This window comes from Mycobacterium hippophais (assembly GCF_027529605.1).
Classification (GTDB): domain Bacteria; phylum Actinomycetota; class Actinomycetes; order Mycobacteriales; family Mycobacteriaceae; genus Mycobacterium; species Mycobacterium arseniciresistens.
Genome location: NZ_JAPZPY010000011.1, coordinates 110,119 through 167,254, shown reverse-complemented (window position 1 = coordinate 167,254; position 57,136 = coordinate 110,119). Strand labels below are relative to the sequence as shown.

General features: G+C 71.0%; 53 protein-coding genes and 1 pseudogene (2 of these 54 running past the window's edge). 25 read left to right on the top strand and 29 right to left on the bottom strand.

Going from position 1 to position 57,136, the window contains the following annotated elements; translation table 11 throughout:
- The 3 genes in view from O6P37_RS21715 to O6P37_RS21705 are tightly spaced (at most 48 nt apart) and all read right to left on the bottom strand, a layout consistent with a single transcriptional unit that may run on beyond the window.
- Positions 1-771: the 5' portion of a glutamine amidotransferase gene (locus tag O6P37_RS21715; RefSeq protein WP_269896025.1), read on the bottom strand. 9 nt of this gene lie to the left of the window's left edge; the window shows 771 of its 780 coding nt (coding positions 1-771); the start codon lies at positions 769-771; its stop codon lies off the left edge, out of view.
- A 23-nt stretch (positions 772-794) separates the two neighbouring features.
- Positions 795-3,035 (bottom strand): catalase/peroxidase HPI, encoded by a 2,241-nt coding sequence (katG, locus tag O6P37_RS21710; RefSeq protein WP_269896024.1) that lies wholly within the window; start codon positions 3,033-3,035, stop codon positions 795-797.
- Between the two features lie 48 nt (positions 3,036-3,083).
- A complete protein-coding gene (locus O6P37_RS21705) occupies positions 3,084-3,503 on the bottom strand; it encodes a Fur family transcriptional regulator (RefSeq protein ID WP_276008130.1) in 420 nt (139 codons plus the stop codon).
- 200 nt (positions 3,504-3,703) lie between these two features.
- Here O6P37_RS21705 and O6P37_RS21700 point away from each other — a divergent pair, with 200 nt between their 5' ends.
- Positions 3,704-4,882, top strand: coding sequence for a geranylgeranyl reductase family protein (locus O6P37_RS21700; protein WP_269896023.1), 1,179 nt, complete (start codon positions 3,704-3,706; stop codon positions 4,880-4,882).
- 3 nt (positions 4,883-4,885) lie between these two features.
- Here the strand turns inward: O6P37_RS21700 and O6P37_RS21695 are convergent, their stop codons facing one another.
- Both O6P37_RS21695 and O6P37_RS21690 read right to left on the bottom strand, forming a co-directional pair.
- The gene (locus O6P37_RS21695) at positions 4,886-5,650 is read right to left on the bottom strand and encodes a glucose 1-dehydrogenase (protein ID WP_269896022.1); all 765 of its coding nucleotides are present in this window, start codon (positions 5,648-5,650) and stop codon (positions 4,886-4,888) included.
- A gap of 55 nt (positions 5,651-5,705) precedes the next feature.
- The gene (locus tag O6P37_RS21690; RefSeq protein WP_269896021.1) at positions 5,706-6,515 is read right to left on the bottom strand and encodes a helix-turn-helix transcriptional regulator; all 810 of its coding nucleotides are present in this window, start codon (positions 6,513-6,515) and stop codon (positions 5,706-5,708) included.
- A 54-nt stretch (positions 6,516-6,569) separates the two neighbouring features.
- Between O6P37_RS21690 and hrpA the strand changes: the two genes are divergently transcribed.
- Positions 6,570-10,496 (top strand): ATP-dependent RNA helicase HrpA, encoded by a 3,927-nt coding sequence (gene hrpA / locus O6P37_RS21685; RefSeq protein WP_269896020.1) that lies wholly within the window; start codon positions 6,570-6,572, stop codon positions 10,494-10,496.
- Here hrpA and O6P37_RS21680 read toward each other — a convergent pair.
- The gene (locus O6P37_RS21680; protein ID WP_269896019.1) at positions 10,489-11,700 is read right to left on the bottom strand and encodes an MFS transporter; all 1,212 of its coding nucleotides are present in this window, start codon (positions 11,698-11,700) and stop codon (positions 10,489-10,491) included. The genes hrpA and O6P37_RS21680 overlap by 8 nt on opposite strands.
- A 75-nt stretch (positions 11,701-11,775) precedes the next feature.
- Positions 11,776-12,651: a LysR family transcriptional regulator gene (locus tag O6P37_RS21675; RefSeq protein WP_269896018.1), complete on the bottom strand. Its 876-nt coding sequence runs from the start codon at positions 12,649-12,651 to the stop codon at positions 11,776-11,778.
- 257 nt (positions 12,652-12,908) lie between these two features.
- Here O6P37_RS21675 and O6P37_RS21670 point away from each other — a divergent pair, with 257 nt between their 5' ends.
- Complete coding sequence (locus tag O6P37_RS21670; RefSeq protein ID WP_269896017.1) at positions 12,909-13,295, top strand: STAS domain-containing protein; 387 nt, start codon at positions 12,909-12,911, stop codon at positions 13,293-13,295.
- Between the two features lie 10 nt (positions 13,296-13,305).
- On the opposite strand, the gene upp is transcribed toward O6P37_RS21670, so the two are convergent.
- From upp to O6P37_RS21655, 3 genes are read right to left on the bottom strand one after another with little or no spacing between them, the layout of a single operon-like run.
- Entirely contained in the window at positions 13,306-13,935 is a 630-nt protein-coding gene (gene upp, locus O6P37_RS21665; protein WP_264010644.1) for a uracil phosphoribosyltransferase, read from the bottom strand.
- A 1-nt stretch (position 13,936) separates the two neighbouring features.
- Positions 13,937-15,166, bottom strand: a complete 1,230-nt coding sequence (locus tag O6P37_RS21660) for a URC4/urg3 family protein (RefSeq protein ID WP_269896016.1) — start codon at positions 15,164-15,166, stop codon at positions 13,937-13,939.
- Complete coding sequence (locus O6P37_RS21655; protein WP_269896015.1) at positions 15,163-16,443, bottom strand: GTP cyclohydrolase II; 1,281 nt, start codon at positions 16,441-16,443, stop codon at positions 15,163-15,165. The genes O6P37_RS21660 and O6P37_RS21655 overlap by 4 nt, the downstream gene beginning before the upstream one ends.
- Before the next feature lie 88 nt (positions 16,444-16,531).
- On the opposite strand from O6P37_RS21655, the gene O6P37_RS21650 reads away from it, so the two are divergent.
- Entirely contained in the window at positions 16,532-17,653 is a 1,122-nt protein-coding gene (locus O6P37_RS21650; protein ID WP_269896014.1) for an FAD-dependent oxidoreductase, read from the top strand.
- 74 nt (positions 17,654-17,727) lie between these two features.
- On the opposite strand, the gene O6P37_RS21645 is transcribed toward O6P37_RS21650, so the two are convergent.
- Complete coding sequence (locus O6P37_RS21645; RefSeq protein WP_269896013.1) at positions 17,728-18,129, bottom strand: heme-binding protein; 402 nt, start codon at positions 18,127-18,129, stop codon at positions 17,728-17,730.
- A 256-nt stretch (positions 18,130-18,385) separates the two neighbouring features.
- Positions 18,386-18,967: a TetR/AcrR family transcriptional regulator gene (locus O6P37_RS21640; RefSeq protein WP_269896012.1), complete on the bottom strand. Its 582-nt coding sequence runs from the start codon at positions 18,965-18,967 to the stop codon at positions 18,386-18,388.
- 67 nt (positions 18,968-19,034) lie between these two features.
- Between O6P37_RS21640 and O6P37_RS21635 the strand changes: the two genes are divergently transcribed.
- Positions 19,035-19,856: an SDR family oxidoreductase gene (locus tag O6P37_RS21635; protein WP_269896011.1), complete on the top strand. Its 822-nt coding sequence runs from the start codon at positions 19,035-19,037 to the stop codon at positions 19,854-19,856.
- On the opposite strand, the gene lipE is transcribed toward O6P37_RS21635, so the two are convergent.
- The gene (gene lipE, locus O6P37_RS21630) at positions 19,853-21,121 is read right to left on the bottom strand and encodes a lipase LipE (RefSeq protein WP_269896010.1); all 1,269 of its coding nucleotides are present in this window, start codon (positions 21,119-21,121) and stop codon (positions 19,853-19,855) included. The genes O6P37_RS21635 and lipE overlap by 4 nt on opposite strands.
- A gap of 214 nt (positions 21,122-21,335) precedes the next feature.
- On the opposite strand from lipE, the gene O6P37_RS21625 reads away from it, so the two are divergent.
- Positions 21,336-22,301, top strand: coding sequence for a ferritin-like domain-containing protein (locus O6P37_RS21625; RefSeq protein WP_269896009.1), 966 nt, complete (start codon positions 21,336-21,338; stop codon positions 22,299-22,301).
- Positions 22,302-22,361: 60 nt separating this feature from the next.
- Here the strand turns inward: O6P37_RS21625 and O6P37_RS21620 are convergent, their stop codons facing one another.
- On the bottom strand, positions 22,362-22,976 hold the full coding sequence (locus O6P37_RS21620) for a TIGR03086 family metal-binding protein (RefSeq protein ID WP_269896008.1): 615 nt from the start codon (positions 22,974-22,976) through the stop codon (positions 22,362-22,364).
- Positions 22,977-23,027: 51 nt separating this feature from the next.
- Between O6P37_RS21620 and O6P37_RS21615 the strand changes: the two genes are divergently transcribed.
- Entirely contained in the window at positions 23,028-23,453 is a 426-nt protein-coding gene (locus O6P37_RS21615; RefSeq protein ID WP_269896007.1) for a MarR family winged helix-turn-helix transcriptional regulator, read from the top strand.
- A 1-nt stretch (position 23,454) separates the two neighbouring features.
- Here O6P37_RS21615 and O6P37_RS21610 read toward each other — a convergent pair whose 3' ends face one another.
- The 5 genes from O6P37_RS21610 to O6P37_RS21590 are packed head-to-tail and all read right to left on the bottom strand — an operon-like array spanning position 23,455 to position 27,978.
- Positions 23,455-24,276: a mycofactocin-coupled SDR family oxidoreductase gene (locus tag O6P37_RS21610; protein ID WP_269896006.1), complete on the bottom strand. Its 822-nt coding sequence runs from the start codon at positions 24,274-24,276 to the stop codon at positions 23,455-23,457.
- Positions 24,269-25,114 (bottom strand): oxidoreductase, encoded by an 846-nt coding sequence (locus O6P37_RS21605; RefSeq protein ID WP_269896005.1) that lies wholly within the window; start codon positions 25,112-25,114, stop codon positions 24,269-24,271. Before O6P37_RS21605 ends, O6P37_RS21610 begins: the two co-directional genes overlap by 8 nt.
- Position 25,115: 1 nt before the next feature.
- Positions 25,116-26,360, bottom strand: a complete 1,245-nt coding sequence (locus tag O6P37_RS21600; protein WP_269896004.1) for a hypothetical protein — start codon at positions 26,358-26,360, stop codon at positions 25,116-25,118.
- A complete protein-coding gene (locus tag O6P37_RS21595; RefSeq protein WP_332909810.1) occupies positions 26,360-27,493 on the bottom strand; it encodes a sulfotransferase family protein in 1,134 nt (377 codons plus the stop codon). The genes O6P37_RS21600 and O6P37_RS21595 overlap by 1 nt, the downstream gene beginning before the upstream one ends.
- A gap of 41 nt (positions 27,494-27,534) precedes the next feature.
- Positions 27,535-27,978: a nuclear transport factor 2 family protein gene (locus O6P37_RS21590; RefSeq protein WP_269896002.1), complete on the bottom strand. Its 444-nt coding sequence runs from the start codon at positions 27,976-27,978 to the stop codon at positions 27,535-27,537.
- A 186-nt stretch (positions 27,979-28,164) separates the two neighbouring features.
- Between O6P37_RS21590 and O6P37_RS21585 the strand changes: the two genes are divergently transcribed.
- Positions 28,165-29,055, top strand: a complete 891-nt coding sequence (locus tag O6P37_RS21585) for an SDR family NAD(P)-dependent oxidoreductase (protein ID WP_269896001.1) — start codon at positions 28,165-28,167, stop codon at positions 29,053-29,055.
- A 3-nt stretch (positions 29,056-29,058) separates the two neighbouring features.
- On the opposite strand, the gene O6P37_RS21580 is transcribed toward O6P37_RS21585, so the two are convergent.
- The 4 genes and pseudogenes from O6P37_RS21580 to O6P37_RS21565 all read right to left on the bottom strand — a co-directional run.
- Complete coding sequence (locus tag O6P37_RS21580; protein ID WP_269896000.1) at positions 29,059-30,294, bottom strand: DUF1214 domain-containing protein; 1,236 nt, start codon at positions 30,292-30,294, stop codon at positions 29,059-29,061.
- 5 nt (positions 30,295-30,299) lie between these two features.
- Positions 30,300-31,100, bottom strand: a complete 801-nt coding sequence (locus tag O6P37_RS21575) for a sugar phosphate isomerase/epimerase family protein (RefSeq protein ID WP_269895999.1) — start codon at positions 31,098-31,100, stop codon at positions 30,300-30,302.
- Between the two features lie 2 nt (positions 31,101-31,102).
- Positions 31,103-32,245 carry a sulfotransferase family protein gene (locus O6P37_RS21570; protein WP_269896084.1) on the bottom strand — a complete coding sequence of 381 codons (1,143 nt, stop codon included), beginning with the start codon at positions 32,243-32,245 and terminating at the stop codon, positions 31,103-31,105.
- A gap of 51 nt (positions 32,246-32,296) precedes the next feature.
- Positions 32,297-33,418: pseudogene (locus tag O6P37_RS21565) on the bottom strand (LLM class flavin-dependent oxidoreductase); the annotation flags it as partial.
- Positions 33,419-33,891: 473 nt separating this feature from the next.
- Here O6P37_RS21565 and O6P37_RS21560 point away from each other — a divergent pair.
- The gene (locus tag O6P37_RS21560) at positions 33,892-34,470 is read left to right on the top strand and encodes a MarR family winged helix-turn-helix transcriptional regulator (RefSeq protein ID WP_264014956.1); all 579 of its coding nucleotides are present in this window, start codon (positions 33,892-33,894) and stop codon (positions 34,468-34,470) included.
- A 10-nt stretch (positions 34,471-34,480) separates the two neighbouring features.
- Here O6P37_RS21560 and O6P37_RS21555 read toward each other — a convergent pair whose 3' ends face one another.
- Entirely contained in the window at positions 34,481-35,581 is a 1,101-nt protein-coding gene (locus tag O6P37_RS21555; protein WP_269895998.1) for a GGDEF domain-containing protein, read from the bottom strand.
- 264 nt (positions 35,582-35,845) lie between these two features.
- Between O6P37_RS21555 and O6P37_RS21550 the strand changes: the two genes are divergently transcribed.
- The 5 genes from O6P37_RS21550 (at position 35,846) to O6P37_RS21530 (ending at position 43,306) form a co-directional block, all read left to right on the top strand.
- Complete coding sequence (locus tag O6P37_RS21550) at positions 35,846-38,446, top strand: ABC transporter ATP-binding protein/permease (RefSeq protein ID WP_269895997.1); 2,601 nt, start codon at positions 35,846-35,848, stop codon at positions 38,444-38,446.
- Entirely contained in the window at positions 38,443-40,176 is a 1,734-nt protein-coding gene (locus O6P37_RS21545) for an ABC transporter ATP-binding protein (protein WP_269895996.1), read from the top strand. The genes O6P37_RS21550 and O6P37_RS21545 overlap by 4 nt, the downstream gene beginning before the upstream one ends.
- A 71-nt stretch (positions 40,177-40,247) precedes the next feature.
- Complete coding sequence (locus tag O6P37_RS21540) at positions 40,248-40,910, top strand: nitroreductase family protein (protein WP_269896083.1); 663 nt, start codon at positions 40,248-40,250, stop codon at positions 40,908-40,910.
- Positions 40,911-41,055: 145 nt separating this feature from the next.
- Positions 41,056-41,502, top strand: a complete 447-nt coding sequence (locus O6P37_RS21535) for an STAS domain-containing protein (RefSeq protein WP_332909809.1) — start codon at positions 41,056-41,058, stop codon at positions 41,500-41,502.
- A gap of 502 nt (positions 41,503-42,004) precedes the next feature.
- On the top strand, positions 42,005-43,306 hold the full coding sequence (locus O6P37_RS21530) for a DUF222 domain-containing protein (protein ID WP_269895994.1): 1,302 nt from the start codon (positions 42,005-42,007) through the stop codon (positions 43,304-43,306).
- A gap of 27 nt (positions 43,307-43,333) precedes the next feature.
- Here O6P37_RS21530 and O6P37_RS21525 read toward each other — a convergent pair whose 3' ends face one another.
- The gene (locus O6P37_RS21525) at positions 43,334-43,966 is read right to left on the bottom strand and encodes a class I SAM-dependent methyltransferase (RefSeq protein WP_269896082.1); all 633 of its coding nucleotides are present in this window, start codon (positions 43,964-43,966) and stop codon (positions 43,334-43,336) included.
- Between the two features lie 75 nt (positions 43,967-44,041).
- On the opposite strand from O6P37_RS21525, the gene O6P37_RS21520 reads away from it, so the two are divergent.
- Positions 44,042-44,935 carry an alpha/beta fold hydrolase gene (locus O6P37_RS21520; protein ID WP_269895993.1) on the top strand — a complete coding sequence of 298 codons (894 nt, stop codon included), beginning with the start codon at positions 44,042-44,044 and terminating at the stop codon, positions 44,933-44,935.
- Here the strand turns inward: O6P37_RS21520 and O6P37_RS21515 are convergent.
- From O6P37_RS21515 to O6P37_RS21505, 3 genes are all read right to left on the bottom strand, one after another.
- Complete coding sequence (locus tag O6P37_RS21515; protein WP_269895992.1) at positions 44,927-45,142, bottom strand: hypothetical protein; 216 nt, start codon at positions 45,140-45,142, stop codon at positions 44,927-44,929. The genes O6P37_RS21520 and O6P37_RS21515 overlap by 9 nt on opposite strands.
- 62 nt (positions 45,143-45,204) lie before the next feature.
- The gene (locus O6P37_RS21510) at positions 45,205-45,777 is read right to left on the bottom strand and encodes a TetR/AcrR family transcriptional regulator (RefSeq protein ID WP_269895991.1); all 573 of its coding nucleotides are present in this window, start codon (positions 45,775-45,777) and stop codon (positions 45,205-45,207) included.
- Between the two features lie 24 nt (positions 45,778-45,801).
- Positions 45,802-46,647 (bottom strand): alpha/beta fold hydrolase, encoded by an 846-nt coding sequence (locus O6P37_RS21505; RefSeq protein ID WP_269895990.1) that lies wholly within the window; start codon positions 46,645-46,647, stop codon positions 45,802-45,804.
- Positions 46,648-46,707: 60 nt separating this feature from the next.
- On the opposite strand from O6P37_RS21505, the gene O6P37_RS21500 reads away from it, so the two are divergent.
- The 4 genes from O6P37_RS21500 (at position 46,708) to O6P37_RS21485 (ending at position 50,125) form a co-directional block, all read left to right on the top strand.
- Positions 46,708-47,337: a TetR/AcrR family transcriptional regulator gene (locus tag O6P37_RS21500; protein ID WP_269895989.1), complete on the top strand. Its 630-nt coding sequence runs from the start codon at positions 46,708-46,710 to the stop codon at positions 47,335-47,337.
- A 75-nt stretch (positions 47,338-47,412) separates the two neighbouring features.
- Complete coding sequence (locus O6P37_RS21495; RefSeq protein WP_269895988.1) at positions 47,413-48,426, top strand: hypothetical protein; 1,014 nt, start codon at positions 47,413-47,415, stop codon at positions 48,424-48,426.
- Positions 48,423-49,376, top strand: a complete 954-nt coding sequence (locus tag O6P37_RS21490) for a VWA domain-containing protein (RefSeq protein ID WP_269895987.1) — start codon at positions 48,423-48,425, stop codon at positions 49,374-49,376. The genes O6P37_RS21495 and O6P37_RS21490 overlap by 4 nt, the downstream gene beginning before the upstream one ends.
- On the top strand, positions 49,373-50,125 hold the full coding sequence (locus tag O6P37_RS21485; protein WP_269895986.1) for a hypothetical protein: 753 nt from the start codon (positions 49,373-49,375) through the stop codon (positions 50,123-50,125). The genes O6P37_RS21490 and O6P37_RS21485 overlap by 4 nt, the downstream gene beginning before the upstream one ends.
- Positions 50,126-50,130: 5 nt before the next feature.
- Here the strand turns inward: O6P37_RS21485 and O6P37_RS21480 are convergent, their stop codons facing one another.
- Positions 50,131-50,499, bottom strand: a complete 369-nt coding sequence (locus O6P37_RS21480; protein WP_269895985.1) for an STAS domain-containing protein — start codon at positions 50,497-50,499, stop codon at positions 50,131-50,133.
- Positions 50,500-50,661: 162 nt separating this feature from the next.
- Between O6P37_RS21480 and O6P37_RS21475 the strand changes: the two genes are divergently transcribed.
- The 6 genes in view from O6P37_RS21475 to O6P37_RS21450 are tightly spaced (at most 43 nt apart) and all read left to right on the top strand, a layout consistent with a single transcriptional unit that may run on beyond the window.
- On the top strand, positions 50,662-51,552 hold the full coding sequence (locus O6P37_RS21475) for an STAS domain-containing protein (RefSeq protein ID WP_264011615.1): 891 nt from the start codon (positions 50,662-50,664) through the stop codon (positions 51,550-51,552).
- Positions 51,553-51,580: 28 nt separating this feature from the next.
- On the top strand, positions 51,581-51,955 hold the full coding sequence (locus O6P37_RS21470; RefSeq protein WP_264011616.1) for an STAS domain-containing protein: 375 nt from the start codon (positions 51,581-51,583) through the stop codon (positions 51,953-51,955).
- Positions 51,952-52,374, top strand: a complete 423-nt coding sequence (locus O6P37_RS21465; protein WP_269895984.1) for an anti-sigma regulatory factor — start codon at positions 51,952-51,954, stop codon at positions 52,372-52,374. Before O6P37_RS21470 ends, O6P37_RS21465 begins: the two co-directional genes overlap by 4 nt.
- A gap of 4 nt (positions 52,375-52,378) precedes the next feature.
- Positions 52,379-53,005 carry a SpoIIE family protein phosphatase gene (locus O6P37_RS21460; RefSeq protein ID WP_269896081.1) on the top strand — a complete coding sequence of 209 codons (627 nt, stop codon included), beginning with the start codon at positions 52,379-52,381 and terminating at the stop codon, positions 53,003-53,005.
- Positions 53,002-55,197, top strand: coding sequence for a SpoIIE family protein phosphatase (locus O6P37_RS21455; RefSeq protein ID WP_269895983.1), 2,196 nt, complete (start codon positions 53,002-53,004; stop codon positions 55,195-55,197). Before O6P37_RS21460 ends, O6P37_RS21455 begins: the two co-directional genes overlap by 4 nt.
- Positions 55,198-55,240: 43 nt before the next feature.
- Positions 55,241-57,136, top strand: the 5' portion of a protein-coding gene (locus O6P37_RS21450; RefSeq protein WP_269895982.1) for an MMPL family transporter. The gene runs 306 nt beyond the window's last position; only the first 1,896 of its 2,202 coding nucleotides appear in the window; its start codon is at positions 55,241-55,243; its stop codon lies off the right edge, out of view.

The window sequence follows — 57,136 nt, the reverse complement described above, 5'->3', positions numbered from 1 at the left end:
CGCGTACCGCTCGGCGAATCTCCGGAGGATCTCCGGCGGGTACGTCACATTCCACTTCAGCGCAGCGACTTTGAGTTCCTGCGCCGATTCCGGCGCGAAGTACCCGTAGTCCTTGTAGACGTCGATACGCGTCCGGACGCCGTCGATGTCGAGTTCGGGGTGGAACTGCGTGGCGTACACATTGGTCTTCACCCGGAACGCCTGCACCGGGCTGTCGGGCGACGACGCGAGGCAGACGACATCGGGCGGCAGCTCCGACGCTGCCTCCTTGTGGCCGCCATAGGCGTCGAAACTCTCTGGCGCGTCGCAGAACAATGCGTCCTCACGGCCGGCGGCCAACACCGAGACCGACATCCCGCCGACGGGCTCGGGGTGGGTACGGTCGATGGTCGCACCGACCACCGTGCCGAGGGTGCCAACGCCGTAACAGCAGCCGAGAAAAGGGAAGTCGGCATCGACGATGCGCTCGATCAACGGAAGCAACTCGCCTTCCACGCGGCGCTGCGTGGCCGACTTCGTCGCCGGGTCGTCGCTGACGTTGTACGGCCCGCCGCCGAGGATGATGCCCGACCAGTCCGCGAGGTCGATCTCCCCCAACGACTCGTGGGTCAACCGGATGCGGTGCATGCCTTTCCGATCCACACCGGCGAAGCGCATCATCGCCAGGTACTCGTCGTCGGCGGCGGCGTCCTCACCGCGGATCGACAGCAGCAGGAAGGGCCGCACCTGCACGACACCCCGCGAGCTCGGTGAGCCCGCGGGGTGCCGCATGTTGCCGGTGACGATGTTGCGCGTCAGGCCAGTTCGAACCGGTCGTTGTTCATGACCTTGACCCACGCCGCGACGAAGTCCTCGACGAACTTGCCCTTGTTGTCGTCCTGGGCGTAGACCTCGGCGATCGCCCGCAGCACCGAGTGCGAACCGAACACCAGATCGTTGACGGTCGCCGTCCACTTGGTCTCGCCGGAAGCCCGGTCGACGCCCTCGTAGACGTTCTCGCCGATCGCCGACGACTTCCACTCCGTGCCCATGTCGAGCAGGTTCACGAAGAAGTCGTTGGTCAGCACGCCCGGCTTGTCGGTGAACACGCCGTGCTTGGTGCCGCCGTGGTTGGCGTTCAGCGCCCGCAGGCCGCCGATGAGCACGGTCAGCTCCGGTGCGGTGACATCCAGGAAGTAGGCGCGCTCGAGCAGCAGCTCCTCCAACTGCGCCTTCTCACCCGGCCGGACGTAGTTGCGGAACCCGTCGCCGCGCGGTTCGAGCACCTTGAACGAGTCGACGTCGGTCTGCTCCTGCGACGCGTCGGTGCGGCCCGGCGCGAAGTGGACGTCGATCTCGTATCCGGCGTCCCTGGCGGCCTTCTCGACCGCAGCGGAACCCGCCAGCACGATCAGGTCGGCCAGCGAGACCTGCCTGCCGCCCGCGCTGTTGAACTCCTGCTGGATCCGCTGCAGCACCGGCAGCACCTTGTCCAGCTCGGACGGTTCGTTGACCTCCCAGCTGCGCTGCGGCTCGAGCCGCAGCCGGGCGCCGTTGGCGCCGCCACGCTTGTCGGTGCTGCGGAAGCTGGCCGCCGACGACCACGCCGTCTTCACCAGCTGCGGCACCGACAGGCCGGAGTCCAGCACCGCGCTCTTGAGCTTGGCGATGTCCGCGTCGTCGATCAGCTCGCCCTCGACGGCCGGCACCGGGTCCTGCCACAGCTGCGGCTCGGCCACCCACGGGCCGAGGTAGCGGCTGATCGGACCGAGATCGCGGTGCAGCAGCTTGTACCAGGCCTTGGCGAACGCCTCGTTCAGCTCCTCGGGATGGTCCAGCCACCGCCGGGTGATCTCGCCGTAGATGGGGTCGACGCGCATCGAGACGTCGGTGACCAGCATCGTGGGCTTGCGCGGCGGGCCGCCGAACGGATCGGGGATGATCGCCTCGGCGTCCTTGGCCTCGAACTGCCAAGCGCCGCCGGGGCTCTTGGTCAGCTCCCACTCGTTGCCGTACAGGATCTCCAGGTAGCGGTTGCTCCACTGCGTCGGCTTGTCCGTCCACACCACCTCGAGACCACTGGTGATGGTGTCGCCGGCGTTGCCGCTGCCGAAGGGGCACTTCCAGCCAAGGCCCTGCTGCTCGATCGGCGCGCCCTCGGGCTCCGGGCCCACGTCGTCGGCGCTCGCGCCGTGCGTCTTGCCCAGCGTGTGGCCACCGACGATCAGCGCGGCGGTCTCCTCGTCGTTCATCGCCATCCGGCCGAACGTCTCGCGGATGTCGATAGCGGCGGCCAGCGGATCCGGCTTGCCCTCCGGGCCTTCGGGATTGACGTAGATCAGGCCCATCGTGGTGGCGCCGTAACGCTCCTCGAGCTGACGTGCGGTGGCATCGGCGCCGGCGTAGCGCTTGTCGGTGCCGAGCCACTCCTCCTCCTCGCCGAAGATCACCTCTTCGGGCTCCCAGAAGTCGGGGCGGCCGAATCCGAAGCCGAACGTCTCGAAGCCGGCCGACTCGAGGGCGGCGTTGCCGGCGAACACCAGCAGGTCGGCCCAGGAGATCTTGTTGCCGTACTTCTTCTTGACGGGCCACAGCAGGCGGCGGGCCTTGTCGAGGTTGGCGTTGTCGGGCCAGCTGTTCAGCGGCGCGAACCGCTGCATGCCCTGGCCGCCGCCACCGCGTCCGTCGTACGTGCGGTAGGTGCCCGCGGCGTGCCAGCTCATCCGGATGAAGAGCCCGGCGTAGCTGCCGTAGTCGGCCGGCCACCAGTCCTGCGAGGTGTTGATCACCGAGATGACGTCGGCCTTGAGGGCCTCGACGTCGAGCTTCGCGAACTCCTTGGCGTAGTCGAAGTCGTCGCCCAGCGGGTTGCCCTTGTTCGAGTGGGCATGCAGCACCGAGACGTCGATCTGCTCGGGCCACCAGTCCTGGTTCTTCCGCGGAGCGCCGCCCTTCACCTCGGGCGACTTGATCGCCGGGTTCTCGCTCTCGCTGCCCTTGCTCTGGGTCGGCGCCTCGGGCTTCGGCGGCTTGGCGTCAGAAGTATCGGATGACACTGTGTTTCCCTTCGTATTCCGTAAACATCATGTGGGTGATGGGGCTGATCACGGGTGTGATCGGGAGTGAGCTCGAGCGGTGGAACAGTCGGGACAGAATCCCCAGTAGATGACCTCGGCCTCGTCGATGACGAAGCCCTGATCATCCGAAGCTGTGAGGCAGGGCGCTTCGCCGACGGCGCAGTCGACGTCGGCGATGGCGCCGCAGCCGCGGCACACCACGTGATGGTGGTTGTCGCCGACGCGCGACTCGTAGCGCGCCACCGACCCGGCGGGCTGGATGCGCCGCACCAGGCCGACGGCGGTCAGCGCGCTCAGCGAGTCGTAGACCGCCTGGTGCGACACCTCGGGCAGATCGTGGCGGACGGCGCGGATGATCGAGTCGGTGTCGGCGTGGGGGAGTGCGTGCACCGCGCCCAGCACGGCCAGCCGGGGCCGCGTCACACGCAGCGCGGCGGCGCGCAGCATGTCCGGGAATTCGGAGGCGGCGGGCACGGTGACGAGTCTTGTCCCTTTTCTGGAATCAGTCAAGAGTCGGTCCGGCCGGATTCACTGAGGGCGAACCGGGGCATTACGCAACTGTGACCGCGCGACGGTTAGCGTGGGATGTCGGCGCCACCCTCCTAACGTGAAGGTGGCCAGCGGAAACGACGACGGATGACGAGCCAGTGACGCAGCGATACGACCTCGTGATAGCCGGGGGTGGACCGGCGGGATCGGCCGCCGGATGGCAGGCGGCCCAGACGGGCGCCCGCGTGGTGGTCCTCGACAAGGCCGAGTTCCCGCGGGACAAACCTTGCGGTGACGGGCTGACGCCGCGCGCCGTCAGCTACATCCAGAAGATGGGGCTGGCAGGCACCGTCGAGAAGTTCCACCGCGTCAACGGCGCGAGGATCTTCAGCCCCAGCGCGTGGGAGCTCGGCTTCCCCCGCAGACCCGGGATGCCCGACCACGGGTACGTCGCCCGGCGCACCGAGATCGACGGCCTGCTGCTGGAGAAGGCGGCCTCGGCGGGCGCCGAGGTGCGTCAGGGCGCCGAGGTGGCCGCGCCCGTCGTCGAGGACGGCAGGGTCACCGGTGTGGTGCTCAAGGGCGGCGAACAGATCGCGGCCGACGCGGTGATCGCCGCCGACGGCGCGTACTCGCCGACCCGGCGGGCGTTGAACCTGACGTCGCCGTACACCAACTACTCCGCGATCGCGATCCGCGCCGAGATGCCGCTCGAGGGCCCGGACGGCGACACCCTCGACATCCATCTGAAGCTGACGTTCGACGGTGACCAGCTACCCGGCTACGGGTGGGTGTTCCCGCTCGGCGGGGGCCGGGCCAACATCGGCCTCGGCTACGCCACCAGCTACCGGCGATGGCACGAGATCAACGCGACCGACCTCCTTGGCTCCTTCATGGCGACGCTGCCCGCCGAGTGGCGGCTGCCGCCGGTCGAGGAGCTCAAACGGTCGAAGGCGCTGCAGGCCTGGCGGTTGCCGATGGGATTCTCCGCGTGGCCGCCGTGGCGGCCCGGAATCCTGTTCGCCGGCGACGCACTCGGCGCGGCCCGGCCGGTCTCCGGTGCCGGCATCTCCAAGGCCCTTCAGTCGGGGATGGCCGCCGGGGAGTGCGCGATCGCCGCGCTGACCAACGGCGGGCCGGACGACTTCACCAACTACACCCAGCGGATCCGGGCGGCGTGGGGCCGGGAGTACCGGCGCGGCCGGTTCTTTCACCGCGTGGTCGGCAAGCCGGCGGTCGCCGGCGCCGGGGTCAAGGTGCTCGACAAGGTGGCTCATCCGCGGCTGCGGTCGAATCTGCTGTTCTGGGAGGACTGGGGCACGCCCGCCGGGCGCTGACCGCTACCGCATCGCGCCGGGGATCGCGGCGACGAGTCCGCCGTCGACCACCAGGTCCTGGCCGTTGACGTAGGACGCCTCCGCCGAGGCCAGGAAGGCGACCGCCGAGGCCACGTCCTGCGGTGTGCCGAACCGTCCGGCGGCGATCGCCGCGAGCACTGCGGGCTGGGCGTCGGGCGACACGTTGTCGTGGAACATCGGCGTCTCGATGTAGCCCGGGCTGACCGAGTTGACCCGGATCCGGCGCGGCGCCAGTTCCGCGGCAAGGGTGTGGGCGAGGTTGTGCACGGCGGCCTTGGTGGCCGAATACACCGCGGCCCCGGCCATTCCGCGGTGCAGGCTCCAGGAGGCGTTGATCACGATCGCCGCGCCGTCGGCCAGCAGGGGCAGGGTCCGCGCGACGGTGAAGAACACCCCCTTGAAGTTGGTGTCGGCGATGCGGTCGAACTCCGCGGCGGTGACGGTGTCCGTGGCGGCGAACGTCGCCGTCCCGGCGTTGGCGAACACCACGTCGAGCCGGCCGAACCGCTCGCCGACCGACGCGCGCACGGCGTCGAGCGCCGCCGGATCGGTGACGTCGGCCACCAGGGGCAGCACCCTGGAGCCACCGCCGAGCCCGTCGGCCGCCGTCTCGAGGCGGGTGGCGTCGCGGCCGGTGATCACGACGGTGGCGCCCTCGGTGAGCAGCAGGCGGGCGGTGGCCAGACCCATGCCGCTGGTGCCGCCGGTGATCAGCGCGATCTTGTCGTCGAAGCGGGAATCAGTCATGGCTTCAGCGTCGCGGGCATCCGGCCGCCGCGGCAGTGCGTGGTTGTCCTGGTGTTCACACCACCAGGCTGGGCAGCCGGTCGAGGCGGTCGCGGGTGTCAGTGCCGGGCAGTGGGTTCGACAGCTCGAGATGCCAGTCCGGGTGGTCGGCCACCAGCAGTGTGGTGGTGTCGAAGTACAGCTCGCCCACGGCGGGATGCCGCACCGCCTTGACGGTCTGCGCCGGGGCGGTGACGTCGTGGCGTCCCCACAGTTCGGCGAACTCGGCGCTGACCGACCGCAGGCGCTGCACGAGGCGGCCGAACTCGCGGTCCTCGGGGAACAGCGCCGCATCGGCACGGAAGGCGGCCACCACGGCAGGCGCTGCCGAATCCCAGTCCATCCGCATGTCGCGGTAGCGGATGCTGGTGAAGAAGGTCACCAGGCAGTTCTCATCGGCGTCGCGGTAACCGAAAACCGTTTCGGCCCAGCCGTTGAACGCCAGCAGCCGCCAGTGCCGGTCACGGACCACGGCAGGCGCGGGCCAGGTGTCGAGCAGCCTGCGCACCTCCGCGGTGACGGCCTCGCCGCTGCGGTCGGGGAGCGGCGGGTTCATCCCGGCCAGCACGTACAGGTGCGCCCGTTCGTGCGGGTCGAGGCGCAGCGTCCGGGCGACCGCGTCGAGCACGTCGGCCGACACGGTGATGTCGCGGCCCTGTTCGAGCCACGTGTACCAGGACACCCCGACACCGGCGAGGACGGCGACCTCCTCGCGGCGCAGTCCCGGTGTGCGACGACGCCCGCTCGTCGGCAGGCCGACGTCGGCCGGCGAGAGCCGGGCCCGCCGGGACCGCAGGTAGGCACTGAGCTGGTCACGCGTGGTCATGCCCGGCACAACACCGGATCGGCCCGCCCCGTTCCACCGCCTACCCTTGTCGGAGTGTCCGATCAGCCCCGCGACGACGTGCGTGCGTTGCGCGCCCGCCTCGACGGGCTCACCATCCGGGACGCGGCGCGGATCGGCCGCAGGCTGAAGAACCTGCGCGGCCCCGTCGACGCCGACCGTCTGGCGCAGCTCGCCGCGCAGGTCACCGCCGGTGAGGCGGTCATCGCCGGCCGCGCCGCGGCAGTGCCTGCGATCACCTACCCCGACCTGCCGGTCAGCGAACTGCGCGGGGAGATCGCCACCGCCATCGGCGAGAACCAGGTGGTGGTGATCGCCGGGGAGACCGGATCGGGCAAGACCACGCAGCTGCCGAAGATCTGCCTGGAACTCGGCCGCGGTGTGCGGGGCACCATCGGCCACACGCAGCCACGCCGGCTGGCCGCGCGCACCGTCGCCCAGCGCATCGCCGACGAACTCGGCACCCCGCTCGGCGACGCCGTCGGCTACACCGTCCGGTTCACCGACCAGGTCAGCGACCGCACCCTGGTCAAGCTGATGACCGACGGCATCCTGCTCGCCGAGATCCAACGCGACCGCAGGCTGCTCGGCTACGACACCCTGATCCTCGACGAGGCCCACGAGCGCAGCCTCAACATCGACTTCCTGCTGGGCTATCTGCGCGAACTGCTGCCGCGCCGCCCCGATCTCAAGGTCATCGTCACCTCGGCGACCATCGAGCCGCAGCGGTTCGCCGCCCACTTCGCCGACGCGGCGGGCACGCCCGCGCCGATCGTGGAGGTGTCCGGACGCACCTATCCGGTCGAGATCCGCTACCGGCCACTGGAAGTCGTCGTCCCGGCGGCGGAGGGGGACGACCCCGACGATCCCGACCACGAGGTGGTGCGCACCGAGCTGCGCGACCCGACCGAGGCGATCGTCGACGCGGTGCGCGAACTCGCGGCCGAACCGCGGGGCGACGTGCTGGTGTTCCTGTCCGGGGAGCGGGAGATCCGCGACACCACCGAGGCGTTACGGGCCGCGCTCGATCCGCACACCGAGGTGCTGCCGCTGTACGCCCGGCTGCCGACCGCAGAACAGCAGAAGGTGTTCACGCCGAGTCGCTCGGCCCGCCGGATCGTGTTGGCCACCAACGTCGCCGAGACATCCCTGACGGTGCCGGGGGTGCGCTACGTCGTCGACCCCGGCACGGCGCGCATCTCCCGCTACAGCCGTCGCACCAAGGTGCAGCGGCTGCCGATCGAGCCGATCTCGCAGGCGTCGGCCGCGCAACGGGCCGGCCGCTCGGGACGCGTCGCGCCCGGCGTGTGCATCCGGCTGTACTCCGAGGACGACTTCGCGTCGCGGCCCCGCTACACCGACCCCGAGATCCTGCGGACCAACCTCGCCGCGGTGCTGCTGCAGATGTCCGCCCTGGGACTCGGTGACGTCGAACGGTTTCCGTTTTTGGATCCGCCCGATGCGCGCAGCATCCGCGACGGCGTGCAACTGCTGCAGGAGCTGGGCGCCTTCGACGAGGGCGGCGCGCTCACCGACGTCGGCCGCCGGCTGGCCCGGCTGCCGCTGGACCCCCGCATCGGCCGGATGATCCTGCAGGCCGACACCGAGGGCTGCGTGCGCGAGGTGCTGGTGCTGGCCGCCGCGCTGTCCATCCCGGATCCGCGCGAACGCCCCGCCGACCGGGAGGAGGCCGCCCGGCAGAAGCACGCCAGGTTCGCCGACGAGCAGTCCGATTTCATGAGCTACCTGAACCTGTGGCGCTACCTGCGCGAGCAGCGAAAGGAGCGGTCCGGCAGCTCTTTCCGGAGGATGTGCCGCGACGAGTTCCTGCACTACCTGCGGATCCGGGAGTGGCAGGACCTCAACGGTCAGCTGCGCAGCATCGCCCGCGACCTGGGCATCGTCGAATCGAACGACAAGGAGCCTGCCGAACCGGACCGGGTACACGCCGCGCTGCTCGCGGGGCTGCTGTCCCATGTCGGCATGCGCCAGGAGGAGTCGCGGGAGTACCTCGGCGCCCGCAACACCCGCTTCGTCCTGGCCCCGGGTTCGGTGCTGACCCGCAAGCCGCCGCGCTGGATCGTGGTGGCCGACCTGGTGGAGACCAGCAGGCTGTACGGGCGCATCGCGGCGCGGGTCCAGCCCGAGACGGTGGAGCGGATCGCCGGGGACCGGGTGCGGCGCAACCACAGTGAGCCGCACTGGGACGCCCAGCGCGGCGCGGTGATGGCCTACGAGCGGGTCACCCTCTACGGGTTGACGCTGGTGGCCCGCCGCCGCGTCGACTACACCCGGCACGATCCGGAACTGGCGCGCGAGCTGTTCATCCGGCACGCGCTGGTCGACGGCGAGTGGCAGACCAGGCACCACTTCTTCCGCGACAACGCGCGGCTGCGTGAGGAACTGGCCGAACTCGAGGAGCGCATCCGCAGGCGCGACCTGCTGGTGGCCGACGACGACATCTTCGCGTTCTACGACGCCCGGGTGCCCGCGGACGTGGTGTCGGCGCGGCACTTCGACGGGTGGTGGAAGAAGCAGCGGCACAAGACCCCCGACCTGCTCACCATGACGCGCGCCGACCTGCTGCGCAGCGACGTCTCGGCAGATCAGCCCGACCGCTGGGAAGCCGACGACCTGTCGCTGCCGCTGACGTACCGCTTCGAGCCGACCGCGCCCGACGACGGCGTGACCGTGCACGTCCCCGTCGACGTGCTGGCCCGCCTCGGCGGAGACCAGTTCGCCTGGCAGGTGCCGGCATTCCGCGAGGAACTGGTCACCGAACTGATCCGCTCGCTGCCGAAAGCGCTGCGGCGCAACTTCGTCCCCGCACCCGACACCGCACGCGCCGTGCTGTCCACGCTGGATCCCGGGACGGAGCCGCTGCTCGATGCACTGCAGCGGGAGCTGCACCGCCGGACCGGGGTGCTGGTCCCCGTCGACGCGTTCGACCTGGACAAGCTGCCCGCGCACCTGAGGGTGACGTTCGCCGTCGAGGACGCCGACGGCGCCGAGGTGGCCCGCGGCAAGGACCTCGACGCGCTGCAGGAGAAGCTGGCCGGGTCGGCGCGCCGGGCCGTCGCCCAGGCGGTGGCCGGCGACCTCGAACGCAGTGGGCTGCGTGGCTGGCCCGACGATCTCGACGAGCTGCCGCGCGCGGTCGAACGCACCGTCGGCGGCCGGACGGTGCGCGGATATCCGGCGCTCGTCGACTCCGGCGCCGCGGTGAACGTGCGGGTGCTGGCCACGGCGGTCGAGCAGGGCGCCGCGATGACGCCCGGCGTGCGCCGGCTGCTGAGGCTTTCGGCGCCGTCACCGGCCAAGGCCGTGGAACGCGCTCTGGACACCCGCACCCGGCTGGTGCTCGGCGCCAATCCCGACGGCTCACTACAGGCGCTGATCGAGGACTGTGCCGACGCCGCCGTCGCCGCGCTGGCGCCCGTCCCGGTGTGGACGCGGGCCGAGTTCGCCGCGCTGCGGGACCGGGTGGCGGGCGCGCTGGTGCCGACCACACTCGACATCGTCGGCCGCGTGCAGAAGGTGCTGGCCGCGGCGCACGACGTCGAACTGGCACTGCCGCAGACACCGTCGGCGGCGCAGGCGGACTCGATCGCCGACATCCGCGACCAGCTGGCCGGCCTGCTGCCGCGCGGCTTCGTCGCCGCCACCGGTGCCGCCCACCTGAGCGACCTGACCCGCTACCTGACGGCCATCGGCAGGCGGCTCGAGCGGCTGCCGCACGCGCTGAACGCCGACCGCGAGCGGATGGCCAGGGTGCACGCGGTGCAGCAGGCCTACGACGAGGTAGTGCGCGCACTCGCCCCCGGCCGGGCGGCGGGCACCGACGTCCGCGGCGTCGCGCGGCAGATCCAGGAGTTGCGGGTCAGCCTGTGGGCACAGCAGCTCGGCACTCCCCGCCCCGTCAGCGAGCAGCGCATATACCGGGCGATCGACGCCCTCATCTGAGCACGGTGGCGGCGGACACGGCCGCCACGGCGGTGAGCGCGAGGATCATCGTCGCGACCCCGGTCCAGCCGAAGCCGTCGAGCATGACCCCGCCCAGCCAGCCGAACACGCTCGAACCGGCGTAGTAGGCCAGGTTGTACAGCGACGCGGCCTGGGCCCGGCCGACGGTGGCCGCCCTTGCGGCCCATCCCGAGGCGATCGCGTGCACGCCGAAGAAGCCCGCCGTGGCGACCACCAGGCCGGCCAGCACCACGATCACGTCGGTGGACAGCGTCGCGGCCACGCCTGCCGCCATCACCGCGGTCGCCGCCAGCAGCACCGGCTTGCGCCCGAATCGTGATGCGGCCGCGCCGGATCGGGCCGACGACCAGGTGCCGGCCAGGTAGGCCACGAAGACCAGGCTGATCACCGTGTGGGGAAGGCCGAACGGCGGCGCGGACAGCCGGAAGCCGAGGAAGTTGTAGAGCGCGACGAAGCCGCCGGTGAGCACGAACGCGACGGCGAACAGCGTGAGCTGTTGCGGTGAGCGCAGATTCACGGCCACCCGGCGCAGCAGTCCGCATCCGCGGCCTGCTGCCTGCCCGGCCACGAAGCCGCGCTGCGCCGGGATCAGCGCGATGAACGCCACGGCCGCGACGGCGCACAGCACGGACACCGAGAAGATCCCGAGCCGCCACGTCGTGGCGTCGGCGACGGGCCCGGCCAGCAGGCGGCCGGTGAGGCCGCCGATGGTGGTGCCGGCCACGTAGGTGCCCGCGGCGCGGGCGGCGTCGCGCGGGTCGATCTCCTCGGTGAGGTAGGTGAGCGCGACGACGGGCACCGCACCCACCATCAGACCCTCCAGGAAGCGTCCGGTCAGCAGCAACGGCATGGTCGGTGCGAACGGCGTCACCAGTCCGAGCAGCGTCGCGGCGACCACCGCGCCCGACATCGCCCTGACCCGGCCGATCCGGTCGGAGACCAGTGACCAGGGGATGACGCCGACCGCGAGGCCGATGGTGGCGACGGAGATCAGCAGCGCGGCCCGCGACGCCGTGACACCCAGTTCGGCGGAGACCTGCGGCAGCACCGCCTGCGGCGCGTAGAGCTGGGCGAAGGAGGCCAGGCCCGCGCAGAACAGCGCCGCAAGGGCGCGGCGGTAGGCCCGGGTGCCGCGCGCGTGTCCATTCCGGTCGAGATCGAGCGTTTCGACGGTGGCGGTCACCCCGGGAACGCTAGAAACGGCGGATCAATGTGTCCAATGCATGTTACGAAGCGCGGTGATACGCCACACGCATGATCAGACGGCGGCGCCGAGGAATGCGGCGAACCGGCGCGCCGCAGGAGACATCGGCCGCGCCGCGTGCCACGCGAGGCCCACGGACCGCCGGGCGTGCGGGTTCGTCAGCGGGATGTACGCGGCGGCCGGTTCGCCGCGGGGCGGCGCCGGCATGGGCACCACGGCCACCCCGAGGCCCGCGGCCACCAGTCCCTCCACCGTGGGCACCTCGATCGCCTCGAAGACCACCCGGGGACTGACGCCGTCGGCCGCCCACAACTGGTCGGTCAGCGCGCGCAGCGCGAACTGTTCACCCAGCGCGACGATCGGTTCGCCCGCCGCCTCGGCCAGCCGGATCCTGCGCCGCCCGGCGAACCGGTGATCGCGCGGGACGACGAGGCACAGCCGCTCGACATGGAGCTGGTGCCAACCCAATTCGCTGTTCTCCGGCCGTGGTGCGGTGATCGCCAGGTCGACCTGACCGCCGCCCAGGTACTCGGCGATGTCGTAGGCCGCGGCCTGGCGCAGGAGCATCCGCACCCGCGGCGCCTCGGTGCGGAACCGGCCGAGCAGATCGGGCACGAACCAGCTGGCCAGCGAGTGCAGGAACGCCAGCCGCACGGTGCCGCCGTCGGGGTCGCGCAGGGCCGCGATCCGATCGGTGGCCGAGGCGATCTCTTCGATGCTGCGCTGGGCGTGTTCGAGCATGATCTCGCCGTAGACGTTGAGGCGCAGCCGCCGGTTCACCCGGTCGAACAGCTGGGTGCCGACCCGCTCCTCCAGGCGGGCCAGCGCCCGCGACAGCGTCGGCTGGGTGATCCGCAGTTCGGCGGCCGCATCGGTCATGTGCTGGGTCTGCGCCAGGACCACGAACCAGTGCAGCTCGTCGAGGTTCACGAGTCCGACGATACGACGCGCCAACGGCGATCGTGGCTGGTAGGAGGGTTCATCACCCGATATTGACGACCCCCTGGCTTGTGGATGCCGATTGCCGTAGCGTGGGGTACAGCGGTCACCCGGCCCTCGCGGCCGACGACCTGTGGAACTCCCACGAATGACCTTGCAACGGGTTGGGACGTAGCCCTCTGCAGTACCGGGCGTCGAGACGACGCCATCAAGGCGCTGAATGCGCCGGGAAGTCCGAGGAATCCCTCATGGACGGACACATCTCTCTTTCGAGCACCACCACAGCGCTTCCGGGAATCGAACTCACCGAGGCCCAGTTGGGCTCCGCGATCGTCATCAACGTCGGCGGGTGTGTCGACATGCGCACCGCCGCCGAGCTGACCACCGCCATCGAAAAGGCCTGCAGCAAGAAGCCGGCGGGCGGCGTGATCGTCGACCTCACCGGCGTCCGCTTCCTGGCCGCCGCAGGCATCAATTCGCTGCTGGCCGCCCGCTGGGGTTCGGCCGCCGCCGCGTTCGGAGTGGTCGCCGCCGGACCGGTCACCAGCCGGCCCATCACGGTGCTCGGCCTGAACGACGACCTGGCGCTCTTCTCGACCGTCGACGACGCGCTGATGGGCCTCACCGCCGCCTGAGTCCGCTCGGCTACTTGGTGCCGAACATGCGATCGCCGGCGTCGCCGAGACCGGGAACGATGTACCCGTGCTCGTCGAGCCGGCGATCGATTGCGGCCGTGTAGATCGGCACGTCGGGGTGGGCGTCCTGCAGCGCCTCGATCCCCTCGGGGCAGGTGAGCAGGCAGACGAACTTGATCGAGCGGGGCGAGCACTCCTTGAGCCGCTCCACCGCGGCCACCGCCGAGTGGCCGGTGGCCAGCATCGGATCGACCACCACCACGTCGCGCTCGTCGAGGTCGCCCGGCATCTTGAAGTAATACTCGATGGCGACAAGCGTTTTCGGATCCCGGTAGAGGCCGATGTGGCCGACCCGCGCCGCAGGCACGACGGTCAGCATGCCGTCCAGGATGCCGGTGCCCGCACGCAGGATCGACACGAAGACGAGCTTCTTCCCGTCGATCACCCGGCTGGTCATCGTCTCCAGCGGCGTCTCGATCTCGATGTCGTGCATCGGCATGTCGCGGAGCACCTCGTAGGCCATCAGTGCCGAGATCTCCTGCAGCAGACGGCGGAAGCTGTTCGTGGACGCCTCTTTCCGGCGCATCAGTGTCAGCTTGTGCTGCACCAGCGGGTGCTCGACGAGATGGACCCCGGCCATGTCAGAACACCGTCCCGTCGCTGCTGACCGTCAATGGTGGCAGCCCCCCGCGCAGCCGGCCCGCCAGCGCCCTGCCGGTCGCCCAGGTGCCGCCCTCGAGGATGCACGCCAGCGGCAGATCCTGCGCGCCCGCACCGAGTTCGGCGCGCACCAGCGGCGCCAGGTCGTCGAGCAGTGCCACCGTCAGCGCACGCCATTCGACGACCAGTTCGTCGCCGGGCCGCCACGTTCGCGTGGTCCACGCCGCGTCGCGCAGATGCAGGACGCCGGTGTCGAGCAGCAGGCCGCCGTTGCGGTACTCGGGCAGCCCGGTCAGCGCGCCGACGTCCTCCACCCGTACCCCTGCCCACTCGAACGGCTCGAGCAGCGAATAGGTGAGCCACTGTGACAGCTTGTGGAACGGCACCCAACCCGCGGTCAGGCCCGGCCCGGGGACCGCGTCGTGGCGCCAGCAGTCGCCGAGCCGCTCGGCTCCGATCGCGTTGTCCGCGGGCCAGATCGGCGCCATGGTGGTCAACAGCTGCGCCAGCAGCGCCGGGGCCGAGAGCCGCCCGCCGGCCGCGAGCGCGTCGAAGAGCCCGCCGGGGCGGCCCTGCGGACCGAACACGTCCGGCCGGGCTGCCAGCGCCGCACCGAGCCGGCGCAGCAGTGCCGCGCGGCCGTCGAGGCCGAGCAGCGGATTGTCCGGCCCGGCCTGGAACGCGCCGGCCAGCGCGTCGGTCGTCAGTGCGCGCAGTGCCGCCGCGTCGACCCGGTACGGATCGTCGGGGTCGGAGGAGAACAGCCCGGCTTCGAATGCGTGCAGGCTGGCGACGGCCAGCCCCTCGGAGCGGGTGAACGTCCGGCCGTCCTCGTGGAACTCCCAGTCCGGTCCGGCTCCGGCGTCCAGGAGGACGCTCACCACCGTGAGGTCGATCATGGTGCGGGCGCGCGCGGCCGGCTCCGTGCCGGGGAGGCGGGACTCGAGGCGCTGCCTGCGGTCGACGCCGCCGGCCTCGAAGTGCCGCCAGCGGCTGTGGTACGGGATCCGCAAGTCCGGGAAGCGCTTCCGCGTCACGGCGGCCACCTCGGTCGCGGCGTGCGGCAGGGCGTCGTCACGCACCGCGAACCACGGCGACCCGCCGGAACGGGCCCGGTCGAGCAGGTGGCGCGCCCGCTCCCGGATGGCGGCGGGCGAGCGCAGCGCCGCGACGGCCCTCTTGGTATCGGGTGTGGTGGCGACGGTGCTCACGCCTCGAGGCCCCGGCCCTTGGCCTTCGCGAGTTCCTCGGCGTCGGGGACCGGTCCCGGCGTGAAGTAGCCGGCGGCCGTCTTCGCGTCGATCTCCACCCGCGCGTCGGCGGGGATCAGCTCCTCGGGGATGTTCACCCGCTCGCCGACCTCGATGCCGGACCCGGTGATCGCGTCGTACTTCATGTTGCTCATCGACACCAGGCGGTGGATCTTGGTGACACCCAGCCAGTGCAGGACGTCGGGCATCAGTTCCTGGAACCGCATGTCCTGCACGCCCGCAACGCATTCGGTGCGGGCGAAGTACTGGTCGGCCGTGTCGCCGCCGACCTGGCGCTTGCGCGCGTTGTACACCAGGAACTTGGTCACCTCGCCCAGCGCGCGGCCCTCCTTGCGGGAGTAGGCGACCAGGCCGACGCCACCGTGCTGGGCGCCGCGGACGCACTCCTCGATGGCGTGCGTCAGGTAGGGGCGACAGGTGCAGATGTCGGAGCCGAACACGTCGGAGCCGTTGCACTCGTCGTGCACCCTGGCGGTCAACTCGACGGCCGGGTCGGCGAGATCACCCGGGTTGCCGAAGATGTAGAGCGTCTGACCGCCGATCGGCGGCAGGAAGACCTCGAGGTCGGAGCGGGTGACGAGTTCGGGATACATGCCGCCGGTCTCCTCGAACAGCACGCGGCGCAGATCCGTTTCGCTGCAACCGAAGCGCTGCGCCACCCCGGGCAGGTGCCACACCGGTTCGATCGCCGCCTTGGTGACGAGCGCGGCGCCGTTGGCGAGCAGCACGCGCCCGTCCGGTTCCAGCCGGCCCCTGGCGATGGCGTCGGCGACCTCGGGCAGCACGACGTGTGCCTTGGTGACGGCGATGGTGGGGCGGATGTCGTAGCCGGCGGCCAGCTCGGCGGCGAACACCTCGCCGACGGTGGCGCCCCAGGGGTCGAGGCTGACGATCCGCGCGGGGTCGCCCCACTGCGGGTGCGGGCCGATGCGGTCGGTGGGTGAGGTGTCGGTGAGGTCGGCGCGGTGATCGCGCGACAGTGCGCCCGCGGCGACGGCCAGTGCGCGGTACACGCTGTAGGACCCGCTGTGCGTGCCGATCACGTTGCGGTGCCCGCGGCTGATGGTGGTGCCGACCACCGGGCCGCGCTCCGCCGCGGTCGCCGCCCCCCAGTGCAGCGGTGGGGCCCCGAGTCCGCCGCTGTGGGAGGTCAGGCGGATGTGCCCGGCGGGCCTCGGCGCGGCAGGCGGCGGCGCTGCTGTGGCATCAGCGGGCATGTGCGCTCCTCGGCCGGTGGGGAAGCCGCCAGCTTAGTGACGGCCGGCGGATGCGGCCACCCGTGCGCCACCACCTAGCCTGGCAGGCGTGAGTCACAAGCGCGTCGTCGTCGCGGGCCTCGGCGACACCGGAGTGCTCACGGCGATCAAGCTGGCGCGCCGGGCCGACGTGGTGGGCATCTCGGCCAAACCCGGTCTGCTCAGCGGGCAGGAACTGGGCACCCGGCTCAGCCGGCCGCACGACTGGGCGCGCGACTACTGGATCCCGTTCGACCGGCTGCGCGGCCTGGACCGGGTGCGCACGGTGCACGGCGAGATCACCGGCGTCGACCTCGACGGGCGCACGGTCGCCGTGCGCGGTGCGGACGGCGGGGTGCACGACGAGCCCTACGACGCGCTGGTCATCTCGACGGGGGTGAACAACGGGTTCTGGCGGCAGTCCACGGTGCAGGACGCGAGCGCGGTCGGGGCGGATCTGCGGGCGGCTCACGACCGGCTGGCCGGCGCAGGCACGGTGATGGTGATCGGTGGGGGAGCGGCCGCCGTCAGCACCGCGGCGAACGTGGCGGCCACGTGGCCGGCCAAACGGGTCGGCCTGTACTTCCCCGGCGAGCGGGCGCTTCCTCATCACCACGACGGCGTGTGGCGGCGGATCCGGCGGCGGCTCGAGGAGTTCGGTGTCGCGCTACACCCCGGCCACCGTGCGCTGGTGCCCGACGGCTTCGCATGCGACCAGATCACCAGCGGACCGGTGCACTGGCGCAGCGGCCAGCCCGCCGCCTCGGCCGACGCGGTGCTGTGGGCGATCGGGCGGGTGCGGCCGAACACCGCATGGCTGCCCGGGGAGCTGCTCGACGAGCAGGGGTTCGTCCGCGTGACGCCGACGCTGCGGGTGCCGCACCGGCCGGGGGTGTTCGCGGTCGGGGACGTCGCGGCGACCGACCCGCTGCGCTCGTCTGCGCGTAACCGCGCGGACAAGCTGTTGGCGCACAACGTCATCGCGGAGTTCGAGGGCCGCTCACCGAAGGAGTACCGGGCGCCGAAGCGGCGCTGGGGTTCGGTGCTTGGCGTGCAGGCCGACGGGCTGCAGGTGTTCGCGCCCGGCGGGCAGGCCTTCCGGTTCCCGGCCTGGTCGGTGGACCGGATACTGCTGCCGCTCATCGTGCGACGCGGGATCTACGGCGGGGTGCGCGACAACAACCCGCTCTGAGTGCGCAACGGGCAGAAAGAAACCCGCCGCCGCAGCGGGGGCTGCGGCGGCGGGTCTTTCGCGTTGATGCTGGATCAGCCGGCCATGAACTGGTCGTAGGCCGACTGCAGATCCGGCGACAGCACTGCCACGTTGCAGGTGCGCTGCGTCTCGCCGATCGGCGCGAGGATGTCGCGCAGTTCGTAGTACTCCTGCGAGTTCGCGGTGAAGTACCCACGCAGGTTGGCCTCGGCCGCCGGGCGCGGTTGGCTGAGCGCCGACGTGACCGCCTGGTTGGCGCCCGGGTGGGCGGCCAGGTAGTTGCGCGCCTCGCCGGTGACCGAGCTGACCGTGTTGGCCACCTGGTCGGCGTTGCACTGTGCGGGCGCCGCGACGGCGCTCGGCGCTGCGATGGTCGCTGCTGCCAGGCCCCCGAACAGGATGCCTGCGCTCGCGCCGGCAATTCTCCGGCGCATGGTGTTACCACTCGAATTCATGATCACTTGTCCTTCGTATTGCGAATTGATTCCATGCGAATCCCCCGCCCCCACGAACCAAGGTAGCCGAACGTCCGGAGCGCCAAACCCGAGCCGCGGGCCTGCGGAAACGGTATTTCGGCGCGTTACATGATCACGGCGTGACATAGGCCTCAATAACGGCGGAATTCGATAAGCGCACCCACAGATCGCGCCGGATTCCTCAGAATCTCCGCCCGGCTCTTAAATGATCGTGATGTGCGGAGTGATCGAATTGTTACCTTCGAATGCCCGCGATGAGGACGTCGACGAGGCCGTCGAAGCGCCGATCGGGATCGCCCGGCGTGAGCATGCGGTACAGCGTGACGCCGATGACGGCCTCGGCGGCCGCCTCGAGGTCGGCGTCGGCACGTACCTGCCCGGCCTGCACGCCACGGCGGAAGCGCTCGCGGATCGCCTCGTGCTGCGGGCCCGTCAACTGGCGGTAGAGCGTCTCGCCGTCCTGCGGGTCGTCGGCGGCCGCCGCGGCCAGGGCGCGCACCAGTGCCGCGTTGTCCGGGGTGGCGAGGAAGGCGGTGTAGCCGCTCAACCACGAGGTCAGGTCGGCGGCCAGGTCGCCGGAGTCCGGCAGGTCCGCCGTCGAGGCGCTGCGGTAGGCGCTCAGTACCGCCTCGGCCACCAGCGGCGCCTTGGACGCCCAGCGCCGGTAGACGGTCTGCTTCCCCACGCCGGCCCGCGCGGCGACCCGCTCCATCGACACCTCGGCGTAGCCGTTCTCGGCCAGGAGTTGCCTGGTGGCGGCGAGTATCGCGCCGTGCGCCGCCGTGCTCCGCGGCCGGCCGAGGCGGGGTTCCGGCATGCCCGGAGCCTAGAGGAGGTACTGTCAGACATACGAGACAAATCGTCTCGTAATGTTGGGAGGCGACATGCGGCGCGATGTCCTGCTCGTCATCGGGGTCGGCGGAATGGGTGCGGCGATCGCCCGCCGCCTCGGCCCCGGCCGGACCGTCCTGCTGGCCGATCGCGACGACGACGCGCTGCACACCGTCGCCGCAGCGCTGGCCGACGCGGGCCATCACGTCGAGACCCACGCCGTCGACGTCTCGTCCGCCGACTCGGTCACGGCGCTGGCCGAGGCCGCCACCGGCCTCGGCGACCTCACCCACATCGCGCACACGGCAGGACTGTCCCCGGCTCAGGCCGACACCGCGGCGATCCTGGCCGTCGACCTCCTCGGAGTGGCCCTCGTGCTGGACGCCTTCGGCGAGACGGTGGCCCCCGGTGGCGCCGGTGTGGTGGTGGCCAGCATGGCCGGCCGCCTGTTCCCCGCGCTGCCTGCCGAACAGGCTCATGCGCTGGCGCACACGCCGGCGGACGAGCTGCTCCGGTTGCCGTTCCTCCGGCCGCCAGAGCTCACCGACCCCGGCCACGCCTACGGAGTGGCGAAGCAGGCCAACATGATCCGGGTACAGGCGGCCGCCGCCGCGTGGGGCAGGCGCGGCGCACGGATCAACTCCCTGAGCCCCGGCATCATCTCGACGCCGATGGGACAGCAGGAACTGAGCGCCGCCAACGGCGAGGGCGTGCGGGCGATGATCGAGGCATCGGCGACGGGCCGTGCCGGCACACCGGACGACATCGCGGCCGCCGCGGCGTACCTGCTCGGGCCGGAGTCGGCGTTCGTCACCGGAACCGACCTGCTGGTCGACGGCGGTGTGACGGCGTCTGTGCTGGCCGGAAGCGGCTAGCGGACCGCGCCGCCGCGCGGGATCTCCTCGGCGATGCGGTCCATCAGTGCGGTGTAGCGGTTCGCCTCCTTGTGCTGCCCGGGCTTACCGCTGCTGATCAGTCCGGCCGCGAGTCCGCGCTCCGGGTCGGCCCACACCGCGACGTTGGTCAGGCCGAGGTTGCCGAACGCCGAAGGGGCGTTGCGACCGAACGGGCCGAAGCGCTTCGACCCGAGCATGTAGCCGGTGCCCCAGCGCAGCGGCATCAGCCCCACCGCGACGTCGGGGCGCAGCCGCCGGCACGGCCGGGTGGCCGCGTAGAGGGTCTCCGGTGCCGTCACCCGCACACCGTCGAGTTCGCCGCCGCGACGCAGCAGCTCGGCGAACCGGGACAGCTCGTCGGCGGTGGAGACCGTGTTGGACGACGGCAGCACGCTGGTCAGATATTGCGGGCTGTTCGAGAACGGGATGATCTTGTGCAGCGGCCCGCCGGTGGCCAGCTGGAAGATCTTCTGCATCGGCGCGGGCAGCGGAACGCCCGTCGCATGGCTCGGCGCGACTTTCGGGACGTCCTGCGGTGCGACGCCGTAGTTGGTCCACCGGAAGCCCAGTGGTTCGAGGATGTCGGTGGCCAGGATGTCGCGGATGTTGCGTCCGGCGGCCGCGCCGACGATCTCCCGGATCAACGGGCCCCATGTGAGCCCGTGGTAGATGTGCACCAGCCCGGGGCGGTGCAGCGGCCGCAGGCTGCCGAGCATCTGACGGGTGTACTCGCTGTCGTCCATGCGCTTGAGGTCGACGCGGGGGCCGGTGTAGATGGGCACGCCGGCGCTGTGCGTCATGACGTGCCGGATCGTGGTGCGTTCCTTGCCGTAGCCGGTGTACTCCGGCAGGTGGTCGCACACGCGGTCGTCGAGCGACAGCACGCCCTGCTCGACGAGCATGTGCACCACCGTCGTGGTGACGAACTTGGCGGCGGAGTACGCGCAGAACGGCGTGTCCGGGGCGACGGGCACCTTCTCGGCATCCGGCGGATCGCCGGGACCGTTGCCCCAGCCGTGGCCGATGGCCCGGTTCAGCACGATCTTGCCGTTGTGACGCAGGCACAGCTGGATCGCGGGATGCATCCCGGCGGCGTACCAGTACCGCACCGCCGCCCAGATCCGCTCGACGGCCGCCGGGTCGATGCCGGAGTGGTCCTCGGCGCCGGCAGTCGTGACGGCGTCCAGATCGGCCGGGACGCGGATCCGGCCGTCGGCGGGTGCTTCGAGCTGCGGTTCGGCCACGTCGACAGGCTAACCGCACCGATCGGGCGGATGAATTCATCGCACCGGTACAACAACTTTCGACCTCTGACAAGCGGTGACGCGGGTGTCGGGACGAATAGTGACCTATGCAACACCGCGGATGGTTTTAACGCCCCCGCAACACCGGGTAGCCCAAGGACAGGTGCAAACCGGCGCCGACAGAAATGCCGTCAACGCCGAAGGGGCGAACCATATGACTACTGCAGAAACCACCACCTTGCTCGCGCAGCTCCGAACGCTGCTCGACCTGACCTCCACCGAGATCCAGGTGGCCGAGACCCGGGTCGCACAGGCCCGTACCGACGCCGTGCGGCGCGAGCTCACCGAGAACGCGTCGAACGGCCGCGAGCGCGCCGAGGCCATCGAGCAGGCCATCCGCGACCTCGGGGGCTTCCCCGACGTCATCGGCCCGTTCCTGGGTCGTGCCGCGGCCGCCGTCAAGGCCCTCACCGAGCAGGCGCAGCCGTTCGACGAGGCGCTGCTGGGCGACCTGGCGCTCGAGCACCAGCTGCTCGACCGGGCCCGCTACACCAAGGCGCTGGCCGTCGCGGCCCGCAACAAGGACGTCGAGAACCTGGCCACCCGGCTGATCACCGCACATGCGGCGACCGTCGACTGGCTCACCACCGTGCTGGCCGAGGACGCGCTCGGCGGACCGGCCGCGCTGCGCCGCACGCCGATCCAGGCGTTCACCGGTGCGACCGTCAAGCTGGTCAACGTGCCGGTGACCTGGACCACCCGCGGTATCGACCGTGCGCTGGACTCCGTGCGTTCGGTGCCGCCGGCGCTCAACGACCTGCGCAACCGGGGCGTGAACGCCGGTGAGATCGCCGCCAAGACGATCAGCGCGTCGCGCGACGCCGCACTGAACGCCGCCGAGCGGGTCACCCGCCAGGAAGGTGCCGACGACACGGCCGACGCGCTGCACAACGCCCGGTCGGCCACCGGCGTGCTGGACGCGTCCGAGCTCCCGATCGCGGACTACGACGACCTCAACGTCAGCCAGGCCGTGGCCGCGGTGAAGGACCTCGAGGACGCCGCCGACATCCGGGCGGTCATCCACTACGAGGAGGCCCACAAGAACCGGCAGAGTGTCGTGTCCGCCGCGCAGACGCGCGTCGCCGACATCGCCAAGGAGATCGTGGGCATCAACAGCTAGGTCTCACACGAGAGGCAGAACCCCGGCGACCACGGTCGCCGGGGTTTTCTCGTGCCTGGGTCATGCCGGCCAGTGCGGCGACCGGCCGAGGTGGGCGACCAACAGGTCGAGGTCGGTGGCGCCGTCGCCGGCCTGCACCGCCCGACCGAACGGCGCTCCGGCGGCGGCACGCGTCTCGTCGTCGGGGACGATCCGCGCGACGGACAACGCCGCGGCCGCCACGTCGTCGTCGAGTGCGAACGGCCTGCCGAGGCTGCGTGCCACGTCCCAGCCGTGCACCGCGTAGTCGACGAAGTGCATGGCGATCGCCACCGACCCCGGGAACACTGCGTCGGGCCCGAATTCGGGAAGGGCGAACGATGCTTCGGGCACGCCGTCGGCGCTGAACGCGGTGAGCAGGTCCTCGGCCGCTGCGGTGTAGCTGCCCACCGGGTCGGCGGTGACGGCGGCGGTGACGCGGTCGGGATCCCACACCTGGAGCTCCGTCGCACCACCGCGCGCCGACGCGGCGAAACCGTGGTGCTGGACCGTCATGTGGGCGAGCAGCCGGCGCAGCGTCCAGTCGCCGCACGGGGTGGGCAGATCGAGATGTTCGGGGGTGACCGCCGTGACGGCGTCGACGGAGGCGAGCACGGCGCGGCGGTGCAGGGGACGGAGATCGGTATCGGTAAGCATAAGCAGATCGTATGCGCATGCGTACGATATGGCAATGCCTATACTCGCGCGGTGGCGGGACGGTCGAAGCGGCGCGACCTGGCGGCGATGCTGGCGCCGCTGGTGCGTGACACCATCGCGGCCGAACGTCCGGTGCTCGAGGCGCACGGCCTTTCCATGTGGGGCTACAGCGTGCTGGTCGCCCTCGACGAGTCCCCGATACGCACCCAGGCGGCCCTCGCCGAGGCCATCGGCGCGGACAAGACCCGGATCATCGCGACCCTCGACGAACTCCAGGCGCAGGGCTTCATCGAACGCCGTCCCGACCCGGCCGACCGGCGGGCGCGGCTGCTCGCGATCACCGGGCCCGGCCGCGCCGTCAAAGACGCTGCGCAACAAGAGATCCAGCAGGGCGAGGAACGCCTGCTCGGCGAACTGACCGACGCCGACCGCCGCGTCTTCCTCCGGGTGCTCGACCGGTTGTCGCGCCGCCCGTGAATCAGCGCGTCAGGAAACCCGCGTCCAGCTTCCACTCGGTGCCGGTGATGAACGCCGCCGCGTCGGACACCAGCCAGGCCACCGCGCCGGCCACATCGGCCGGTTGCAGCAGCGGGATGGGCAGCGCGTTCTGCTGGCTCAGCAGCCACGGGTCGGCCGACTCGAAGAGCGCCATCGTGGTCTCGTTGAGGATCATGTCGGTGGCCACGCCACTGGGGTGAATGGTGTTGACGCGGATCGACTCCGGCGCGAGCTGACTCGCCCAGCCCTGCATCAGCGCGACCAGGGCGCGCTTGGACGCCGAGTAGGCCTGCAGGCCGGGCCGGTCGGTGCCGGACGCCTTGATGCCCGCCGTCGAGGAGGCCAGCACCACCGAGCCGCCGCGGCCACCGGCGAGCAGCGCGGGGATGGCGGCCTCGACGGTGTTCCACACCCCCACCAGGTTGACGTCGATGACGTCGCGGAAGATCCGCTCACGGTCCTCGCCGGAGGTCAGCCGGATGATGCCGGCGTTCGCGATGACGATGTCGAGGCGGCCGAACAGGGCGACGCCCTCGTCGACCACCGCGCGCACGGCGGCGCCGTCCCGAACGTCGGCCTGCCGGGCCAGGATCCGCCTGCCGTGCGCCTCCACCTCGCCGGCCGTCGCCGCGAGATCCTCCGGTGTCGAGCCTGGATAGTCGGTCGAGTCGAAGTCCGCGCAGACGTCGAGCGCGATGACGTCTGCGCCGGCCGCCGCGAGCCGGACCGCGTACGCGCGGCCCAGGCCGCGCGCCGCGCCGGTGACCAGCGCGACCCGGCCGTCGAGCGTCTGCTCAGCCATGGTTGTCCGGGCTGGGGAAGTTCACGTCCTTGGTGACTGGCTTCCACTCCTCGATCGAGGCCGACATGGCGGCCAGCTTGTCGCGGGTGGCATTGAGCACGTCGCGGCCGAGCAGCAGCCGCAGCGGAGGGTCGTCGAGGGTGGTGAGCATGAGCACCGCCTCGGCGACCTTGCGCGGATCGCCGGGCAGGTCGTTGGCGAACTGTTTGATCAGCGTCTTGCGTGCGCCGACGTGTTCGGCGTAATCGTCGACCGGAGTGGCGGACTCCTTCATCGACCGGGCCGCCCAGTCGGTGCGGAAGGCGCCCGGCTCGACGGCGCACACCTTGATGCCCAGTGGCTTGACCTCGGCGGCCAGCGCCTCGGTGAGCGCCTCGAGAGCGAACTTGGTCGACGAGTAGTACGCGTTGGGAGGGTTGGCCACCAGCCCGGTCATCGACGAGATGTTGACGATGTGGCCGCCGCGGCGGGCCCGCATCTGCGGCAGCACCGCCTTGATCATGTCGACGGCGCCGAAGTAGTTGGTGTCGAACAGCTTCCGCACCTCGGCGTCGTCACCCTCCTCCACGGCGGACATGTAGCCGTAGCCGGCGTTGTTCACCAGCACGTCGACTCCGCCGAACGCGTCGTCGGCGGCGGCCACCGCGGCCGCGATCTGGCCCTTGTCCGTCACGTCCAGAGCGACCGGCACGGCGCGGTCACCGAAGGTGCCGGCGAAGTCCGCGACGGCCTCGGCGCGCCGCGCCGTCACCACCACGCTGTGCCCGTTCTCCAGTGCGACACGGGCGATCTCGCGTCCGATGCCGGTCGAGCATCCGGTGATGAGCCAGCGCGCCACGTCAGACCGTCCCTTCCGGAAGGCGCCGCAGATACGCCGCCCGCCGTGCCGCCAGTTCCCCGGCGCGTTCCTCCGGTGTCACCCGATCGAGTCCGGGCACCTCGGCGTCCAGATCGTCGAGCTTGACCACCCGGCCGCGGGCACCGAGATCCTCGCGCGGGCCGTCCGGCCCGAACTCGGCCATCCGCAGCGTCAGGATGCCCTCGTTCAGGCCGTCGGTGTCGATCCAGTTGCGGGTGCCCGGATCGGTGGCGGAGATGACGTAGGTGTAGCCGCCGCCCTCGCCCGGATGCGACTGCGCCTTGTTGAGACTGCCGGTGCGGTCCACGATCTCGAGGGTGGTGCCCCAGATGTTGCTCAATGGCACGGTGAAGTACTCGGCGCCGCCGTCGTCGACGTCCACCACGAACGCCTCGTCGGGTCGCAGGTCGAACCGGCCCATCACGTACACCTGGTTGCGCATGGCGCCGGCCCGGTCCGCCGACCATGCCAGGTCGAAGTGGTTGGCCGGCATCTTGTACACACCGTGGCTGAGCTTGCCGGTGAAGTTCGCGAAGTGCGCCATCATCGCCGCGGTGGCCTCGGCTTGTTCGTCGAGTGTGCGGGCCGACCCCGCGGGCGGCCCGCCGAGGCGCTCGACGGTGAGGTGGTTCGGGTCGTCGCGGCCCCAGTCGAGCAGCACGTCGCGGATGTAGAACTCGTGCGCCTCCGGCGTGGAGCGCACGTGGTTGGGCCTGCCGTTCGCGGGTTCGGGGTCCACGGTGATGGTGAACGACCCGTCGGACTCCACCTCCATGGTGCGGCCGTTGAGCACGTCGACGGTGCCCATGTTCGCGTCCCACAGCGTGAAGTAGTTCTCGGTCATCCGGTGTTCGCCGACGCGGCCGCGGATCTCGTAGCGTTCGTCGCCGCTGATCGGGATCACCCGGTACACGCTGTCGGGATTGTCGATGCCCCAGCGTGTTCCGGGGATGGTGCGGCCCGCCAGCGGGTGCGCCAGCCGGGTGATGCAGGTGACCTTGGGCCGCAGCGGGTCCTGGTTCGACGACCACACGGCCGCGGAGAACATCACCTCGGCGAACGCGGCGTCGAAGCGCTCCCGCATGGCGGACGACGGCTTCGCGCGGGACAGCCACTTCTCAGCGACCGAGCTGTAGGCGGCCCGCACGGTCGGGTGCGCGGTCAACTCGAGGGCGGCCAGTTCGTGCTCGTGCTGCGCCGCGGTCGCGACGGGGTGGTCGGTCATCAGGTCCTCGGATGTCGGAAGCGGGAGTTGTACGCCGCGAAGCGGTCGTCGATCTGGGCCTCGGTGAGCCCGTAGTCCTGCAGCGAGTACGGCGGACGCTGCGGCGCGCGCGGCCGGTCGACGAGCCACCGGCGCATGGCCGCCTCGGCCTCGGCGGTCAGGGGCAGGCTGATGGCGTCGTACACCAGGGCGACCGCTGCGATCGGGTCGTCGACCGCGTCGGCGTAGGCGATGTCGGTGACGCGTGCGGCGGGCCACTGCGCGCGCACGGTCATGGCCCGGTCGGTGGTCCAGCCCATCCGCTCCAGCCACTGCGTGCCGACGCGGTGCCGGTCCACCGTGTCGGCGTGCATGGCGTGCAATGTCGCGTTGAGGCTGGCGCCCGAGGCGACGGTCTCCCGGGGGTCGCGGTGCATGTGCACCACGTGCAGATCGGGGAACTGCGCACGCAGAGCGTCGAGGTAGCCGAGGTGGGCAGGCGACTTCAGCACCCAGCGCTGCGCAGTGATCCCGGCACGACGCTTCTGCCACTGCAGGAACTGCAGCATGCGGTGCAGGTACGCGTACGCGGGCGTGAAATCCTGCGTGTCGATCCACGACCGGTACCGCGGCACGTGCGCACCGGACTCGGGCACGTGGGACAGGAACGCGTCGGACAGGAAGACGATCTCCTCCTCCGGTTCCCGCGCGTACATCGGGTGGATGGCGAACAGCTCCGGCGCGAGCTCGCGCGTCCTGGCCTCCCTGGCCTCGCTGACGGCGATCCTGTAGTCGGGCCCCGACCAGTCGTGGTCGAGGCGGGGCGCCACCTCGACCACCTCCCAGCCGTAGGCGCAGTGCAGGCTCGGATCGGCCGCCAGCAGCCGCTGCATCAGCGTGGTGCCGCTGCGCATCATGCCGACCACCACGATCGGCGCGGCGATCACCTCGTCGAGGATCTCGGGGTGCCTGCGGATCCACTCCTGGGCGCGCAGCCGCATCCGCAGGCTGTGCACGATGCCCGAACGCAGGATGTGCAGGCCGATCTCGTTGAGGTCGGCCGCGGCGTAGTCGTCGAGCAGGACGGCCAGTGGCTCGGAGAACGGCAGCGGCCCCCAGTCCTCGAGACCTTCCTTCTGCTGCGCGGCCGACATCACCGCCGTGACGTCGAAGGAGGCGGCCTGCGCCGTGCCGGTCACCACTTGAGGTGGTGACTCATGTCGCCGGCCTGGTCGACGAACATGGTGCGGGAGTCGAACCACCAGCGCCCGTCGACCCGGTGGAACGTGTCGTGGTAGCGCCCGGTGACGATCACCTGCAGCGGCAGGTCGGGTGTGGCCTGCGTGACGAGGTAGTACGACCTGGCCGACGCGCTGCCCGCGGACTCGTCGACCTCGATCCGCACGTTGGTGGTGTGGTGATGGGTCTTGGGGGTGCCGTCCTCGTAGAGCCGGGTCGCCATGTCGTACATCTGCCGCACCCGGGCCGTGCCCTCGAACACCGTCTCCGGCGGGCCGTTCTCCACACCGCAGATCCGCCCGTGCGCGAACAGGTCGGCCACCGCGCCGAGATCGCCGGCGTCGACCCGCTCGGCATAGGAGTAGATCAGGTTCTCGATTTCGCGTGCGCTGTCGGTCATGCGGATTGCCCCGTCGTGAGAGATGCGCGAACGACGTTCTGGCGCAAGGGCGACCCCGCAATCCGGCCATGAGGGCCGTCATGGCCAGCCGTACTACTGGCTCTAGTCAATTAACCAGCAGTGAAAACCGGTGTCAACGGCCGGGGCCGGTCCGGTGCGGTGCCCGCACCCGGCTACCCTCACACCGTGACCACACCGTGGGCGCCGAGCCGACTCGGCAACCTGACCGGCAAACGGATCGTCGTCACCGGAGCCACCAGCGGCGTGGGCCTCGGCACCGCACACGCGCTGGCCGCGGCAGGAGCGCACGTGATCATGGCGGTCCGCAACACCGAGCTCGGCGCACAGCGCGCGGCGGAGATCGGCGGCTCCACCGAGGTCCGCAAGGTCGACCTCTCCGACCAGGCGTCGGTGCGGGCGTTCTGCGCGGACCTCGACGGCGAGATCGACATCCTGATCAACAACGCGGGCGCGCTCACCCAGGCCCGGACCGACACCGTCGACGGCTTCGAGGCCACGATCGGCACCAATCTGCTCGGACCGTTCGCGCTGACCAATCTGCTGTACGACCGGATCCGGTCGCAGATCATCAACGTCGGCTCCGACGCGCACCGCCGGGCGACGCTCCGGCTCGACGACATGCACCTGCGCACCAGCAAGTGGACCGTGATGGGCGCCTACGCCCGCTCGAAGCTGGCCGTGATGATGTGGGGCCTTGAACTGGACCGCCGGCTGCGGGCGGCGAACTCGCCCGTCGTCACCCAGCTCACCCATCCGGGCTGGGTGGCCTCCAACATCTCCCAGGTGGCCGACACGCCGTTGATGGCGGTGGCGCACAAGGCGGTCAAGGCCGTCGCCGACGTGCTGGCCAACGACATCGACGCGGGCGCCGCGCCGACGCTGTACTGCATCAGCGAACCCATCCCGCCCGGCAGCTTCGTCGGGGTGAGCGGCCGCTTCGGCCTCCGGGGCGGCCCCGTGCTCGTCGGCCGCAGCCCGCTGGCGTGTGACTACGCCGCGGCCAAGCGGGTGTTCGAGTTCGCCGAGCAGGAGACGAACACCACGCTGCCCGTCTGACCCTCAGATGCCGTAGCGCAGCTTGACGCTGCGGTAGCGGTCCTGCAACTGGGCGGTGCGCTGCGCCGGCGTCACCATCGCGGTGCCGGGCGGCAGCGCGTCGAGCAGGCCTGCGCGCGGCACCACCCGGGTGCGGAACACCGCGGCGTTCCGGCTCGCCAGGTTGCGGTAGGTCAGGTTGCCGTCCGAGAAGCCCTGCGTGTCAAGCCAGTTGTGCACCAGCGGATCGTCGTGCGACAGCACCAGCCGCACCATCCCGTCGTCGTCGACTGCTGTGCGGGCCGGGGTGTAGCTGACCGGCCGGTGCAGGAAGTCCATGCTCGAACCGAACACGCCCCCCATCCCGAACACCCAGAATCCGTCGTGGGCGTCCATCTCGACGATCAGCGCCTCGTCGGGCGCCAGCCGCCACACCATGTGCGCCGCCACCCGGCCGCGCTTGGCGTCGGCGTCGGAGTCCGCGGACTTGTCCGCCGGAAAGCGGTTGAGCTGCAACGGGTCACACACGCCGCCGGAGTACCGCCACGAATGCTCGGGCCAATCGCGCATCATGCCGGTGAGGAAGTCGGCGGCCCAGCCGAACGCCTCGGTCATCCGGTCGGCCGACGGCGGCGCAGGCGGCCCGGTCATACCCACCCGTTCGATCGTCAGCGTCGTCGGTGTCTCGTACCAGGTGTCGAAAGCCTCCCGCACGAACAGCTTCCGGCTGCCCGCGGTGGTGGGCAGCCAGTTGTGCGGGCGCTGCGGCCCGCCGACGTACACCTCGAAACGGCCGTCGGCGTCGGTGAGGATCTGGTGGCCGAACAGGTTCGCCTCGGGGAGGTCGCCGAAGGGTTCGTGCAGCGACGGCCAGTCGGTGCCGGGGATGGTCTGCGGCCGCGGCCCCTGCACGGTGATGTTCAGCCACCGCGCGGTGCCGCGGGTGCCGGTGAGCCGGTAGGTGTGCGCGCCGTCGATCCAGGCCTGCCGGTAGGTGAAGTCGGCGACGTCGCCGCCGAGCTTGCGGGTCGGCGTGCAGAACGGGTGCAGCTGCGGATACGCCGGGTCGCGGGTCTCCAGCGCCAGGTCGAAGGCCTGCCCGAGGTTCTGGGTGAGGAAGCGGAAGGCGTCGGCCCGCTGCACCGGTGTGCCGGGGTTGGCGTCCTTGAACGCCTGCGCCCCCGCGTCTTTCAGCCGGTCGCAGAAATCACGCCACGCCTCGTCGAGTGCGTCGTCGGCGGGTCCGTCGCGAAAGGCCACGCTGTTCAGGCTCCCAGGCGCGTCAACAGTTCGGACAGGTGGTGTGCTGCACGCGCGGTGGCAGGCGCGGCGCCCTCGGCGTCGATGCGCGGCCCCACCAGTTCGATGTCGAAGACGCCGCCGTAGCCGGTCGCCAGCACGTCGCCGAGAATCCGCGGCAGGTCGATCGTCCCGTCGCCGGGCACCGCCCGGCACGGCGCGGTGCGGTCGCCGAGCACGTAGTCGCTGACCTGGACCAGGCCGGTGTGCGGCGCGGCGCGCTCGATGAGCCCGCGCAAGCCGGCCTCCATCCAGCAGGCGTGCAGGTCGACGCACACGCCGATGCCCGCGCGTTCGGCCAGGGTGATCGCGTCGGACAGCGTGTGCGCCATGTGGATGTCGGCGTTGAACGGCGAGGCGTTCTCCACCAGCAGCCGCACCCCCGCGGCCTCGGCGGCCTCCCGGCCGTGGCCCAGCAGATCGGCGAACCGGTCCGCGGCCTGCTCCCACGTCAGCCCGCCGCGGCCGCCGGTGAGCAGGTACAGCCGCTCGGCGCCCAGTTCCGCGGCGGTGTCGACGGCATCGAGCAGCCGCCGGCCCGCCTCGCCGGTGTCGCGTTCGATGTCGGGGTGGACGGCGAAGACATGGTTGACCGCCGCGACGCGCGGCCCGCCGCGGCGCAGCGCGCGCCACGCCTCATCGGGCAGCGGGAACGCCTGGCTGACCAGTGTCATGTGCTGGATTTCCAGAGACCGGCAGTGCTCGACGAACACCTCGGTCGGCACACCCAGGAACGCCACCTGATGCAGGCAGAGACGGGAATGCACGGCTAGGAAAGCTTTTCGATGGGGACGCCGAAACGTTCCCGGAACGGGCGGAACTCCTCGTGCAGCGCGTCGAGGTCCTCGCCGATGTCGGTGAGCACGTCGGTGGAGTACCGGAACTTGCCGTGCCGGTCACCCTTGTTGGTGGCCAGATAGTCGCGCATCGCCGTCTCGGCGCCGGCGGTGAGCTCGCGGCCGGCGAACCCGTAGCAGCCGCGGACGGTGGCGACGGGGTCGGCGACGAAGTCCACGTACCGGACATGGTGGATGCGCGGATCGGCGGCGAGCGGGTTGGTCATGGTGTTGGCGATGCTGGCCCGCGTCATCTCCAGGTGGAACTTCGCCTCCGCGGCGAGGTCGACCGGGCCGACGAGCCCGTCGGCGATGTCGGCCATCATCATCGTGCGCGACGCCGCCACCTGCACCGGATCGCGGTGCAGCCAGACCAGCCGGGCGTCGGGATAGGCGTCGAAGAACTCCGCCAGCCGGAACCCGTGGAAACCCTTGCACACCCACTGTTTCGGCGGCCTGCCGTACTGCAGCTGCTGCAGCATGGCGCGGTGGATGCGGTACTGCGCTCCCGCGTCGGTCGGCAGGCCGGCCGCGAGCGTCTTCATCGGCACCCGCCACCACGCCGTCGGTGTCATCACCCGGAAGTCGAACGCCCACGTCCGCTCGTCCTCGGGCAGTCCGTCGCCGAGCATGTCGTTGTACGGATGGCTGTGCAGCCACTTGGGCAGCTTGGCGTTGATCTCCCGCCAGTCGTCGTCGGCGCGGGCCCGGCGGGGGTCGTCGGGGCCGGCGAGCCCCGGTGGCGGCGACGGGTACATCACCTCCCAGAACCGCAGCGCGCGGGCGTCGGGGTCGACCGACATCAACGCGTGCATCAGCGTTGTGCCGGAGCGGGGTTCGCCGGTGACGAACAGTGGTCGGTCGATCACCTCGTCGCCGATCGGGTGACGGCGGCGGTCTTCGAAGAATTCCAGCCGGGACGTCAGCAGCCACCGGCACACGTCGGCGGCCTGCCGCCGTCCGGCGTCGTCCAGGCCCGCGGTGTTGAGGTGGTCCACCGCCACGCCGAAACGGGCGGGCAGGGTGTCGTCGCCCCAGTCCGTCAGGCCGGTGTCCCGGCACGCGTCATCGAGCATCTGCTTGGCGTCGAGTGCGTTGCGCGACACCGTGATCGGTGCGGGGGCGGCGGCGGAATCGTCGAGCAGCGCCAGCAGCAGGTCCTCGGTCTCGCTGACCTTGGCCGCCGATGCGGCGCCGTAGGCCAGCCCGGCCATGGCGCCGTACTCCATCAGCTTGAACACCCGCATGCCTGCGTCGGCGAATTCCTTGAGCCGGCGCGCGACCTGGCTCGGGGTGCCACACGGGAAGATCTCGCGGATGGCCTGGGTGTCCACCTCGTCGCAGAACCGCAGGATGTTCTCCCGGGACAGCTTCACCGGGTCGAAATCCTGGACGCCGCGCCAGTTCTCGCCCATCGGATGCCGGTGCCCGAAGGCCCGGAGGTCCGCCGCGGTCAGCAGCAGCAGGATCGATTTCACCAGCGGCGCGCGCAGCATCTCGGCGATCTCGTCGTCGTCGCCGATCAGGCAGATCTGCGTCAGCGCGGGCACGATCGCCATCGGGTCGCGGCCGGCGCGGTCGGCGGCGGCCCGCACGGCGGCGAGCTTGGCGGCGTAGTCCTCCGGGGTGTAGGCGCCCATCGGCCACCAGCCGTCGGCGTGCCTGCCGGTGAGTTCGAGCATGCGGGGCCCGGCGGCGCCGATCCACAGCGGCGGGCAGCGGCCGTCGACGTGCGCGGTGTCGAGGCGGGCGTGGTCGAGGCGGTAGAACTCGCCGTGGAAGTCGACCGGGCCCTCGCTGTCCCACAGCAGCCGGATCACCCGGATCGACTCCTCGAGACGGCTGACGGGCCGGGCGAAGTCGAAACCGTAGGGGACGATGTTCTCGAGTTCACCGGATCCGAGGCCGAGGATGAAGCGGCCGTTCGACAGGTGATCGAGGGTGAGCGCCGTCTGGGCGAGCAGCGCGGGATGCCTGCGCACCGTGTCGACGACGCTGGTGGCCAGTGGCGTGCGTTCGGTGAGCACGGCCGCCGCCGCAGCGACGGCCATGGCGTCGAGGTTCTGGTGTGGCGAGGGTGAGGCGGTCGCCAGGTCGGTGAACTCCGGTGTCCAGATCGCGTCCGGCCAGAAGCTGACCATGTGGTCGGGGATCCAGATGGAGTGGTACCGGCCGGAGTCGTACGCGCCGAGCTGGTCGAGCCCGAGCGGCAGCGTGGTGCGCAGGAACGCGGCCGGTTGCACCTTCATCGCGGCACGCTTGAACAGGGGCTGTTGAGCACTCGCACAGCATACGAGTCCCGCCCCTCTCGCCGCGGCAACTTCCAGCGTCCAGGTCGTCAGGGGTCCGCGAGAGCTACGTACGTCGGCGTTGCTGTGCGTTGATGTCGGCGTCGAAGACGGCCGGGGAGTGGGCGGGCGGCTCACCGCCGGCCGGCCGAGGGCCCGACCCGGCCACCGGAGTGGCAGGAACGCCTGAATGCGCTGGACCCGCGGCTGCCGGGTACCTGCGCGACGCGATGCGCGCCCTCGCCGGCACCCGGCCGCAGAAGGGCCGATCCGGGCCGCGCAGGCACCGGCTGTCGCAGGCGTCACAGGGTGCGGGTGCCAACGTTAGGGAAACCCCCGATTCCTTCACCCCCGGTGCACGTCAAGACTTGGCGACAAGGGACACGTGCGGCGCGGCGAATAGACAATCGCGTCACGAAGGGGGAGGGGACAGCATGATCCAGCAGACGGAGGAGCGGCGGGTAACCGGGGAGCACCGCCCGAGTCTGATCGGGCAGTTCGGGGGGCCGCGGCCGCTGGAACAGCGCACCATCGGCGGGCGCACCGCCAGCGAGGTTCCGGGACTCGACATCGGGGAGCTGCGGTCGTGGCAGAACTTCCTCGACGCGTCGCTGCGGCTGACGGCCCGGCTCAACCGGGTGCTGTCCGACGCGCACCAGGTGGGACTGTCCGACGTGCGGCTGCTGCAGCGGCTGCACAAGTCCGACACCGGCTCGGCGAGGATGGGGGACCTCGCCGATGCACTCGTGGTGTCGGCCAGCCGGATCAGCCGCCAGGTCGGCCGGCTCGAGGACAAGGGCCTGGCCAAGCGGATGCCGAGCGAGAAGGACGGCCGCAGCGTGCTGGCCACCATCACCGAGAAGGGCAGTGCCCTGCTCGAGGAGGCGATGCTGACCTACGGCGAGGCGATCCGCGCGCACTACCTCCAGCAGCTCTCGCGGCCGCAGACCGCGGCGATGGCGGAGAACTGCCGGCGGATCAACGCGGCGCTGATGTGCGAGGACACCATCTGAGCCGGCCGGCTCAGTCGAACGCGTTCGGCTCGCCCAGCATCCGCAGAGGCGGGTTGCGCACATAACGGGCCTGATTGCCGCCGGCGACGCGTGCCTCGAGCATGGCTGCGGTGGCGATGCCGATCACCTCGTCGAGCACCTCGTCGGGTGGATGCAAGGTGAGCGGCCGCAGCGGGGTGCTGACCACCCCGATGCTCGCCGTCAGCCCTGACGGGGTGGTGGCGACCGCTCCGCGCAGCCGCTCCACCAGCGGAGACGCGTCGGCGGTGGTGAACGTGTCGGCGATCAGGAACTCCGCGTCGGCCTCCCCGGTGAGCACGTGGGCGATCACGGCGGTCTGCCGGACGTTCTCCCGCATCGTCTGCCCGACCGCCACCCGCACCTGGTTGCCGACGTGCACACCGCCGACGTCGACCCGCAGCGAGAAGCTGTCGATGCTGACGACGACCATCACGAAATAGCGGTCGTCGTCGCGGCTGCGCGACGCCAGCAGCGTGGCGGCCCGCAGTCCGAAGGCCTCGCGGTTCAGCAGCCCGGTGAGCGGCTCGATCTCGGCCTGGTCGATGTCGGTGACGATCAACCGGCTGGCGGTGCGGCAGGTGTAGATCACCACCACGTTGACCGTCGTCACCAGCACCGCTCCGACCACCGCCAGCGTGGCGTCGCCGGTCATCCGCAGGCCGAGCGTCAGCAGCGTGGCGGCGACCCCCACCCACACCACCGCGAGCAGTCGCAGCGAATGGAAGAAGGCGACGTATGCGGTGATGATCGCGAAGCACGTCGCCCCGAGCAGCCCCAGCAGCGGAACCGGCTGGACCAGGCAGCCCGCGGTGACCGCCAAAGTGCCGATCACGACGCTGGCCGCCGACTGACTGCGGCTGGGCCAGCGGCGGCGCAGCCACATCAGCCCGACGACCAGGCAGACCAGCGCGACGACGGCGGCGATCGTCCGGTCGCGGGCCGTCTGCGGTCCGATCGAGCTGGTGGTCAGGATCAGCGGCAACGCGCCGGCGACGATGACGGAACCCGCGATGACGCGACAGGTGCGCACCTGGGCGCCGCGCGCGGCGAGAATCGCCGTCAGCCAGTAGTAGTGGTCCGTGGGGACCACTCGCCTCGACGCCGTCATACCCGGGTCATCCCCATCCGAACTGTTCAAGCCCCCGGCCGCCCACCCATTGTCCCTATCGGCACCGGCGGCTTCTTCATTATCCGCGATTGCCGACGGACATGTTGACTGCCGGTTAGGGGACCCTTAGTTTGTGGTGATAGCTTTGCGCGAACCGGCTGGTGTGGACACGCCCGGTCCGGACTCCGCCCACCCGAATGTTCGGCAGACGATGGCGTGGCGAAGTGCCGCGGGAGAGGACACCTGATGGCACGCGGATTCCAGGGCGCCATGATGAAGGGGTTCGGCGCACGGGACCACACCGCGACGGTGATCGGGACCGAACCGATCGCACCCCACTTCGTGCGGATCCGCATGCAGTCGCCGACGGTCTTCGAAGACGTGGTTCCCGAGCCCGCCGCGTGGCTGCGGTTCTGGTTCCCCGACCCGGACGGGTCCGATTCGGAGTTCCAGCGCGGATACACGCTTTCGGAGGCCGACACCGACACCGGCCGTTTCGCCGTCGACGTGGTGCTGCACGAACCGGCCGGTCCGGCGTCGACATGGGCGAAGACCGTGCAACCCGGCGCCACCATCGAGGTGATGGCGCTGATGGGGTCGACCCGGTTCGACCTGCCCGACGAACCGCCCGCGGGCTACCTCCTGATCGGCGACGCGGCCTCGATCCCCGGCATCAACGGCATCATCGGCGCGATCGACGCCGAGGTGCCCGTCGAGCTCTACCTCGAGCAGCACGACGAGAACGACCCGCTGATCCCGATCACCCAGCACCCACGGCTGCGTGTGCACTGGGTGGCCCGCCGCGACGAGAAGTCCCTGGCCGAGGCACTCGAGGTCCGCGACTGGTCGAACTGGTACGCGTGGGCGACACCCGAGGCCAACACCCTCAAGCACGTGCGGAACCGCTTGAAGGAGTTCGGGTTTCCGAAGTCCGAGATCCACGCCCAGGCGTACTGGAACGCGGGCAAGGCGATGGGCAAGCAGCGCGGTGGCGCCGAGCAGGAGGCCGCCGCCCCCGCCGCCCCCGCCGAGGCACCCGCGCCCGAGGCCGCGGCCGAGGCCCCGGCCCCCACTCCTGCCGCGCCGCAGGGCAGCTGGCGGTCGCAGGCGGCAGGCAGGCTGATGGCGCCGCTGAAGACACCGCTGATCGTCTCCGGTGTGCTGCAGGCGGTGATCACGCTCGTCCAGCTGGCGCCGTTCGTGCTGCTGGTCGAACTCGCGCGGCTGCTGCTGACCGGCGCGGACGAATCCCGGCTCTGGACACTGGCGTTCGCCGCGCTGACGCTGCTGGGCGTCGGCACCGTGCTCGGCGCCGCGCTGACGCTGTGGCTGCACGCGATCGACGCCCGCTTCGCCAGGGAGTTGCGCGGCCGGCTGCTGACCAAGATGGCCCGGCTGCCGCTCGGCTGGTTCACCGCCCGCGGCTCCGGCTCGATCAAGCAGCTGGTGCAGGACGACACCCTGGCCCTGCATTACCTTGTCACGCACGCCATTCCGGACGCCGTCGCCGCGGCGGTGGCGCCGGTCGCCGTGCTGGTCTACCTGTTCGTCGTCGACTGGCGGGTGGCGCTGGTGCTGTTCGTCCCGGTGCTGGTGTGGATGGTCCTGACGTCGACGATGACGGTGCAGTCCGGACCGAAGATCCCGCAGTCGGCCAAGTGGGTGGAGCGGATGAACGGCGAGGCCGGCGCCTACCTCGAGGGTCAGCCGGTGGTGCGCGTGTTCGGCGGCGCCGCCGCGTCGAGCTTCCGGGCCCGGCTCGACGAGTACATCGCGTTCCTCAACGACTGGCAGCGGCCCTTCGTCGGCAAGAAGACGACGATGGACATCGCGACCCGGCCCGCGACGTTCCTGTGGCTGATCGCGGCCACCGGCACGCTGCTCGTCGTCGCCGGCTCCATGGACCCGGTGAACCTGCTCCCGTTCCTGTTGCTGGGCACAACCTTCGGGTCCCGGCTGCTCAACATCGCCTACGGGCTGGGCGGCATCCGGACCGGCGTGCTCGCGGCCAGGCGGCTGCAGAACACCCTCGACGAGCCCGAACTCGACGTCCGCGACGAGGCCGCCACCGGTGACGGCGGCCAGAGCGGCACCGTCGAATTCGACGGCGTCACGTTCGGCTACCGCCCCGGTGTGCCGGTGATCAAGGACGTCTCGCTGACGCTGCGGCCGGGCACGGTCACCGCGCTGGTCGGGCCGTCCGGCTCCGGCAAGTCGACTCTGGCCGCGCTGCTGGCGCGGTTCCACGACGTCGCCGACGGCGCGATCCGCGTCGACGGCAGGGACGTCCGGTCGCTGAGCGCGGACGAGCTGTACCGGCGGGTGGGCTTCGTGCTGCAGGAGACCCAGCTGGTGCACGGCACCGTCACCGAGAACATCGCGCTGGCCGAGCCGGACGCCCCGCAGGAGCGGGTGTTCACGGCGGCCGAGCAGGCCCAGATCCACGAGCGGGTGCTGCGGCTGAGGGACGGTTACGACACCGTGCTCGGCGCCGCGAGCGGGCTGTCCGGCGGCGAGCGCCAGCGGCTCACCATCGCCAGGGCGATCGTCGCCGACACCCCGGTGCTGATCCTCGACGAGGCCACCGCGTTCGCCGACCCCGAGTCGGAATACCTGGTGCAGCAGGCGCTCGACCGGCTGACCCGCGACCGCACCGTGCTGGTGATCGCCCACCGGCTGCACACCGTCACCGGGGCCGACCAGATCGTCGTCCTCGACGACGGCCGCATCGCCGAACGCGGCACCCACGACGAGTTGCTGGCCGTCGACGGTCTCTACCGGCGGCTGTGGGACACCGCCCGGCCCGGCGAGGAGGCCGTGGCGAGCGCACAGGAGGCGACCCGATGATCCCGACCCTGATCCGGCTGATCCCGGTCGACCGCACGCCGAGGGTGACGCTCTACGCGGTGCTCGCGCTGGTGTCGGTGGTGCTGCGGGCCGTCGCCGCGGTGCTGCTGGTGCCGCTGATCGCCGCGCTGTTCGGCGACACGCCGGCCGACGCGCTGCCGTGGCTCGGCTGGCTGACCCTGGCGACGCTGGTGGGCTGGGCGGTGGACAGCGCGACCGCGCGGATCGGGTTCGACCTGGGCTTCGCCGTGCTCGACCGCACCCAGCACGACGTCGCCGACCGGCTGCCCGCCGTGCGGCTGGACTGGTTCGACGCCGACAACACCGCGACGGCCCGGCAGGCCATCGCGGCGACCGGGCCGGACCTGGTGGGCCTCGTCGTCAACCTGCTGACCCCGCTGCTCAACGCGGTGCTGCTGCCGCTGGCCGTCGCGCTGGCACTGTTCGCGGTGGCGCCGTGGCAGCTCGGCGCCGCGGCGCTGGCCGGGGTGGTGGTGCTGCTGGCGGCGATGGCCGCGTCGGGCCGGCTGAGCAGGCAGGCCGACCGGGTGGCCGGGGAGTCGAACAGCGCGCTGACCGAGCGGATCATCGAATTCGCCCGCACCCAGCAGGCGTTGCGCGCGGCCCGCCGGGTCGAGCCCGCCCGCAGCCACGTCGGCGCGGCGCTGGCCGCGCAGCACGGGGCGACGATGCGGCTGCTGCTGATGCAGGTGCCCGGGCAGCTGCTGTTCAGCATCGCCAGCCAGCTGGCGCTGATCGTGCTGGCCGGCGTGACGACGGCGCTGACCGTGAACGGCGCGATCTCGGTGCCGGAGGCGGTGGCGCTGATCGTCGTCATCGCCCGCTACCTCGAGCCGTTCACCACGCTGAGCGAGCTGGCGCCTGCGCTGGAGACCATCCGCGCCACGCTCGACCACATCCGGGCGGTGATCACGGCGCCGACGCTGCTGGCGGGCACCGGCACGCTGCCGGAGTCGTCCGCGCCGCCCCGGATCACGTTCGAGGACGTCAGCTTCGGCTACGGGGACACCCCGGTGCTCGACGGCGTGAGCTTCACGCTGGAGCCGGGTGCCACCACCGCGATCGTCGGTCCGTCGGGTTCGGGCAAGAGCACGATCCTGGCCCTGATCGCCGGACTGCACGAACCGGCGTCGGGTCGCGTGCTGATCGACGGCGTCGACGCGGCGGGCCTGGACGCCGAGAGCCGCCGCGCCGCCGCGAGTGTGGTCTTCCAGCAGCCGTACCTGTTCAACGGCACCATCCGGGAGAACGTGCTGGCCGGTGATCCCAGCGCCGACGCAGGCGAGGTGGCGCGCGCGACGGCGCTGGCCCGGGTCGACGAGCTGGCCGCACGGCTGCCCGACGGCGACGCCACCCGCGTCGGCGAGGCGGGCACCGCGCTGTCCGGCGGCGAGCGCCAGCGGGTGAGCATCGCCCGCGCGCTGCTGAAGAAGTCGCCCGTGCTGCTCGTCGACGAGGCCACCAGCGCCCTGGACAACGAGAACGAGGCCGCGATCGTCGATGCGCTCACCGCCGACCTGCGGCCGCGCACCAAGGTGATCGTCGCGCACCGACTGGCCAGCATCCGGCACGCCAACCGCGTGCTGTTCCTGGACGGCGGCCGCGTCGTCGAGGATGGCAGTATCGACGAACTACTTTCTGCCGGCGGCCGGTTCGAGGAGTTCTGGCGCCAGCAGCGCGACGCCGCCGACTGGCGCATCCACGCCTAGTTCGCCGGGTCGCGTCGCGACGACTCGGGGAGGGCATGCGCGTGGCGAACACCAGCAGTGACGTCTGGGAGGTGCTGTCGACCGCCAGGTCGATCCGGCGGTTCACCGCCGATCCCGTCGACGACGCCACGCTGACCCGGTGTCTCGACGCGGCGCGCTGCGCACCGTCGGGGGCGAACGCGCAGGGCTGGCGGTTCGTGGTGCTGCGATCGGAGCGACAGCGGGCCGTGGTGGCCGAGGCCGCCGCGCAGGCGCTGGCCGTCATCGAACCGGTCTACGGGATCACCCGCCCGTCCGCCGACGACCACAGCCGGCGCGCCCGCGACAACCGCGCGCTCTACGAATTGCACGACCGGGCAGGCGAATTCACGTCGGTGCTGTTCGCTCAGCAGCACTATCCGACCGCCTCGGAGCTGCTGCTGGGCGGGTCGATCTTCCCCGCGATGCAGAACTTCCTGCTCGCGGCCCGCGCGCAGGGGCTGGGGGCCTGCCCGACGAGCTGGGCGTCCTACGGCGGTGAACAGCTGCTGCGCGAGGCGGTGGGCGTGCCCGAGGGCTGGCTGCTCGCCGGTCACGTGGTCGTCGGCTGGCCCAGGGGCAGGCACGGCCCGGTGCGCCGTCGGCCGCTGGAGACCGTGGTGAACCTCGACCACTGGGACGCTCCGGCGGACGAGGTCATCGGTGCCGGTGATGCGGAATCCGTCGCCGGAGCGGCAGTTGGTGAGCCTGATTAAGCTTCTGATCATGACTTATAGCGCGAATTGATCCTGCACTGAGCCACATTGAGTTTTCGGTCGATCTTCAGCCGCTGGTGCGGATTCCGTAGTACCTTCCGATCGAGAAGCAAGCGACCCCGTCGTTCCGCTTGGAAGGTGCGCCATGCTGAGCACTACCGAAGACCGTCGATCGGTCGAGCCGCACGAGCCCGATGACGATGTCGAGTACACCGGCAGGGCCGTTTTCGCGATGCGTCGTCAATCTCCGGCCCGTGTAGTTGTGACCGCGGACGGCGAGATCGACGCCACCAACGGCAAGGCGTTGGGCCGATTCGTCGAGCGGCACACCGGCATCTCCACGCAACTCATCCTGGATCTGAGCAACGTCGAATTCTTCGGCAGCCAGGGCTTCAGGGCGTTGTACTACGTCGACGTGCACTGCGCGCGGTCCGACGTCGACTGGGCGCTGGTCGGCAGCCCGGCGGTGCGGCGGTTGCTCGAGATACTCGACCCGAACGTCGAGTTCCCGCTGGTCGAGGACCTGGCCGCCGCCCAGTCACGGCTGAATTGCCTCGCCCGCTGCCACCGCCTGGTGATGGGTCGCGGCTGAGGCGGCGTCGCCGTCCGCAGTGACATTGGCTGATGGCAGCCATGGCAAACGCAACTAACTCGACTGGCAACCGTCGTTCCCAGTCAGGCCCGGGTGGATATGCGGTTATCGTTCTCGCATCCTGGGGCAGCGGGTTCCGGCAGCGAAAATGGGGGTCAATCATGTACCGAGACAGAATTGCCGGGGGTAAGAGAATCCCGGCAGTCCTCGCCGCCGCGGCAGCCATAGCTGCTTTCGGCCTGCTCAGCAGCCCCGTGGCGAATGCACAGCCCGGCCAGTGTCCCGAGGGTCAGTTCCCCACGTCGAATGGATCAGGATGCGCGGGCATCCCGGATCCCACCGCGTACGGCTGTCCGCCAGAGGATTTCCAGTGCATGTTCGAAAAGACCATGGGTCCACGCTGAGGGTCGGTTGGCCGTCCGTGTCCTGCTAACTCCTGAGTGTTGGCCGCCGGTACGGTTCCGCGCGCGTGACGAATCGGTGCGTGTCGGTGGGTGTCGGTATGATCGAACACGTGTTCGAGGAGTCGGAGGCCGGGTTTCGGGACCGGTTGCGGGAGCTGGAGTCGCAGAAGGCGGCCGCGGCCGCCGAGCAGGCCCGCGTCGCAGCCGCGTGGGATGCGGCGCGCCGTGCGCGCGAAGCCGCCGAGGGGGTGCCGGCATCCAAGCGGGGTCGGGGTTTGGCCACCGAGATCGCGCTGGCGCGACGCGCCTCGCCAAATCAGGGTGGGCGGCATCTGGGGTTCGCCCGGGCGTTGGTGCATGAGATGCCGTGCACGTTGGCGGCGTTGGAGTGTGGGGCGCTCAGCGAGTGGCGGGCCACCATCATCGTGCGCGAGTCGGCATGCCTGTCGGTGGAAGACCGGCGCAGGTTGGATGCCGAACTGTGCGGTGAGATGGCCCGCCTCGAAGGGTGGGGCGACGGGCGGATCGAGGCCGAGGCGAAGAAGATCGCCTACCGGTTGGATGCGCAGGCGGTGGTGGACCGGGCGGCCAAGGCGCCCAGTGAGCGGACCGTGACGACGCGGCCCGCCCCCGATTGCATGGTGTACGTGACCGCGCTGCTGCCGGTCGCCCAAGGGGTCGGGGTGTACGCCGCGCTCAAGCGTGCGGCCGACACCACCGGTGACGGCCGCAGCCGCGGCCAGGTGATGGCCGACACCCTCTATGAGCGGGTCACCGGCCAAAAGGCCGCCGATCCGGCGCCGGTGAGCGTGGATCTGGTGATGTCGGATCGGGTGCTGCTCGGCGGGGACGCCGAGCCGGCGCACCTGCAGGGCTACGGCCCGATCCCGGCGGCCATCGCGCGGCAGATGGTGGCCGACGCCGCCGGTGCCGGGGCGGCGGCGCTGCGGCGGCTCTACGCGCGGCCGTCCTCGGGGGCGTTGGTGGCGATGGAGTCGCGGTCGCGGTGTTTCCCGAAAGCCCTGGCGAAATTCGTCGATCTGCGTGATCAGCGGTGTCGTACCCCGTATTGCGATGCGCCGATCCGCCACCACGACCACGCCCACCCGCACCACAAGGGCGGGCCGACCAGTGCGGTCAACGGCCTGGGTGAGTGCGCGCGGTGCAATTACGACAAGGAAGCCCCGGGCTGGCAGGTCGCCACCAGCGAGGTCGACGGCGTGCACACCGCGCAGTTCGTCACCCCCAGCGGGGGCCGCTACCTTTCGACCGCACCGCCGGCGCCGGGAACACTGAACATCCTGGTCAAGCGACCGCACCAGCGAATCGCCTGCGGCCCGGCGTTACTCAAGAACCGGCTGCACCCAGACCGGGAACGATATCGGCCACGTCGAACGTGACCGGCCGGAGTCCAAGCGTGTGCCGGATTACCGGCCGCCGACGGTGATCATGTCGGACACCGCCTGGGTCCAGCCTGGACGGCGGACGCGGTGCTGGTCGACGAGGGTGAAACCGGCGTCGGTGAACAGTGTGCGCATCTGTGCGGGCGTCGGGTTGTGCGCGGGACTGCGGCGGCCGAGGGTCAGCCGGTCGAAGGGCGCAGGCAGATTCGGGTTGATCGTCGTGACGGCCACCAGACCGCCGGGCGCGAGCACGCGATGGAACTCGCGGAGCGCCGCCGGCTGGTCGAAGAAGTGGAACGCCGACGTGGTGACCACCGCGTCGAGCGCACCGTCGTCGAACGGCAACCGCTCGGCCGGCCCCTTGCGCCAGTCGACCTTCGCCGACCGCGCGTGCGCCTGCTCGAGCATGCCGTCGGACATGTCGACGCCGTAGATCTCGTCGGGCCCGAGATCGCGCTGGATGCGGTCGGCGAGAATGCCGGTGCCACAGGCGATGTCGGCGATCCGCTGGGCTCCGTGGGTGCGCAGGCGGTCGATCACCTCGTTCTGTGCCGGGCGGTACACCAGGCGTTGCAGCAGCTGCTGGTCATATAGGGGCGCGGCCACACTCCAGAATCGCGTGATCGCGTCGTTCAGCCCTCTGCGCGGCTCCGTCACCACCTGTATCGCCTCCGATTCGCCTCGACGATCCACAGTACCGAGGCGGCCTGTGGGCGCCGGTAGGGTCACGGGGTGCCCGCACTGACGACGGTCCTGCGCGTTCCGTCCGGACCCGTCGAGATCGCCGTGCACGCCACCGCGGAACCGGACGGCCGCAGACCCGTCGCGGTGCTGCTGCACGGCACCGGATACGTGGCACAGGTATGGGCCGACGTGGTGCCGCATCTCGCGCGAACCCACACCGTGCTGGCGATCGACCGTCGCGGCCACGGGATGAGCGGTCAAGCCGCAGGCGGTTACGAATTCTCCGACTTCGCCGACGATCTGTGCGCGGTCGTCGACGCCCTCGGCATCCAGGACGCGCTCGGTGTCGGGCACAGCGCGGGTGCGACCGACCTGCTGCTCGCCGCGGCACGCCGGCCCGGTGCGTTCTCCCGGCTGTTCACCGTCGAACCGACGGCGATGGTGCCGCGCGAAGGCGTCCTGGAGCAGGAACTCAGCAAGCTGCCCCGCGCGGTGGTGGTGAAGGTGCGGCGGCGGCGCAACGCGTTTCCCAGTCGGCAGGAAGCGCTCGACCACCTATGCCGCACACCGGGATTCGCGGGCTGGCGGGACGGCGGGCTGCGGGCGTTCGGTGACTTCGGCCTGGTCGAACGCGACGGCGCCGTGCATCTGCGGTGTCACCCGGAGTCCGAGGCGGCGATGCTGCGGCCGATCTTCCACGTGATGGAGCAGTCCTACACCCGCTCCGAGGTCTTCGCGCCGCTGCGCGAGCTGCGTATGCCGGTGTGCGTCGCCTCCTGCGCAAATTCAGAGCCCGTCTACGCCCCGATGGTGGCGGCGGCCCGGGAGCTCATCCCGGCCGCCCGCCACCTCGCGTTCCCGACGGGGCACTGTGTGGCCCAGCAGGATCCGGAGCTCTTCGCGTCCGCGGTGCTCGACTTCGCAGCCACTCTGTCAACGTGAGCAGTCCGCCTTCAGGGTGACCCTGCGTGAGTCGGCCACCGCGAAGGGGTTCTTCCCGTCCTCGTCACGCAGGACGAATCCGGCCTGTCGCGGGTTGCGATCGTTACCGGCGCAGTCGTCCGTCGCCTCGGCCGCCGCCGCCGGTGCGAGGAGCGTCGCGCAAGCCGCCGCGGCGATACCGGCGGAGATCAACAGGTGTGTCCTCATGGTCGTGCCTTCCATTCGCTGTGACTGTTCAGAAGGCTCTACGGGGCACTACGCGAAAAGGTTCACCGCATCGGCTGCGCGCCCTGGGCGCTGAACGCGTCGAACATCAGGCTCAGGTAGCGGCGTCGCACCGCCTTCGGCTGGTTCATCGCCACCGATGCGGTGGTGACCATCGCGACGAAGTTGACCACGTCGTCCGCGGTCAGGTCCGGCCGCAGCAGGCCGGACTCCTTGGCGTGCGCGATCATCGCCTCGAACTGCTCGCGGTCACGGGTGAACAGGTCGACGGTCAACTCGGCCAGGTCGCCCATCGAGGCCAGCAGTGGCCGCTGCTCGAACATCGCGTCCTCGAGGCGGGCCAGCGCGTCGATGAACGCCTCGCGCGGCGCGTTGTCGCCCAGCGCGGTGATCGTCGGGCGGATGTCGTTGACGACGATGTCCTCGTACACCGCGGCGGCCAGTGCGCGGCGGTTCGGGAAATGCCGGTACAGCGTCGCGTTGCCGACACCCGCCGCCTTCGCCACCTGGCTCAGGGTCGCGGAAGTGCCGTCGCGCGCGAAGATCTCACGCGCGGCGGCGACGATCCTGCTGACGTTCGCGAACGCGTCCGACCGTTGGTGAGCTGTGCGCGCCACATTCAAATGGTAGCGCGCTCCCAGTTACGCGTCGGTCTTTGCGGTGATCGAGCTGATCGCGTCGGCCACCGCCTGCGGGGCGTCCTGGGCGACGAAGGTCCGGGCATCCGGCACCTCGACCCAGGTGGCGTCGGGGAACAGCGCGGCGAGGCGCCGTCCGAGGGCGGGCGTGAAGCTGCGGTCGAGCATCCCCCACACCACCGTGACCGGCTTGGTGAACCGGGGCAGTCGCGTCGCCACGTCGGTGAGGTCCGTCTTCGCGACGTTGCGCAGCAGCCTCGCCAGCTCCCGCCGGATGCGCGGATCTTTCTGGCACGGCGCCACCCACGACGCGGTGAGCACCGGATCCGTCCGGAACAACATCCCGAATCCGATCGGCGAGTGGCGCAGCGCGGTGACCCGCATCAGGTTCATCAGCAGCTTGATCGACAGGTTCCCGCGCAGCGTCGCGAACACCAGGTTGAACGGGAACGGCGGGAACTTGTCGAACGCGTCGCAGTTGGTCAGCACAAGCCTGCCGACGGACTCAGGGTAGGCGTCGACCACCAGCTGGCAGATGCCGCCGCCGGTGTCGTTGCCGACCAGGGTCACGTTCTCCAGTCCGAGCGCGGCGATGGTGTCGTGGACCATCGTGGCCACGCCCATTGGCGACAGGTCGGCGCGCTCGCCGGCCGGACGGGTGTGCGATCCGAGCGGCCAGTCCGGCAAAACGCAGCGAAAACCCCTGCGGGTCAACTCGTCCGCGACCTCGGACCACAGCCGGTGGTCGACGAGGATGCCGTGCACGAACAGGACGGGGGGGTGGGGCGAGTCTTCCGGGCCGACGACGCGGTAGTCGAGTGTGGCGTCTTCGAGGGTCAACTGGGGCATCTCGGATATCCTTCGATCGACATTTACAAACACTCGGTATGAAAGTTACGTGCAGACTGTATGAAAGTCAACGGTTCCCCGGACGGCCGGCCCGTGCGCCGCTCCCAGGCGGAGCGCACCGCCGAGACCCGTGCGCGGCTGATGGCGGCCGGCCGACGGTTGTTCGCCGACCACGCCTTCGCCGACGTGTCCACCCAGCAGATCGTCGCGGCGGCCGGTGTCACCCGAGGCGCCCTCTATCACCAGTTCTCCGACAAGGCGGCGCTGTTCGAGGCCGTGTACGAGCAGGTCGAGGAGGAACTCGTGGCGAGCATCGCCGAGGCCATCGCCACCGCGGCGCCCGGCGACCAGCTCGAGGCGATGCGGCACGGCGTACGGCTGTTCCTCGACCACATCGCCGCCCCCGACGTGCACCGCATCGTGCTCGTCAACGCGCCGGCGGTGCTCGGTTGGGAGCACTGGCGGGAGGTCGGTGCGAGGTACGGCCTCGGCGTGATCGAGGCAATGCTCTCGCAGGCCATCGCCGACGGCGTGCTCCCCGAGCAACCGGTTCGGCCGACGGCGCACGTTCTCCTCGGCGCCCTCGACGAGGCGGCGCTCTACGTGTCGCGCGCGCAGGACCCCGAGGCCGCGCAACGCGACATGTACGAGGTCTGCGACCGCATCATCCGCGGGATCGCGGCCCGTTGACCGCAGCAAACCGGGGCCACGTGTTGAGAGCCGACTCGCCGGGTACCCGGAACGCGCTATGAGCGAACACCGACCATGGAGCTGACCTGGTGGCCGGTCGCGATCGCCGGGTTCGCACTCCTGGCCGTGGTTGTCGGCCTGGCCGTACTGCTGCCGATGGCGCACGCGCCGCGCCGGCTGCGACCCCTGGCCAACGTCGACCGCCTCACCCGGCTGCCCGAATACGCCAGGGCCGCGCGCGTGCGCCGGGCCTCGGCGCTGGCCACCGTGCTGATGCTGACGCTGCTCTTCGGTGCAGCCGTGATCGCGGGCGCCCGGCCCGTCGATGTGCGCACCGCCGAGGAGAGCCAGCCAGAAGAGGTGATGCTCTGCGTGGGGCAGCCCGCCACCGATCCGGCCACCGCGACGTTCCTGTCCCACTTCGCCGGGCAGGTCACCAAGGGACCAGGCACCGAGCGCATCGGACTGACGTCGTCGAACCGGCGGGTCGTCCCGCTGACCCGCGACTACCAGTACGCCGCAACCCGATTCAACGACTACGCAGGCATCGAGCCGGCGTCGGACGAGGCAGGGTCGTTCGCACCCGCGGTCACCTACATCGACTACGCGCGCACCGTCGAGGACGTACTCGCGCTGTGCCTCACCGGCTTCCCGACGGACGAATCGGCGACCGCATACCGCAGATCGCTGATCTACCTGGGGCCGAGCGTGTTTCGCACTGACGCCGCCGAGCCCGGACTGTTCGACGCCGACCAGGTGAGCGACCTCGCGGCCGATGCCGGCGTGCAGGTCAACGCCGTCGCGGTGGCCGACCCCACCGAGTCGTCCAGGGACGCCGACGCCGCGCTCGAGGGCCTCACCGAACGCACCGGCGGCCGGTTCTTCCGTCAACTCCCCGCGGGCGTCGGCGGCGGCGCCGACCAGCTGACCAGCCGCCTGGACGCCATCCGCGCCGACCCGCCGCCCGCCGTTCCCGCCGACAGTGGGCTGTTCGCCAGGCTGCCCGGCGAGTCGCCCGCCGTGCCGCTGACGGTGGCGCTGCTGTCGGCCGCCGTGCTGTCGGTGGCCCTGGTGGTGCTTCGCCGATGAAATTCGACCCCGTCCTGCCCGGCCCGATCCTCGCGGTGGTGGCCGCGGCGCTGATCGTCGCCAGGCTGGTCACCCTGCGCCAGGTGTTCGTCGCCACCGGCGCGCAGCGGCGGGCGGCCGCGCTGCGCTGGAGCGGCCTGACCCTGGCGGTGCTCCTGGTGCTCGCGGCGCTGGCCCGGCCCGGCGCGGGAACCGTGGAGTCGGACTCCGCCGCGGCGGCACCCTCGGGCGTGCCGAACGTCTTCTTCGTGGTGGACCGGTCGGTGGACTCGGGCGTCGCCGACTACGACGGCCGGCCCAGGATCGAGGGCATGCGGACCGACATCGAGACGCTGATCGATCGGTATCCGCAGGCACGGTTCGCCGTGATCTCGTTCGCGGCCCGCCCGTCGCTGGACTGGCCGCTGTCCGACGACGCATGGAGCCTCGAACCGGTGGCCGCAGCGCTGACTCCGTACGCGGCCCCGCCCGACGCGGCGTCACAGGTCAATGTCGCCGCCGCCGCGAATCCCCTGCGCTACCAACTGATCCAGGCCGGCCAGCAGTACCCGCAGTCGCGCAATCTGGTGTTCTACCTCGGCTCCGGCGCGGGTGGCTCGCAGGCGCCGCAGGGCCGCTTCGAGATCGAGGCGGGCACGGTCGACGGCGGTGCGGTGCTCGGCTACGGCACCCCGGCACCCGGCGGCGGCGCCCCGCTCGACGAGGCCGCACTGCAGCAGGTGGCCGATCAGCTCGGCGTGCCCTACGCCCGGCGCGACGCGGGACCGCCGCTGGAAAGCGTGCTGCCCGCGCCGTCCTCCGCCGACACCGACGCCGACCAGAACACCCCGCGGACGGAGTGGTACTGGCTGCTCACCCTGCTGGCCGCCGCGCTGGCCCTGGCCGAGATCTACCTGATGGTCCGCGAACTGCGCAGACACCGGGCGGCCCGACGGGCGGTGACCTCGTGACGCGGCGACGGGGGGCCACCCCGCGGCGGCTGAGACTCCGCAGACGGCTGCTGATCTTCTCCGCGCCGGTGGCGGCGCTGGCGCTGATCGTCGCGCTCAAGCTGGTCTCGATGGTGGCGGCGGGGAGTTCGGCCGTCGAGAACTACGCCGAGCGGGACCTCGACGGCCTGTCCTCCGACGTCTCGGTGCTGCAGTTCGGCAACGTCGCCGAGACTGCGAAGGCGCCCCTCGCCGCGGGCACGCTGGCGGTGCTCGACGGCCGCCTCGCCGACGCTGACGCCGAATTCGGCGAGGCGCTGCGCCGCACCGAGCCCGCGCAGTCCTGCCCGGTGCGGGTCAACCTCGAGCTCGTCCGCGAAACCCAGGGCGACCTGGCCGGCTTCGCCAGGGACCCGGTGGTCGCCCGCGAGCGGTACACCAGCGCGCTGGCCATCGTGGAGGGCGCACCGCCCGAGTGCTTCGCCGGCAACACCGACCCCGACGAGGAGCGCCGCGCCATCCGCGACGACGCCGCCGAACGGCTGGCCGCGAAGATCGCGAACGCCGACGCGATGCCGCCACCGCCACCACCGCCGCCGCCTCCGCCCCCTCCACCGCCGCCGCCGCCCCCGTCGGCGGGGTCACCGACAGAGGACGACGAGGAGCAGCGGCCCGACGATCCGCGCAGGCTCGACCCGCGCGGGGGTGATCCGCTGGAGCGGTTGAAACGGGTGCTGCGGGACGCGGCCGGAGCCGTTCCGGCCGGCTGAGCCGGTCAGACGGTGGCGTCGCCGTCGCGCAGATCGGCCAGCGCGTCGTCGAGCGTGGCATGCAGCGGGAACACGTCGTCCAGCCGTGTCAACTGGATCGGCCGGGCGGTGACGGGGCCGCTGGCCACCACCGCGTAGCGCGCCGACGGGCTGACCTTCTCATGGGTGGCGACCAGGATCTGCAGGCCCACCGACGCCAGGAACGTCACCTCGGACAGATCGATGATCAGGGCCACGGGACGCTCGTCCACCAGGCCCGCGACCACTTCCTCGAGGGTGGCGGAGGTGGCGAGATCGACCACGCCGCCCACGGCTAGCACCGCGATGCCGTCGACGTGCTGCACCGAGGTGGAGATCGCTTGCGAAGCTGACAACTGCCGTCCTTACGTCGCCATCCGCCGGTGGGCGGACGTTGGAAGCCTAACCGTCTCGGGCAACACGGAAAAAATACTTCACCGGAAACGGGCCCACCACCGGGATAGGCTCGTCAGGTGACTCGCGCGCCGGGTGCGCGCATGCGCAGGCCGGGAGAGCACATGACCGAGATGTCGACCGATTTCATTGCCGCGGGCGCGCCCGGCATTTCCACCGAGGGGCTGTTGCCGCAGCTGGTCAAGCATCTGCGGCAGAACCGCACGGTGCTGCGCGAGGAGTGGGCCCGCCGCATCACCGCGGCCGAGCTGCTCACCGCGATGACGCCCGAGGAGCTGTTCTCCGAGGCGACCGCGGTCTACGACAACTACGTCGAGGTGCTGGAGACCGGCAGCGTGGAGGCCCTGCAGGCCTACGCCCGTGACCTGTCCGAGCGCATCATCCCGCGGGGCGTCGAGACCGACGAGGTGCTCGGGATCGTGCTGCTGCTGCGTGATGTGCTGGCCCGGTCGCTGTTCGAGAAATACCAGACCGACTTCGACCTGCTGAACCGCGTGCTCGACGCCTACGAGCCGGCCGCCAACCGCATCGCCAACACCGTGGGCGTCAGCTTCGTCCAGGAGCGCGAGCGCATCATCCGCCAGCAGCAGGAGGCCATCCGCGAGCTGTCCACCCCGGTGCTGCAGGTGCGCGAGCAGTTGCTGATCCTGCCGATCATCGGTGTGCTGGACAGTCAGCGGGCCCGCCAGGTGACCGAACAGCTGTTGCGCGCCATCCGGGCCAACCGCGCCAAGGTCGTCGTCATCGACATCACCGGCGTCCCGACCATCGACTCCACGGTCGCCAACCACCTGGTGCAGACCGTCGACGCGTCCGGCCTGATGGGCGCCAGCGTGATCATCACCGGGCTGTCCTCGGAGATCGCCCTCACGCTGGTCACCATCGGCCTCGACCTGTCGAAGATGAACGCCGTCGGCGACCTGCAGGGCGGCATCGAGGAGGCGGAACGCCTGCTCGGATACGAGGTGAGCCGCACCGGCGAGCAGAACGGCTGAGCGCGCCCACTGCGCCGCAACCACTTCCATGCCGGTACCCATCCTCAAGCAGGGCGCGATCCTCATCGCGACCGTGCAGGCCGCGCTGACCGACTCCGACACCGAGCGGCTGCAGGACGACCTGATGGAGCGGGTCAGCCGGTTCCGCGCGCAGGGCATCATCGTCGACGTGACCGCCATCGACGTGATGGATTCCTATGCGGCCCGGTCCCTTCGGACGATCGCGCACATGACCCGGCTGCGCGGCGCCGACACCGTGATCGTCGGGCTGCAGCCCGAGGTGGCGTTCGCGATGGTGCAGCTGGGGCTGGTGTTCGACGGCATGCACACCGCACTCGACCTGGAGGAGGGGCTGGCTCTGCTGCACCGCCGGGCGCCGGGCGACGAACGGCCGCGACCTTGACCCCGCCGCGGTCGGCGGACTTCGTCGTCGACGTCAACGACTCCGACGACATCGTCACCGCGCGCCAGGCCGGCCACGAACTCGCACGCCGGCTGGGCTTCTCGCTGACCGACGTGACGATGGTGGCCACCGCGATCTCGGAGATCGCCCGCAACATCACCAGCTACGCCGGCCGCGGCGAGGTGCGGGTGGGTGTGCAGTACCGCGACGGGCGCAGGGCGCTGGTGGTGCGCGCCGAGGACGACGGCCCCGGCATCGCCGACATCGACCGCGCGCTCGAGGACGGCTACTCGACCGGCCGCGGCCTTGGGCTCGGCCTGCCCGGCGCCCGGCGGCTGATGGACCGGCTGATCGTCGAATCGACACCGGGGCAGGGCACCGTCGTCGAGATGTGGAAGTGGACGCCCGACGATGGCTGAGACGATGGCCCAGCACGGCCGGCTCGGCCCGATGGAGTGGGCGGCGGCGGCGCGGCCGGTGCCCGGCCAGGTGGTCTGCGGTGACCGGGCGGTGGCGGTCGGGGTCGGCGCGAACGCCGCGCTGTTCGGCGTCATCGACGGCCTCGGCCACGGCGAACCCGCAGCCGCCGCGGCCCGGTGCGCCGAACAGGTGCTCCGGCACGCCGACGACCGGCCGCTCGACGACCTGATGGCGCGGTGTCACCGCGAGATGACCGACACCCGCGGCGCCGCGATCACGCTGGCGCGGGTCGACTTCGACGCGGGCATCCTGCAGTGGGTGGGCGTCGGGAACGTGTCGGCGGACCTGGTCGCCCGCGCGCCCAGCGGCATCGACACCCGCTCGTCGGCCCGGCTGCTCGGCGGCATCGTCGGGTACCGGCTGCCGGACATCGCCGCGCCGGAGGGCCTGCCGGTGCGGCCCGGCCACCTGCTCGTGATGGCCAGCGACGGTCTGGACGAGAACCGTTTGCAGGCACTCGATTTCGCGGCACCCGCCGACACGCTCGCCGGGCAGATCCTGCAACGGCACAGCAGGGCCGGCGACGACGCGCTGGTGCTGGTGGCCCGCCACCGCGGGACGGCGCCATGACCGCCGAGTTCCGCTCCGCCTACATCGACGCGCTGCGTGCCTACCTCGCCGGCCGCGACGAAGCCAGTCTGGAGGTCGGCCACGAACTCGGCAGGCGCGCGCTGGCCGAGCGGATCAGCACACTCGACATCGTCGAGAACCACTTCCGCCTGCTCGGTTCGGGCGATGATGAATCCGAACCCGCTGCGGCGCTTCAATTCCTGCTGCAGACACTCGCCGCCCTCGACGTGGCGACCCGCGGATTCCTCGACGGCACACAGCGTTACGAACAGCAGCGCGCCCGCGCCGACGGCCTCGCCGACCGCGACCAGTTCCGCACCGCACTGGTCAACGCACTGCAGGAGGGCTTCTTCGTCGCCGACGGCGACGGCACGGTGGTGGAGATCAACGACGCGTTCACCGAGATCACCGGCTACGACGCGGCGGGCCTGCCCTACCGGTGGCCACACCCCTGGTTGGTCGATCACGGCCTCGCCGACCGGCAGCTCGACCAGCTGATCGAGACCGGGGATCTGCAGGCCGAGACCGAGATCCGCCGCCGCGACGGCGCGCCCGGATGGGCGGCGGTGAGCATCAACGCCGTGCCCGCCGCGGGCTCTGCGCGGGCGGTCTACGTCGGCACCATCCGCGACGTCACCGTGCTGCGGGCCGCCGCGGAGCGGGAACGACTGCTCGCCCGGCTGGCCACCGCGATCGGGCTGGCCAAGAGCATGGCCGAGGTACTGGCGATCACGCTCGAGGAATGCCGGGCGGCGATCGACCTGCAGCGGGTGCTGACGGTGACCTGGCGCAATGGCGACGAGGAGCCCGCGGTCCGGGCGGCCGGTGAGCCTGCGGGCGGGCAGTGGTCCGACCTCGATCCGGACCTGCGGACCACCCTGGGCCAGGCCCGGCAGTGGCCGCCGCTCACCATCGAGCCGGTGTTGTCACCCGACGGCTCTGACGCCGCCTGCGGGATCGTCGCCATGCTGCCCGGCGCCGGTGACACCGCGGTTGTGCTCGAGCACCAGCGGCCCCGGCAGATCAGCGTCGACGACCGGCTGCTGCTGACCGCCCTGGTCGGCCATCTCGGCCTGGCGATCCAGCACGTCCGCCAGTTCGAGACGGCGCGTGAGGCGTCGCTGACGCTGCAGCGGGCGATGCTGCCCACCAGCAGTCCGCCCGCCGGATTCGCGGTGCGCTACGAACCGGCCGTGGCGCCGCTGGAGATCGGCGGGGACTGGTACGACGTACTGCCGATCAGCGAGCGCACCATCGGCATCGTCGTCGGTGACTGCGTCGGGCGGGGGCTGCCCGCCGCCGCCGTGATGGGCCAGTTGCGCAGTTCGGCGCGCGCGCTGCTGCTGACCGGCGCCGAGCCCGCGGTCCTGCTCGAAGAGCTCGACTCGGCGGCCGCGCTGATCCCGCACGCGTACTGCGCGACAGTGTTCCTCGCGGTGCTCGACGTCCGGACCGGCGAACTGCGCTACAGCAGCGCCGGCCACGTGCCCGCGGTCCTCGCCACGCCGGCGTCGCCGCCCAGCGTGCTCTCCGATGCCGGGGCGGTGCCGCTGGCCGTGCGGCGCAATGGGCCGCGGCCGCAAGCCACCCGCACCCTGCCGCCGGGTTCGGCACTGCTGCTCTACACCGACGGGCTGGTGGAACGGCGGGACGCGCCGATCGATGACGGCATCGACCGCGTCACCCGGGTACTGGCCGCCGAACTGTCCTCGCACGCCGACACCATCGCCGACGCGGTGCTGCGCGAGCTGGCGCCGCCCGCGGGCTACGACGACGACGTCGCCGTCCTGGTCTACCGGCGGCCCCCCGCGCCACTGCACCTCGAGATCGCCGCCACCCCCGCCAATCTCGGCCGGGTCCGCACCGAGCTGACGGCGTGGCTGACCGAGGTCGGCGCGGGGCAGGAGCTCACCACCGACGTCGTGCTCGCGGTCAACGAGGCGTGCACCAACAGCGTCGAGCACGGTTACCGCGATGTCGCCGCCGGGGTGATGGTCGTCGACGCCGCGGTGTGGGGCGACGAGATCGTGGTGCGGGTCCTCGATTTCGGCACCTGGAAGACGCCCGACGAGAAGCCGCGGACCCGCGGCCGCGGGCTGCCGATGATGCGGGCGGTCAGCGCACGGGTCGACCTGGGGCCGTCGGCGTCCGGAACCACGGTCGAGATGGTGTTCCGGCTCACACCTGGATGATCGACGGGAATATCCGCCGCCGAACCGGGTAGCCCGACTAACCATGGCGACATTCCTGTATCGAGTGGGGGGCTTCGCGTACCGGCGCCGGCTGCTGGTGATCGGGCTGTGGGTGGGGCTGCTGCTGGCCGCGCTGGCGGGCACCACACTGGCCCAGCCCTTCCAGAAGGACTTCTCGTTGCCGGGTTCGGCGTCACAGCAGGCGAGCGACCTGATGGACCAGAAGTTCCCGGCGCAGCGCGACATCGACGAGATGGCCCAGGCGAAGGTGGTGCTCAAGGCACTCGACGGCGCCACGCTCGACCGCCCGGAGACGGTCGCCGCGGTCGACCGGCTCGTCGGGGAACTGCGCGGACTGCCGCACGTGCTGGGCCAGGCCGTGGTCAACCCGCTGACCTCCCCCGCGGGTGCGATGAGCGTCAGCAAGGACCGCACCATCGCCTACCTCGACGTGAACTACGACCAGAAGTTCGTCGACGTGTCCAAGGACCAGATCGACGCGCTGGAGTCGGCGATGGCCGGGGCCCGTGACGGCGGGCTGACCGTCGAGGCCACCGGCACCCTGTACAACGGGCAGACCCCACAGCAGGGTCCGTCCGAGGCGATCGGGTTCGCCGTCGCTCTGGTGGTGATGGTGATCGCGTTCGCCTCGGTGGTGGCCGCGACCCTGCCCATCATCACCGCGCTGTTCGGCGTCGGCATCTCCATCGCCCTGATCACCGGCGCGACGTCGCTGGTGGACATGGACTCCTCGGCGCTGATGCTGTCGTCGATGCTCGGCATCGCCGTGTCGATCGACTACTCGCTGTTCATCGTGTCGCGCTACCGCAACGAACTCCGCGTCACCGACGACCGCGCGCACGCCACCGGCCGGGCCGTGGGCACCGCGGGGTCATCGGTGGTGTTCGCCGGCCTGACCGTCGTCATCGCGCTCGTCGGCCTCACCGTCGTCGGCATCCCGATGATCTCGATGATGGGCCTCACCGCGGCACTGGCGGTGGTGATGGCCGTCCTCGCGGCGGTGACGCTGCTGCCCGCCTTCCTCGGACTGTTCGGCCACCGCACCTTCGCGGGCCGCATCAAGCGGCTGCGCCAGGGCGACGAACCGGACACCGCACCGACCAACGGGTTGCGGTGGGCCAAACTGATTGCCGCACATCCTATTCCGGCTATCGTCGCGGTGGTGCTCGCGCTCGGCGTGATCGCGCTGCCCACCACCAAGCTGCAACTCGGCATGGACGTGGCCGCCACCGGCGACCAGAAGAACGCCGTCAAGCTGCTCGACCAGGGCTTCGGCGAGGGGCTGACCGGGCCGCTGATCGTGGTCGCCGACGGGGCGGGGTCCTCAGCGGCCCCCGCCGGCTACAAGGCGCTGGCCGACCAGATCCGGGCGCTGCCCGACGTGCAGATGGTCACGCCGCCGCAACTCAACCCCGACGGCACCGGCGCGCTGATCAGCGTCATCCCGGCCAGCGGGCCGAGCAGTCCGCAGACCCAGGCCCTCGTCGACTCGATCCGCGGCCTCGAGCAGGGGATCACCGACGCCACCGGTGTGACGTTCGGCGTCACCGGGCAGACCGCGATCCTGTCGGACCTGTCCGAATCGATGACCGAGGCGCTGGTGCCCTACCTGGCGCTGGTGGTCGGGTTGGCATTCCTGGTGCTGACGCTGGTGTTCCGCTCCCTGCTCGTACCACTCACCGCCACATTGGGTTTCGTGCTCTCGATCGGTGCGACGTTCGGCGCCACCGTCGCGGTGTTCCAGGAGGGCTGGTTCGGGCTGGCGTCCGACCCCGGGCCGATCATCAGCTTCCTGCCGATCTTCCTGATCGGCATCGTGTTCGGCCTGGCGATGGACTACCAGGTGTTCCTGGTGACGCGGATGCGCGAGAAGTTCGTCACCGGCGAGACCGACCGCACCGCAACCGAGGCCGTCATC

Coding starts and splice junctions, on each gene's coding strand:
- O6P37_RS21705 (WP_276008130.1), bottom strand. CDS start 3,503: ATGCTGCGCGCCGCCGCGCTGCGTGTGACGCGGCCCCGGCTGGCCGTG.
- O6P37_RS21695 (WP_269896022.1), bottom strand. CDS start 5,650: ATGACTGATTCCCGCTTCGACGACAAGATCGCGCTGATCACCGGCGGC.
- O6P37_RS21690 (WP_269896021.1), bottom strand. CDS start 6,515: ATGACCACGCGTGACCAGCTCAGTGCCTACCTGCGGTCCCGGCGGGCC.
- O6P37_RS21670 (WP_269896017.1), top strand. CDS start 12,909: ATGGACGGACACATCTCTCTTTCGAGCACCACCACAGCGCTTCCGGGA.
- upp (WP_264010644.1), bottom strand. CDS start 13,935: ATGGCCGGGGTCCATCTCGTCGAGCACCCGCTGGTGCAGCACAAGCTG.
- O6P37_RS21655 (WP_269896015.1), bottom strand. CDS start 16,443: ATGCCCGCTGATGCCACAGCAGCGCCGCCGCCTGCCGCGCCGAGGCCC.
- O6P37_RS21645 (WP_269896013.1), bottom strand. CDS start 18,129: ATGAATTCGAGTGGTAACACCATGCGCCGGAGAATTGCCGGCGCGAGC.
- O6P37_RS21640 (WP_269896012.1), bottom strand. CDS start 18,967: ATGCCGGAACCCCGCCTCGGCCGGCCGCGGAGCACGGCGGCGCACGGC.
- O6P37_RS21635 (WP_269896011.1), top strand. CDS start 19,035: ATGCGGCGCGATGTCCTGCTCGTCATCGGGGTCGGCGGAATGGGTGCG.
- O6P37_RS21625 (WP_269896009.1), top strand. CDS start 21,336: ATGACTACTGCAGAAACCACCACCTTGCTCGCGCAGCTCCGAACGCTG.
- O6P37_RS21620 (WP_269896008.1), bottom strand. CDS start 22,976: ATGCTTACCGATACCGATCTCCGTCCCCTGCACCGCCGCGCCGTGCTC.
- O6P37_RS21610 (WP_269896006.1), bottom strand. CDS start 24,276: ATGGCTGAGCAGACGCTCGACGGCCGGGTCGCGCTGGTCACCGGCGCG.
- O6P37_RS21600 (WP_269896004.1), bottom strand. CDS start 26,360: ATGACCGACCACCCCGTCGCGACCGCGGCGCAGCACGAGCACGAACTG.
- O6P37_RS21595 (WP_332909810.1), bottom strand. CDS start 27,493: ATGTCGGCCGCGCAGCAGAAGGAAGGTCTCGAGGACTGGGGGCCGCTG.
- O6P37_RS21590 (WP_269896002.1), bottom strand. CDS start 27,978: ATGACCGACAGCGCACGCGAAATCGAGAACCTGATCTACTCCTATGCC.
- O6P37_RS21570 (WP_269896084.1), bottom strand. CDS start 32,245: ATGCTCGATGACGCGTGCCGGGACACCGGCCTGACGGACTGGGGCGAC.
- O6P37_RS21560 (WP_264014956.1), top strand. CDS start 33,892: ATGATCCAGCAGACGGAGGAGCGGCGGGTAACCGGGGAGCACCGCCCG.
- O6P37_RS21550 (WP_269895997.1), top strand. CDS start 35,846: ATGGCACGCGGATTCCAGGGCGCCATGATGAAGGGGTTCGGCGCACGG.
- O6P37_RS21545 (WP_269895996.1), top strand. CDS start 38,443: ATGATCCCGACCCTGATCCGGCTGATCCCGGTCGACCGCACGCCGAGG.
- O6P37_RS21535 (WP_332909809.1), top strand. CDS start 41,056: ATGCTGAGCACTACCGAAGACCGTCGATCGGTCGAGCCGCACGAGCCC.
- O6P37_RS21530 (WP_269895994.1), top strand. CDS start 42,005: ATGATCGAACACGTGTTCGAGGAGTCGGAGGCCGGGTTTCGGGACCGG.
- O6P37_RS21515 (WP_269895992.1), bottom strand. CDS start 45,142: ATGAGGACACACCTGTTGATCTCCGCCGGTATCGCCGCGGCGGCTTGC.
- O6P37_RS21505 (WP_269895990.1), bottom strand. CDS start 46,647: ATGCCCCAGTTGACCCTCGAAGACGCCACACTCGACTACCGCGTCGTC.
- O6P37_RS21500 (WP_269895989.1), top strand. CDS start 46,708: ATGAAAGTCAACGGTTCCCCGGACGGCCGGCCCGTGCGCCGCTCCCAG.
- O6P37_RS21495 (WP_269895988.1), top strand. CDS start 47,413: ATGGAGCTGACCTGGTGGCCGGTCGCGATCGCCGGGTTCGCACTCCTG.
- O6P37_RS21490 (WP_269895987.1), top strand. CDS start 48,423: ATGAAATTCGACCCCGTCCTGCCCGGCCCGATCCTCGCGGTGGTGGCC.
- O6P37_RS21475 (WP_264011615.1), top strand. CDS start 50,662: ATGACCGAGATGTCGACCGATTTCATTGCCGCGGGCGCGCCCGGCATT.
- O6P37_RS21470 (WP_264011616.1), top strand. CDS start 51,581: ATGCCGGTACCCATCCTCAAGCAGGGCGCGATCCTCATCGCGACCGTG.
- O6P37_RS21460 (WP_269896081.1), top strand. CDS start 52,379: ATGGCCCAGCACGGCCGGCTCGGCCCGATGGAGTGGGCGGCGGCGGCG.
- O6P37_RS21455 (WP_269895983.1), top strand. CDS start 53,002: ATGACCGCCGAGTTCCGCTCCGCCTACATCGACGCGCTGCGTGCCTAC.